We start from the raw sequence: 57,671 nt of genomic DNA on the forward strand, positions 1-57,671 counted from the left end.
CGCGGCTGGTTTGATTTTTCGCAGGCCTGGCTTCCGGCCCCGAGCGCGTGAAGAAGCTGGTCGCCACGCGTGCCAGACGTTACCATATTGTTTTTACCGATACTGTTGAGACTTATTTATGAAACGTGCCGTCGTCGTGTTCAGCGGAGGACAGGATTCCACCACCTGTCTGGTTCAGGCCCTGCATCAGTATGATGAAGTGCATTGCGTGACGTTTGATTATGGTCAGCGCCATCGCGCTGAAATCGACGTTGCCCGCGAACTGGCGCTGAAACTGGGCGCACGCGCGCACAAGGTGCTGGACGTCACGCTGTTAAACGAACTGGCCGTCAGCAGCCTGACGCGCGACAGTATTCCCGTTCCCGACTATGAGCCGGATTCGAGCGGCATTCCGAATACCTTCGTGCCTGGCCGCAATATTCTGTTCCTGACGCTGACCGCCATTTACGCCTACCAGGTGAAAGCCGAAGCGGTGATCACCGGCGTGTGTGAAACGGATTTCTCCGGCTACCCGGACTGCCGCGACGAGTTTGTGAAAGCGCTCAATCACGCCGTCGATCTGGGTATGGCAAAAGAGACCCGCTTTGAAACGCCGCTGATGTGGCTCGATAAAGCTGAGACCTGGGCGCTGGCCGATTACTGGGGCAAACTGGACCTGGTTCGCAACGAAACCCTGACCTGCTACAACGGCATCAAAGGTGACGGCTGTGGTCAATGCGCCGCCTGTAACCTGCGCGCCAACGGCCTGAATCACTACCTGGCCGATAAGCCTGGTGTGATGGCCCTGATGAAGAAAAAGACCGGGCTGAAGTAAGCCGCTGTTTGTCCGGGTGAATCACCTTCACCCGGTCGCAAATTATTCAATTAACAGATCAAGCTTCTCGCGTAATTCCCCTTCCAGCGGCAGCGCTTTCTGCGTTTTCAAATCGATACAGACAAAGGTAATCAGCGCATCGGCAACAACCTGCCCTTCCGGGTCGAGCGTTACCACCTGGCTCAACACGCCGCTTTTCCCGTTTAGCTGTTGCAACTGGCTGGTCACCGTCAGGCGATCGCCGAGCACGGCCGGACGGCGGTAGTTGATGTTGATATTGGCAACCACAAAAGCGATGTTGTGCGCCGTGAGCCACTGGAAGCTTTCACTGTTTTCCAGCCCGTCCCAGCGAGCCTCTTCGAGGAATTCGAGATAACGAGCATTGTTCACGTGCTGGTAAACGTCGAGATGGTATCCGCGTACTTTGATCTGAGTCTGCATAGCGCACAAGCCTTGAAGTTGTTATAGGGTAAGAGGTCATAACTGGTATGACCTCTTTATCCTGGCAAAATTTTGCCACTGTGCAAGTTATTGTGTGATTAGAGTGTCAGGTGTGCGAGGTTGCGCTCAACCAGTGCGCTGCCAATCCCCGGCACCTGCTTCAGATCGTCGAGCGTTTTGAACGGGCCGTATTCGTCGCGATAGCCGACAATGGCCTGCGCCTTTTTAAGCCCCACGCCGTTCATGGCGCGCGCCAGATCTTCTGCCGACGCCGAGTTGATACTGACCCGGGTACCTTCGTCATCGACCGCTTTGTTGCTCACCGTTGCCTTCGGCTGTGAAGCGGTAGCGTCAGGGCTGGCGACTTCCGCCGTTGTCGCAACGGTATGGGTTTTCGCCGCCGGTGTCGTCGCCAGTGCGCTACAACTCACCCCCGTAGTGGCGATCGCAAGAGTGATAAAGAGTGCTTTGATTCCACGTTTCATGCTGTTTTCTCCTTGTTTGTTGACAGCGAGGGAACGATATCGCCCCGGCAAAACAAGCACAAACAGCAGATTTCAGAAATGGAAAAGGCCGCGAAAGCGGCCTTTGAATGTTGCAGAGCGTTGCGAAAATCTGCGAGCAGCGCCGTAATTACTGCTGCTGCGTGATGATATCGCCCAGCTTGATTTTGGCGTCTTTACGCAGGTTGCTCATCAGTGCTTCGAAAGCGATCTGGGCGTTGTTCTGGGTGATCCCCTGAACCATCGCCTTTTTCTGCTCTTCCGGCATGGTGCCTGCTTTCACTTCGTCCAGCGCCAGCAGAACAATGTTGCCCTGCATATCTGACGCCGTACCAAAGCTCGGTTTGTCTTTCGCTGGCAGGCTCAGACCAAACGCCGCCTGGCTCACCGGATCCTGACCGGTACGGCTCAGGGTTTTCGCCTCACCGAAGCTCAGACCTGCCGCTTTCAGCGCCGCGTCACCTTTGCCTGCTTTCAGCTCAGCCAGCAGTTTTTCTGCATCCAGCTTCGCCTGCTGTTCCGCTTTGGTGTGTTTCACCAGCGTTGCAATCTGATCTTTCACAGCATCCAGCGGCTTGATGGCTTCTGGTTTGTGTTCTGCTACGCGCACCACAAATGCACGATCGCCGTCCACGGTAATGATGTCAGAGTTGCTGCCCGGCGTGCCGTTCTCACCCACCAGGCCACCGTTGAAGATAGCGTCAGCAACCGGCTTGAAGTTCAGCTCTTCTGGCAGGTTATCGTGACCGAACCAGCCTGTTTCAACGGCTTTCACGCCAGCGGCCTGTTCTGCGCCCGCCAGGGATTCGTTGTCATTGCTTGCCGCGTCACTCACTTTCTGCTGCAGAGCGTAGTAAGCATCCAGCGCTTTTTCCTGCTTCACTTTCGCTGCGATATCATCGCGAACGTCAGCCAGCGGTTTGGTTTTGGCAGGCTGAACATCATCCAGACGCGCCACCAGGAAGCCAACGGAAGATTTGATCACACCGGACAATTGACCTTTCTCTTTCAGGCCCGCGTTTTTCAGCTCATCTGGGGTAGTCGCATCTTCCAGCCAGCCCATATCCCCGCCGTTTTTCGCAGAGATGATGTCGGTGGATTTTTCTTTCGCCAGCGCGGCAAAATCAGCGCCTTTGGCCAGCTCGTCGACAATCGCCTTAGCATCCGCCTCGGTTTTGGTCTGAATCACGCTGTAGCGGTTACGCTGAGCCTGAGTGAACTGATCCTGATGCTGGTCGTAGTAAGACTGGATTTCGCTGTCAGACGCGGTTTCCTGCATCGCAGCGGCATCCAGCTTGATGTAGCTGACGCGGAACTGCTCAGGAGCGGTGAAGTTGTTTTTGTTCTGCTCGTAGTAGGCTTTGATTTCGTCGTCGCTGACCGACTGTTTTGCCGCCAGGGCGTTGACGTCAATCGTGGCCGTGCGAACCACACGCTGCTGCGCCACCAGGGCTGCCAGCTCGTCAGTCTCGCCTTTCAGCATGAAATCGGTACCGACGACCGCGTTGATCAGCTGCTGTGTCGTCAGCTGGTTGCGCAGCGCCTGAGCGTACTGGTCCGGGGTCATGCCCATCTGATTGACGATAGAGGTGTAGCGCGTGTTGTCGAATTTGCCGTTGTTCTGGAAAGCCTGAGTTGCAAAGATGGCTTTCTTAACCTGATCGTCGCTGATGCCGAGGCCCAGGTGTCTGGCATACTGGTCCAGCAGCGCTTCGTCGATAAGACGGTTTACGGTCTGCTGACGTAAGGTTTTCATGTAGCCTTCGTTCGCTGCAAGCTCAGAGAACTGATCGCCCAGCTGTTGCTGCATGCGATTACGTTCCCCGGCAAAGGCATTTTCAAACTGCCCGCGGCTGATTTCCTGGCCATTTACTTTGGCGGCGTAGTTGCTGCTTCCGCCAATCAGGTATCCACTCACGCCGGTCAGAATGAACGACACGATAATGATACCGAAAATAATCTTGAGCACGAGACTGTTAGCAGCCGTGCGTAAGTTGTCCATCATGGTGAAACCACACTCCGCTGTAGGTGACTTGTGACCTCACGCTGGGAAATATCCTGACCGCAGCGCGTAAGGGTCGTATTGTGACAAGAAACCGGGGTAAATGTCAGCCCACAACTCGCATAAAGTCGCATAAAGTCGCCCGGGACAAACAAAAAAGGCACATCAAATGATGCGCCCTTGTACTTTTCAACTTCCCTTGAACGAGAAAGCGATCAGTTTACTGCGTCTTTCAGTGCTTTACCTGCACGGAAACCTGGCACTTTAGCGGCAGCGATGGTGATCTCTTTACCGGTCTGAGGGTTGCGGCCAGTACGGGCAGCACGCTCTTTAACAGCAAAAGTACCAAAACCTACCAGCGCAACGTCATCCCCGGATTGCAGAGATTCAGTTACAGAGGCAATTAATGCATCTAACGCACGTCCAGCCGCAGCTTTAGAGATATCAGCACCCGCAGCAATTTTGTCAATCAGTTGAGATTTATTCACTGTTCTCTTCCTCTCTTTATAATTTATATCGCGCCTGAATCCTTCACGACGCGACCGCGCAGCAGTTATATCAGGCCTGCCATGACCTTACAACACCCGTTGTTGATGGCTAACCCAATCAGCAATCTAAATTAGCTATACAAAAAAAGGCTGGCAAGTGAGAAATCACCTGTCAGCCTTGTTTTTCTTAACGCTCTTTGCGCGAGGTCACTATTTTGCGGTTACAACCTGCATTCCAGAGGGCTCATTCTGCAGCGCGAGGCTCAGAACCTCCTCAATGCGTTTCACCGGATGGATATCGAGATCGGCGATAACATTGTCAGGAATCTCTTCCAGATCACGTTTGTTCTCATGCGGGATCAATACGGTTTTAATACCACCGCGGTGCGCAGCCAGCAGTTTTTCTTTCAAACCACCGATTGGCAGCACCAGACCACGCAGGGTGATCTCACCGGTCATCGCCACATCAGCGCGAACCGGGTTACCCGTCAGACAGGACACCAGCGCGGTACACATAGCGATACCCGCACTTGGACCGTCTTTCGGCGTTGCCCCTTCCGGAACGTGAACGTGGATGTCGCGTTTTTCGTAGAAGTCCGGATTAATACCCAGCTTCTCCGCACGCGCACGGACCACGGTCAGCGCAGCCTGGATGGACTCCTGCATCACTTCGCCCAGAGAACCGGTGTAGGTCAGCTTGCCTTTGCCTGGCACACAGGCGGTTTCAATGGTCAGCAGATCGCCGCCCACTTCCGTCCATGCCAGACCGGTCACCTGGCCCACGCGGTTTTCGTTATCGGCACGACCATAATCGAAGCGCTGTACGCCCAGATATTCGTGCAGATTGTCGCCGTTAATCTCAATGTGTTTCAGGGATTTATCCAGCAGCAGCTGTTTCACCGCCTTACGGCACAGTTTCGAGATTTCACGCTCAAGGCTACGCACGCCCGCTTCGCGAGTGTAGTAACGAATAATGCTGATAATGGCACTATCGTCGACCGTAATTTCGCTCTCTTTCAGCGCGTTACGCTCAATCTGTTTTGACAGCAGATGGCGCTTGGCGATGTTCAGCTTTTCGTCTTCCGTGTAACCGGACAGACGGATCACTTCCATACGATCCAGCAGCGGAGCCGGAATGTTCATCGAGTTAGAGGTTGCCACGAACATCACATCGCTCAGATCGTAGTCCACTTCCAGGTAGTGATCGCTGAACGCCACGTTCTGTTCTGGATCTAACACTTCCAGCAGCGCCGACGCCGGATCGCCACGCATGTCCGAAGACATTTTGTCGATCTCATCGAGCAGGAACAGCGGGTTTTTAACGCCCACTTTCGCCATTTTCTGAATCAGTTTGCCCGGCATAGAGCCGATGTAAGTCCGACGGTGACCGCGAATTTCCGCTTCGTCACGCACGCCGCCGAGCGCCATACGGATGTATTTACGTCCGGTGGCTTTGGCAATGGACTGACCCAGAGAGGTTTTACCCACACCAGGAGGCCCTACGAGGCACAGAATTGGGCCCTTCAGCTTGTTCACACGGCTCTGAACCGCAAGATACTCAAGGATGCGGTCTTTGACGCGCTCGAGGCCGTAATGGTCAGTGTCGAGGATCTCTTGCGCCTGACGCAGGTCTTTTTTCACCTTGCTGCGGGCGTTCCAGGGTACCTGAACCATCCATTCGATATAGCCGCGAACCACGGTCGCTTCAGCGGACATCGGAGACATCATTTTCAGCTTCTGCAGTTCTGCTTCGGCTTTCTCTTTTGCCTCTTTCGGCATTTTCGCCGCGTCGATCTTACGCTTCAGCGCTTCGTTTTCGTCTGGCGCGTCGTCCATCTCGCCGAGCTCTTTCTGAATGGCTTTCATTTGCTCGTTCAGATAGTACTCGCGCTGAGATTTTTCCATCTGCTTTTTGACGCGGTTGCGAATGCGTTTCTCAACCTGCAGCAGATCGATTTCAGATTCCATCATCGCCATCAGATATTCCAGACGTTCGTTCACGTCGGACATCTCCAGCACAGACTGTTTGTCAGCCAGCTTAAGCGGCATGTGTGCAGCGATGGTATCCGCCAGACGCGCAGGATCGTCGATGCTGTTGAGCGACGTCAGCACTTCTGGTGGGATTTTTTTGTTCAGCTTGATGTAGCCTTCGAACTGGCTAATCGCGGTGCGCACCAGCACTTCCTGCTCGCGCTCGTCGAGCGCAGGAGACTCAAGGTACTCCGCTTTCGCAGAGAAGTGCTCGCCGTCGTCAGAAAGAGTGGTGATACGCGCACGCTGCAAGCCTTCTACCAGCACCTTCACGGTGCCGTCAGGCAGCTTCAGCATTTGTAAAATAGAGGCCACGGTCCCGACGGTGAAAAGATCGTTTACACCCGGCTCATCCGTTGATGCTTCTTTCTGCGCAACCAGCATGATTTTTTTATCATGATCCATGGCGGCTTCAAGGCAACGGATAGATTTTTCCCGCCCTACAAATAAGGGTATGACCATGTGCGGATAAACCACCACATCGCGCAGCGGCAATACGGGGATTTCAATGCGTTCAGAACGCTCAGGATTCATAGAGCTCTCTCTTAGTTTAGTGTCCGCCAGGTAAGCAGGTCATGTCACTGTGTTACACAACCATAAACATGTAACCAGTATATGGGGATGTTTCCCACACATTCAACGCTATGAATACGGAAAAATAAAAGGGGAGATAAAATCCCCCCTTTTTGATTAACTGCTTGTATGATTTGGCTAATTATTCGCCAGATGCCTGCTGCGCTTCCGGCTTGCCATACATCAGCATTGGCTTAGACTGGCCGCTGATCACGGACTCGTCGATCACCACTTTTTCGACATCTTCCATGGACGGTAAATCGTACATGGTGTCGAGCAGCGCGGCTTCAACGATAGAGCGCAGACCACGCGCACCCGTTTTACGGACCATCGCTTTCTTGGCGATAGCGACCAGCGCTTCGTCACGGAATTCCAGATCCACACCTTCGAGATTGAACAATGCCTGATACTGCTTGGTCAGCGCATTTTTCGGCTCTTTCAGGATCTGAATCAGCGCATCTTCGCTCAGCTCATTCAGCGTTGCCACGACCGGCAGACGACCGATGAACTCAGGGATCAGACCAAACTTGATCAAATCTTCTGGCTCAACCTGCGACAGCAGTTCGCCTTCGTTCGCTTTCTCGGACTTGGCTTTCACCGTCGCGCCAAAACCAATGCCGGAGCCGGTTTCAACGCGGTTCGCGATCACTTTATCCAGGCCTGCAAACGCACCGCCACAGATGAACAGGATCTTGGAGGTATCAACCTGCAAGAACTCCTGCTGCGGATGCTTACGTCCGCCCTGCGGCGGAACAGCGGCAACGGTACCTTCAATCAGCTTCAGCAGAGCCTGCTGAACGCCCTCGCCCGAGACGTCACGGGTGATAGACGGGTTATCGGATTTACGGGAGATCTTGTCGATCTCATCGATGTAAACGATACCGCGCTGTGCTTTCTGTACGTCGTAGTCGCACTTCTGCAGCAGTTTCTGAATGATGTTTTCAACGTCTTCACCCACGTAACCGGCTTCGGTCAGAGTGGTCGCATCCGCCATGGTGAACGGAACGTCCAGCAGGCGTGCCAGCGTTTCAGCCAGCAGCGTTTTACCGGAACCCGTTGGGCCGATCAGCAGAATGTTACTTTTGCCGAGTTCAACACCATTGCTGGTGTCGCCGTTACGCAGACGTTTGTAGTGGTTGTACACCGCAACGGCCAGCACTTTTTTTGCCGGTTCCTGGCCGATAACGTAATCATCAAGATGATGACGGATCTCGTGTGGAGTCGGCAATGCGCTGCGCTCACGGTGAGGCGCTACTTCTTTAATCTCTTCGCGGATGATGTCGTTACATAAATCGACACATTCGTCGCAGATATACACGGACGGCCCGGCAATCAGTTTACGCACTTCATGCTGGCTTTTGCCGCAAAAAGAGCAGTACAGCAGTTTGCCCGAACCATCTTTGCGTTTATCTGTCATGAGTCCAAACCTCTTATTAAGTTCTTTGTGCCGCACATGACGACGCAAATGCCATTCTCAGACGCAAGTCGCTATGAAGCAAAGTGCCGCCTACCTTAGTATAGCGGCACACTCGCGCCGTGGGCATCAATTACGATGGGTCAAAATGGAGTCGACTAAGCCGTACTCAACTGCCTCTGATGCGGAGAGGAAGCGATCGCGCTCGGTATCACGCTCGATCTGCTCAAGTGATTGACCCGTGTGGTGCGCCATAAGTTCATTCATGCGCCCTTTCACTTTCAGAATTTCACGCGCATGAATTTCAATATCTGTCGCCTGACCCTGGTATCCGCCCAGCGGCTGGTGAATCATCACGCGGGAATTTGGCAGACAGAAACGTTTGCCCTTCGCGCCTGCCGTCAGCAGGAACGCCCCCATGGATGCCGCCTGCCCCATACAAATGGTGCTGACGTCAGGCTTGATGAACTGCATGGTGTCATAGATGGACATCCCGGCAGTGATGACGCCGCCTGGGGAGTTAATATACAGGTAAATGTCTTTTTCCGGGTTTTCCGCTTCCAGGAACAGCATCTGCGCCACAATCAGGTTCGCCATGTGGTCTTCCACCTGGCCGGTCAGAAAGATAACGCGTTCCTTGAGCAGACGGGAATAGATATCAAAAGAACGTTCCCCGCGAGAGGTCTGTTCGATAACCATAGGCACCAGAGCCATATGGGGTGCAAAGTTATCTCGTTCGCCACTGTATGACATTTCCGTCTCCTGGATAAAAATTGGAAAATACCTGCTGTACTGATTGTAACCTTATGGACGGATTATCAGCCAGTCTCATTCATCGTGATTACACACTTATGGGGACGGCATCGCCATATTTCAAGCATAACAATCTTTTGCTGTAACGCTAACACTGAAAGGGCGTTTTAGCACTCTTCCTGGGCTATTACTGCGATAAAAAAACCCGTCACCAGAAGGCAACGGGTTTTTGTTCAAACTTTAAACCGTTGGGGCTGAATTACGCCTGCTGGTTCATCAGTTCGTTGAAAGAAGTGGCTTTTTCAGACACTTTCGCTTTAGCCAGCACCGCTTCAACAGCCTGCTCTTCCAGGGCTACGTTGCGCATGTTGTCCATCAGCTCTTTGTTGCTGCCGTAGAACTCAACCACTTCACGTGGATCTTCGTAAGCAGAAGCCATCTCTTCGATCAGGCCTTTCACGCGGTCTTCGTCAGCTTTCAGCTCGTGGGTACGAATCACTTCGCCCAGCAGCAGACCGACAACAACGCGGCGTTTAGCCTGCTCTTCGAACAGTTCACGAGGCAGTTCCAGCGCTTGCTGCTGGTTACCACCGAAGCGCTGTGCAGCCTGGCGACGCAGAACGTCGATTTCGCTGTCAATCAGTGCTGCAGGAACGTCGATTTCGTTCGCTTTCACCAGACCTTCGATAGCCTGAGATTTCACACGGTTACGCACGGCGCCATTCAGCTCGCGCTCCATGTTTTTACGCACTTCTGCACGCAGACCCGCTACGGAACCATCTTCAACGCCGAAACGTTTGATGAATTCTTCAGTCAGTTCTGGCAGTTCGCGCTCTTCAACTTTCTTCAGGTTGATGACGAACTTCGCTGCTTTACCTTTCAGGTTTTCAGCGTGGTACTCTTCAGGGAAGGTCACGTCGATGGTGAACTCTTCGCCCGCTTTGTGGCCTTTGATACCGTCTTCGAAGCCTGGGATCATACGACCCTGGCCCATCGCCAGTACGAAGTCAGACGCTTTGCCGCCTTCGAACTCTTCGCCGTCTACAGAGCCGGAGAAGTCGATGGTGACGCGGTCTTCTGCATCAACAGCGCCGTCTTTGTCTTTCCAGTTCGCCTGCTGCTTACGCAGAGTGTCCAGCATGCCATCAACGTCAGCGTCGGTCACTTCGACAACTGGTTTTTCAACTTCGATGGTTTCCAGACCTTTCAGCTCAACTTCCGGGTACACTTCGAACTCTACGGAGTAGGTGAAGTCTTCGCCCAGTTTGTATTCGCCCGGAACGTAGTTCGGTGCGCCAGCTGGATTGATTTTTTCTTTGATGATGGCATCAATGAAGTTGCGGCTCATCAGGTCACCCAGCACGTCCTGGCGAACAGAAGCGCCATAACGCTGAGCAACGACATTCATCGGTACTTTACCCTTACGGAAGCCGTCAATACGTACTTTTTTTGCTACGTTGACCAGCTCGCTTTTCACAGCAGTTTCGATGCTGTCAGCAGCGATAGTAATCGTTACACGGCGGCCAAGGCCTTGAGTGGTTTCAACTGAAACTTGCATCTTGTTACCTCAAAAAAATCACAGTGCTCGGTCAACTCTGAATTTGTCTCGCAATACCGGGATGCTCACTATTTAGCAGATTCACATTCCCTGTCGCCAGAATCATCCCGAAGACATTCATTAAGACGCGGCATTATAGCGGCATCACTTGGGTGAGTCGAGAACGGTTGGGGCTTCTTGCTGCGGCTTTTTTCACAATTTAAGGCTGTTTTTGGCCTAAAATTCGCCCCACACGTTCAAAACGCAGACAAAACAAAACGGCCCGCAGGCCGTCTTGACATCATTCTGTATGCAACATACTGGAAAAACTCCAGCGGTTGCAAATCGGATTTATCAGGCGATGCTTCCCGCCCCTCGACATGGCGGTGAGGCGAAGATCGTATCCTGCAATCCTTCCCACTCTTTTATGGTGTAAGTATGCAGTGCCAGCGCATGCACGGTGGTGGAGAGTTCTTCCGTCAGCGTTCCGTAGATCATACGGTGACGATTGAGAAAGCGTTCTCCCGCGAAGCGGTCGCTCACTAACACCACTTTGAAATGGCTTTCAGAACCGGCCGGCACATTATGACGGTAGCTCTCATCGACAACTTCGAGGAACACGGGATTAAACGCTGTCCTTAGTTTTTCTTCGATCTGTTCACGTATCATCATGATATTACTCCTCTGACAACGCTGAGATGTCACCCATCCCTTTAAATGTTAGCCGCTTTTACCGCTTCCATTACATCAAGACAACAAATATTTAGCTTTCGTCTGATTTCCTCATTCAAACGGATGAAGTTCACTGTCTCACTCATACGTTTTGTCACCGGTGAGGTGAGGAAAATCTCAGTGGTGGTCAGATTTCAGACAAGACGATGAATTTACATGCGTTGACCACTTCCCCTCGCCGTTGGCGATGTTATGATGGCGACAATTTTTCTCTTTATATGCTAACGATCCGTTGAGAACCTGAAATGTTAAAAAAACTCTTCTTTCCGCTGGTAGCACTCTTCATGCTGGCTGGTTGTGCCACTCCGCCGACCACCATTGACGTTTCGCCAAAAATCACCCTGCCTCAGCAGGACCCTAGCCTGATGGGCGTGACCGTGAGTATCAACGGTGCCGATCAGCGTCAGGATCAAGCGCTGGCGAAAGTGACGCGTGATAACCAGCAAGTCACCCTGACCGCTTCCCGCGACCTGCGCTTCCTGCTGCAGGAAGTACTGGAAAAACAGATGACCGCTCGCGGTTACATGGTTGGCCCAAGCGGTGCCGTTGATCTGCAGATCATTGTGAACAATCTGTATGCCGACGTTTCTCAGGGCAACGTGCGCTACAACATCTCCACCAAAGCCGATATCGCCATCATCGCTACCGCGAAGAACGGCAATAAGATGAACAAAAACTATCGCGCAAGCTACTCGGTTGAAGGCGCCTTCCAGGCATCCAACCAGAACATTGCTAACGCGGTAAACAGCGTGCTGACCGACACCATCGCCGATATGGCGCAGGACACCAGCATTCACGAATTCATCAAGCAGAACGCGCGCTAATCCCGCACACTGACCCGGCGCTACGCCGGGTCAGTCATATAGAAACATGTCCAGTCATTACTTGCGCATTTTCCAGCAACCTAAATCAGCCATTCTGCTGATCCTTGGTTTCGCCTCCGGTTTACCTCTCGCCCTCACCTCCGGCACGCTTCAGGCCTGGATGACGGTCGAGAATATCGATCTCAAAACCATCGGTTTCTTCTCCCTTGTCGGCCAGGCCTACGTCTTTAAGTTTTTATGGTCACCGGTGATGGACCGCTATACCCCGCCCTTCCTCGGCCGTCGCCGCGGCTGGCTGGTGATGACTCAGATTCTGCTATTGCTGGCGATTGCCGCAATGGGATTCCTCGAGCCGTCAACGCAATTGCGCTGGATGGCCGCGCTGGCGGTGGTAATCGCCTTCTGCTCGGCCTCACAGGATATCGTTTTTGATGCCTGGAAAACGGACGTATTACCAGCTGAAGAGCGCGGAACCGGTGCTGCGATCAGCGTGCTGGGCTATCGCCTGGGGATGCTGGTCTCCGGCGGGTTAGCCCTGTGGCTGGCCGACCGCTATCTCGGCTGGCAGGGGATGTACTGGCTGATGGCCGCCCTGCTGATCCCATGCATCATTGCGACTTTTTTTGCCCCGGAGCCGAGCGACGTTATTCCGGTTCCTCGTACGCTCGAGCAGGCTGTCGCCGAACCGCTGCGCGACTTCTTCGGGCGCAATAATGCGTGGCTGATTTTACTGCTGATCGTCCTTTATAAGCTCGGCGATGCCTTCGCCATGAGCCTGACCACCACCTTCCTGATCCGCGGCGTGGGTTTCGATGCCGGTGAAGTCGGCGTGGTGAACAAAACCCTCGGCCTGTTTGCGACCATTCTTGGCGCACTTTACGGCGGGGTGTTGATGCAGCGTCTGTCGCTGTTCCGCGCCCTGCTGATCTTCGGCATTTTGCAGGGAGTGTCCAACGCTGGTTACTGGCTGCTCTCCATCACCGATAAGAATATGATCAGCATGGCCGCCGCCGTATTCTTCGAAAACCTGTGCGGCGGGATGGGAACGGCGGCGTTTGTCGCGCTGCTGATGACCCTGTGCAATAAATCGTTTTCCGCGACGCAGTTTGCCCTGCTCTCTGCCCTTTCTGCCGTAGGTCGTGTGTATGTTGGCCCGATTGCCGGCTGGTTTGTCGAAGCCCACGGCTGGCCGACGTTTTATCTTTTCTCGGTCTTTGCGGCGGTGCCAGGAATATTACTCCTGCTGGTTTGTCGACAGACCCTGGAATATACCCAGCAAACGGATCACTTTATGCCGCGCACGGAATATCAGCGCGCGTATCGCTTTGCCTTGCGGCTGTTAATGGTCGGCTGTGCGATGCTGGCCCTGTGGCTGATCGTGTTGATAATCAATGCATCCACCCCGCTTACCCTGCCGTTTGAGGCGATCCTGCTGGACGTCGGCGGTCTGCTTGCGGTCGTCGGGATTGTCACCGGCGGTGTCCTTGATTTCATGGCGCTGCGTAAAACCCGGCTGACCTGAAGCTAAAACCGAAAGGTTATTTCCCGTGGTAATAACGCCAGGTAATTATAACGGTGAAATAACCGACGTCCGCTGAAAAAAATATTTGTTGTTTTGTGCGGGATAGTTTTCGGAAATTACAGGAACCCTCAGCGTTTCGCTATTTTTCATTAAACGATTCAGCTTTGGGGAGTTTAAATTTTCGTATTTCAATTGTCTTTTTATTGATGCTTTTTTGTTAATTTATTGTTTATTTTTAACAATGGTTATACCAATTGCCCTGTTTGGGGTATCCTTAAGGGCCCTTTCGTTATAACTCCCGTCCTGTCGGGCTTTTGTCTTAAAAGTAGACATAATTTGCAACACATGTGACACGTGCGGCAGAACCCGGTAACACCTTCCTGACACAGGGCTAATGATGTTTACAGTAATGTAACCTTCCCGTAAAATGCCCCCACACTTTAAACGCCACCAGGTCCCCGTGGAATTGAGGTCGTTAAATGACACTTAGGAAATACAATAAAAGTTTGGGATGGTTGTCGTTATTTGCAGGCACTGTTTTACTCAGTGGCTGTGATTCTGCGCTTCTCGACCCCAAAGGACAGATTGGACTGGAACAACGTTCCCTGATTCTGACGGCCTTCGGCCTGATGATGATCGTCGTTATTCCTGCCATTTTGATGGCAGTTGGTTTCGCCTGGAAGTACCGTGCGAGCAATAAAGATGCGAAGTATAGCCCTAACTGGTCACACTCCAACAAAGTGGAAGCTGTGGTCTGGACGGTCCCTATTCTGATCATCCTGTTCCTTGCCGTGCTGACATGGAAAACCACTCACGCGCTTGAGCCGAGCAAACCGCTGGTTCACGATGAAAAACCGATTACCATTGAAGTGGTCTCCATGGACTGGAAATGGTTCTTCATCTATCCGGAACAGGGTATTGCCACCGTGAATGAAATCGCCTTCCCGGCGAACACTCCGGTACAGTTCAAAGTCACCTCTAACTCCGTGATGAACTCCTTCTTTATTCCGCGTCTGGGCAGCCAGATTTACGCGATGGCCGGTATGCAGACTAACCTGCACCTGATCGCGAATGAAGCAGGCACCTACGATGGTATCTCCGCCAGCTACAGTGGCCCGGGCTTCTCAGGTATGAAGTTCAAAGCTATCGCAACGCCGGACCGTGCCGCTTTCGACCAGTGGGTCGAAAAAGCGAAACAGTCTACCAACACCATGTCTGACATGGCGGCATTCGATAAAGTGGCGACACCTAGCGAATACAACAAGGTGGAATACTTCTCTAACGTGAAACCTGATTTGTTTAAAGACGTTGTGAACAAATTTATGGACCACGGGAAGAGCATGAACATGACTCAGCCAGAAGGTGAGCACAGCTCGCACGAAGGTATGGAAGGCATGGACATGAGCCACGCGGAAACCTCTCACTAAGGGGCCGAGGAAGAAAATGTTCGGAAAATTGACACTGGATGCAGTGCCGTACCATGAACCGATTATCGTGGTTACGATTGCTGCAATTATCATTGGTGGCGCGGCCTTACTGGGCCTGATCACTTACTTCGGTAAGTGGAGCTACCTGTGGAATGAGTGGCTGACTTCGGTTGACCACAAAAAACTCGGTATCATGTACTGCATCGTCGGTATCGTCATGTTAATTCGTGGCTTTGCCGATGCAATCATGATGCGTAGCCAGCAGGCACTTGCTTCGGCAGGTGAGGCCGGCTTCCTGCCACCGCATCACTACGACCAGATCTTTACCGCGCACGGCGTGATTATGATCTTCTTCGTGGCGATGCCGCTGGTTATCGGCCTGATGAACGTGGTTGTGCCGCTGCAAATCGGCGCGCGCGACGTGGCGTTCCCGTTCCTGAACAACCTGAGCTTCTGGTTCACGGTTGTCGGTGTAATCCTGGTTAACCTGTCACTGGGTGTGGGCGAATTCGCACAGACCGGCTGGCTGGCATACCCACCGCTTTCGGGAATTGAGTACAGTCCTGGTGTTGGCGTCGATTACTGGATTTGGGCGATTCAGCTCTCCGGTATCGGTACGACCCTGACCGGTATTAACTTCTTTGTGACCATTATCAAGATGCGTGCCCCTGGCATGACCATGTTCAAGATGCCGGTATTTACCTGGGCATCTCTGTGCGCCAACATCCTGATTATCGCGTCCTTCCCAATTCTGACGGTTACCGTCGCGTTGCTGACCCTGGATCGCTATCTGGGCACCCATTTCTTCACCAATGATATGGGCGGCAACATGATGATGTACATCAACCTGATTTGGGCATGGGGTCACCCTGAAGTGTACATCCTGGTTCTGCCGGTCTTCGGTGTGTTCTCCGAAATCGCAGCGACCTTCTCGCGTAAACGTCTGTTTGGTTACACCTCACTGGTGTGGGCAACCGTGTGTATTACCGTTCTGTCGTTCATTGTTTGGCTGCACCACTTCTTCACCATGGGTGCGGGCGCGAACGTAAACGCCTTCTTCGGTATTACCACCATGATTATCGCCATCCCGACCGGGGTGAAGATCTTCAACTGGCTGTTCACCATGTATCAGGGCCGTATCGTGTTCCACTCAGCAATGCTGTGGACCATCGGCTTCATCGTCACCTTCTCTGTGGGTGGCATGACCGGCGTACTGCTGGCGGTACCGGGTGCTGACTTCGTTCTGCACAACAGTCTGTTCCTGATTGCGCACTTCCATAACGTTATCATCGGCGGCGTCGTCTTCGGCTGCTTCGCTGGCGTAACCTACTGGTGGCCAAAAGCCTTCGGCTTCACGCTGAACGAAACCTGGGGCAAACGTGCGTTCTGGCTCTGGATTGTGGGCTTCTTCGTGGCATTCATGCCGCTGTATGTGCTGGGCTTCATGGGTATGACCCGTCGCCTGAGCCAGCAGATTGATCCGCAGTTCCACCCAATGCTGGTTGTTGCAGCCTGTGGTGCGGTGCTGATCGCAATGGGTATCGCATGTCAGCTGATTCAGTTCTACGTCTCTATTCGCGACCGCGAGCAGAACCGTGACCTGACCGGTGACCCATGGGGTGGCCGTACGCTGGAGTGGGCAACCTCCTCCCCGCCTCCGTTCTATAACTTTGCCATTGTGCCGCAGATCCATGAGCGCGACGCATTCTGGGAAATGAAAGAGAAAGGCGAAGCGTACAAGCAACCTGCTCATTACGAAGAGATCCACATGCCGAAAAACAGCGGCGCGGGCATTGTGATTGCCGCCTTCGCTACGGTATTTGGCTTCGCCATGATCTGGCATATCTGGTGGCTGGCCATCGCGAGCTTCGCAGGCGTCATCATCAGCTGGATTGTGAAGAGCTTTGACGAGGACGTGGACTACTACGTACCAGTCCGTGAAGTCGAAAAACTGGAAAACCAGCATTTCGATGAGATTTCTAAAGCGGGGCTGAAAAATGGCAACTGATACTTTGGCGCACCCAACTGCCCATGCGCATGACCACGCGCACCACGATACAGGGCCGATGAAAGTCTTCGGCTTCTGGATCTACCTGATGAGCGACTGCATTCTGTTCTGCTGTCTGTTCGCGACCTATGCCGTTCTGGTGAACGGCACAGCGGGCGGCCCGACTGGCAAGGACATTTTCGAACTGCCGTTCGTTCTGGTCGAAACCGCTCTGCTGCTGTTCAGCTCCATCACCTACGGCATGGCGGCGATCGCCATGTACAAAAACAACAAGAGCCAGGTTGTCTCCTGGCTGGCGTTGACCTGGCTGTTTGGTGCTGGATTTATCGGGATGGAACTCTATGAATTCCATCACCTGATTGCTGAAGGCATGGGCCCGGATCGAAGTGGCTTCCTGTCAGCGTTCTTCGCGCTGGTCGGTACCCACGGTCTGCACGTCACATCTGGTCTGATCTGGATGGCGGTGCTGATGTTCCAGGTTTATCGTCGCGGCCTGACCAATACTAACCGCACCCGTATCATGTGCCTGAGTCTGTTCTGGCACTTCCTGGACGTGGTGTGGATCTGCGTGTTCTCGGTTGTCTATCTGATGGGGGCGATGTAATGAGTCATACTAACGATCATGGCGCTTCCCACGGTAGCGTGAAAACCTACATGACAGGTTTTATCCTGTCGATCATCCTGACGGCACTCCCGTTCTGGATGGTGATGAGCGGAACGGCTTCTCACACGGTGATTCTGGGCACGGTCCTGATCTCCGCTGTGGTACAGATTCTGGTGCATCTGGTTTGCTTCCTGCACATGAACACCAAATCCGATGAGGGCTGGAACATGACGGCCTTCATCTTTACCGTGATTATCATCGCTATCCTGGTAGTCGGTTCCATCTGGATTATGTGGAACCTGAACTACAACATGATGGTTCACTAAGAGCGGCGAGTATGTTTAAGCAATACCTGCAAGTAACGAAACCAGGCATCATCTTTGGCAACCTGATCTCCGTGATCGGAGGGTTCCTGCTGGCCTCTAAGGGCAGCATCGATTACACCCTCTTTGCATCCACGCTGATCGGTGTGTCACTGGTGGTTGCGTCCGGTTGTGTATTTAACAACTACATCGACATGGATATCGACAGGAAGATGGAAAGGACCAAGAATCGGGTGCTTGTCAAAGGCCTGATATCTCCTGCCGTCTCGCTGGTGTACGCCACCTTGCTGGGCTTTGCTGGCTTTATGCTGCTGTGGTTTGGTGCCAACCCTCTGGCCTGCTGGCTGGGGGTGATGGGTTTCGTGGTGTATGTGGGCGTCTACAGCCTGTATATGAAACGTCACTCCGTCTACGGTACGCTGATTGGTTCTCTCTCCGGCGCTGCGCCGCCGGTGATTGGCTACTGCGCCGTCACGAACGAGTTCGACAGCGGTGCGCTGATCCTGCTGGCTATCTTTAGCCTGTGGCAGATGCCGCACTCCTACGCCATCGCGATTTTCCGCTTTAAGGATTATCAGGCAGCGAACATCCCGGTTCTGCCGGTCGTGAAAGGCATTTCGGTCGCCAAGAATCACATCACGCTGTACATCATCGCTTTCGCCGTGGCGACGCTGATGCTCTCGCTTGGCGGTTACGCCGGATATAAATATCTGGTGGTGGCTGCGGCAGTGAGCGTCTGGTGGCTCGGGATGGCGCTGCGCGGTTACAAAGTGGAAGACGACAAAGTCTGGGCACGTAAGCTGTTTGTGTTCTCGATTGTTGCTATCACTTCGCTTTCCGTGATGATGTCCGTCGACTTTATGGTGCCAGATTCACACAATTTGCTGACTTACGTCTGGTAAGAACGCTGATTTGAAAAAGCCGGGTGATGATAACCCGGCTTTTTTTTGCCCGGCGGCGCTACGCTTGCACGGGCCTACGGGTTCGGTAGGCAGGGTAAGGCGAAGCCGCCACCCGGCAATGATTTGCCCCCCGTAATATCTCTTAAACAAACACCTATTTACCGCACTTAACACCCCGCCTACACTAGTGCCTGCTTTTGATCAGAGGTGGTAATGAACGATTATAAAATGACACCAGGCGAACTGCGCGCAACCTGGGGTTTAGGGACTGTTTTCTCGCTGCGCATGCTCGGCATGTTTATGGTCCTGCCTGTTCTGACCACCTATGGTATGGCGCTTCAGGGCGCCAGCGAAGCGTTGATCGGTCTGGCGATTGGTATTTATGGTCTGGCCCAGGCGGTCTTCCAGATCCCTTTCGGATTACTATCCGATCGCGTTGGCCGTAAACCGCTGATCGTCGGCGGCCTGATGATCTTTGTGCTCGGCAGCATCATTGCCGCGCTGTCGGACTCCATCTGGGGCATTATTCTTGGCCGTGCGCTGCAAGGCTCAGGCGCGATTGCCGCCGCCGTCATGGCGCTGCTTTCCGATTTAACCCGCGAACAGAACCGGACCAAAGCGATGGCCTTTATCGGCGTCAGCTTTGGCATCACCTTCGCCATCGCCATGGTCCTCGGCCCGATCATCACCCACAAGCTCGGCCTGAACGCCCTGTTCTGGATGATAGCCGTGCTGGCCACTATTGGCATTGCGCTGACGATCTGGGTCGTACCAGATAGCAAAAATCACGTCCTGAACCGCGAGTCGGGGATGGTGAAAGGCTGCTTCAGCAAAGTTATCGTCGAACCGCGCCTGCTGAAACTCAACTTCGGCATTATGTGCCTGCACATCCTGCTGATGTCCACCTTCGTCGCCCTGCCCGGCCAGCTGGCGGCAGCCGGATTCCCGGCGGAAGAGCACTGGAAAATCTATCTGGTGACCATGCTGATCTCCTTCGCCTCCGTGGTGCCCTTTATTATCTATGCCGAAGTGAAACGCCGTATGAAGCGCGTATTTCTTGGGTGCGTGGCGCTGTTGTTAATCGCGGAAATTGTTCTCTGGGGCTCCGGCCCGCACTTCTGGGAGCTGGTCCTGGGCGTGCAGTTGTTCTTCCTTGCGTTCAATCTGATGGAAGCCCTGCTGCCGTCGCTGATCAGTAAAGAATCCCCTGCCGGATACAAAGGTACGGCGATGGGGATTTACTCCACCAGCCAGTTCCTGGGCGTCGCCATCGGCGGCTCGCTCGGCGGCTGGGTAGACGGATTATTTGATTCGCAGACCGTGTTTCTCGCGGGTGCGCTGCTGGCAATGGTCTGGCTGCTGGTCGCCAGCACCATGAAAGAGCCGCGCTACGTTAGCAGCCTGCGGGTGGAAATCCCGGACGGTATAGAGATAAGCGACACGCTGAAACAACGGCTGGAAGCCACAGAAGGGATAAGTGAAGTGTTAATCGTCCCGGAAGAGCGCAGCGCTTACGTCAAAATCGACAGTAAAGTCACCAACCGCTTCGAAGTGGAGCAGGCTATCAAAGCCTGAAAAAATGCCCGGCGTGTGTGCCGGGCATTTTCGTTTTTAATCGCGGAAGTTCTTAAACTGGAACGGCTGACCCAGGTCGCCGCCGCGCACCAGCGCCATGACCGCCTGCAGATCGTCGCGCGCTTTACCGGTGACGCGAATCTCTTCGCCCTGAATTTGCGCCTGCACTTTCAGCTTGCTGTCTTTGATGAGCTTAACGATTTTCTTCTGCATCGCGCTCTCAATGCCCTGCTTAAGCTTGGCTTCTACAAACCAGGTTTTACCGCTGTGCACGAACTCTTCCGGCACATCCAGAGACGTCCCTTCAATGCCGCGTTTGAGCAGCTTGGCGCGCAGAATATCCAGTAACTGATTGACCTGGAAATCGGACTCGCTCAACACCTTGATGGTCTTATTCGCGTCGTTGAGCTCAAAACTCGCCTCTACGCCACGAAAATCGAAACGTGACTCAACTTCACGGCTGGCGTTATCCACGCCGTTGCGGACTTCCTGGATATCAACTTCTGAAACAATATCGAAAGATGGCATCTTTTCTTCTCCTTTTACTTTTGTTGCGTTGCATAATACCCGCAACGAGGCATAACTCAACAGAAGCTTAGCTGACGGCGCTATACTTAACCGACACGCCTGGCGTAGTTGCAGGTGAGGAGGAACAATGAAAATTACCGTGCTCGGATGCGGAGCCCTGGGCCAGCTTTGGCTCACCGCACTGTGCAAACATGGACACGAGGTACAAGGCTGGCTACGCGTCCCCCAGCCGTATTGCAGTGTAAACCTGATCGATGAAGATGGAAGTATCTTTAACGAATCGCTCACCGCCAACGATCCCGATTTTCTGGCGCAAAGCGACCTGCTGCTGGTCACGCTCAAGGCCTGGCAGGTCTCGGACGCCGTCAAAGCGCTGGCCGCCACCCTCCCCCGCACCACACCAATTGTGCTGGTGCATAACGGCATGGGTACCATTGACGAACTCAAAAGCATCCACCAGCCGCTGCTGATGGCAATCACCACCCATGCGGCCCGTCGTGACGGGAACATCATCGTCCACGTGGCAAGCGGCGTCACCCATATGGGGCCGGCGCGCGAGCAGGACGGCGATTACAGCTATCTTGCTGACGTGCTGCAGCACGTGCTGCCCGACGTGGCCTGGCACAACAACATTCGCCCGCAGCTGTGGCGCAAACTGGCGGTCAACTGCGTGATCAATCCGCTGACGGCGCTGCTGGACTGCCCGAACGGCGAGCTGAAAAATCATCCGCAGGAAGTGGCCGCCCTGTGCGCCGAAGTCGCGGCAGTGATTGAGCGCGAGGGCATCCACACTTCGGCGGACGATATCCGCTATTACGTCGAGCAGATCATCGACAGCACCGCAGAAAACATCTCCTCGATGCTGCAGGACGTGCGCGCACTGCGGCACACGGAAATCGACTACATCACCGGATATCTGCTCAAACGCGCCCGCGCGCACGGCATTAGCGTGCCGGAAAATGTGCGCCTGTATGACATGGTTAAACGTAAGGAGAGTGAGTATGAGCGCGTCGGCACTGGTATGCCTCGCCCCTGGTAGCGAAGAGACAGAAGCGGTCACCACCATTGATTTGCTGGTGCGCGGCGGGATTCAAGTAACAACGGCCAGCGTCGCCAGCGATGGCAATCTGACCATCGTCTGCTCGCGTGGCGTGAAACTGCTGGCCGATGCGCCGCTGGTCGAAGTGGCTGACGGCGATTATGACGTGATTGTGCTGCCCGGCGGTCTGGAGGGTGCAGAAAACTTTCGCGACAGCCCCCTGCTGGTCGAAACCGTCCGCCAGTTTCACCTCTCCGGGCGGATTGTCGCCGCCATCTGCGCCGCGGCAGCCACCGTCCTGGTTCCACACGATCTTTTCCCGATCGGCAATATGACCGGTTTCCCGGCGCTGAAAGACCGCATCCCGGAAGGGCAATGGGTCGATAAACGGGTGGTCTGGGATCCGCGCGTCAACCTGCTGACCAGCCAGGGGCCGGGCACCTCGATTGATTTTGCGCTCAAGATTATCGATCTCGTCGTTGGGCGTGAAAAAGCCTATGAAGTGGCGTCATCCCTGGTGATGGCGGCAGGGATCTACAACTACTACGAGGCGTAAACCCGCGCAGATTTTCCCTTCAAGCTGGCCCCGTGCCAGCCTTTCTTTTCTCGGTTCATTATTGCGGCAGTAATCACACTTCTTATCTTTCTTTCTGAGAAGGCTTCTCATCGCATTCATTCCGTGAAAGACTCACTTCAACTGGCATATACCAGTTAGACACTTCGCCCCCTACCAACACAGATAACGGCGAAGAACAGAAATCTCTTCTGGAGTAAGCAATGTGATTACATTTCTTGAGAACAGAGTCATTCCTGTCCTGATTCGCGTCGGCGAAAACAAAATCCTGGTGGCGGTGCGTAACGGCATCGCCCTGACGCTCCCCTTCACCATTACCGGCAGCCTGTTTCTGATCCTCGCGAATTTACCGATTCCAGGCTGGACCGACTGGCTCGGCCCCTACGCCGAGAAACTGAGCGCGCCGGTTGCCGTGACCTTCGGCGCTATCGGGCTGATTTCCGCCATCGGCATCAGCTACAACCTGGCGAAAGAGTACAGCCTTAACGCTTTAACCTGCGCCATCGTCACGATGGTGGTTTTTTTACTGGCCCAGCTCAACGATAAGTATCAGCTCAATGTCGATAATCTCGGTGCCGCCGGGCTTTTCTCTGCCATTATTCTGTCGATTCTGACAGTGCAAATTGTCCGCTTCTTTATTCATCATAACGTGGTGATAAAACTTCCCGACGGCGTTCCCCCGGCGGTCGCGCAATCTTTCGCAAGCCTGATTCCGGCGGCGGTGGCGATTACGCTTATCTGGTTCGTTAGGGTCATTCTTAACTTCGATATTAATAACTTCTTCACGCTGATTCTCAGCCCGCTGGTCACTGGCTTAGGATCGCTCCCCGGAATGCTGGTATTAATCTTTTTAATTTCACTTTTGTGGTGCTGCGGTATCCACGGGGATAACGTCCTTTCGGGGATCACCGCGCCTATCTTCCTGAAATATATCGCCGAAAACACCCAGGCCTATTTGCACCACCAGCCGATTCCGCATATTACCGCCGACGGGTTTTATATCGTCTTTATGTGTCTCGGCGGCACCGGGGCGACGCTCGGGTTAGTGATGGCGATGATGCGCTCGCGCAGCAAGCTCTATAAATCCGTCGGCAAACTCTCTTTACCCTCCGCGATATTTTGCATCAACGAGCCGGTGATATTTGGCTGCCCGATTGTCTTCAACCCGTTGCTGATGATCCCTTTCACCCTCACCCCGATGATTCTCTGTATTTCGACCTATGCCCTGATGTATTTCGACATCATTGGCCGCCCGGTGCTGCAAATTCCCTGGACCATGCCGCCGATTTTCGCCGCGTGGTTCGTCACCGGGGGCAATATTCCTGCCGTGATTTGGTCGGTCTGCACCATTGCTATTTCAGCCCTCGTCTGGCTGCCGTTTTTCAAACTCGCAGAACGCAAACAGTTAGAAACCGAAGCGGCGGAAGAACATTCGCGCCGTGAAGCAGAAAAACTTCCCGATCCCATCTTGTAAAAAGGATTCACGATGAAAAAGCTCAAAATTGTCACGATTGGTGGTGGCTCAAGCTATACGCCGGAATTGATCGATGGATTTATCAAACGCTATGACGAACTCCCGGTCACCGATTTCTACCTGCTGGATATCGAAGAAGGCAAAGAGAAGCTGGAGATCGTCGGCAAGCTCGCCCAGCGCATGGTGGAAGAAGCCGGTATTCCGATGAACATTCACCTGACGCTGGATCGCGAAGCGGCCCTGAAAGATGCCGATTTCGTCACCACCCAGCTGCGCGTCGGCTTCCTGGATGCGCGCATCAATGATGAGAAAATCCCGCTGAAATACGGCGTCCTCGGCCAGGAAACCACCGGTCCCGGCGGGTTTATGAAAGCCCAGCGCACCATTCCCGTGCTACTCGATATCTGCAAAGCGATGGAAAAATGTTGCCCGAACGCGTGGCTGATTAACTTCACCAACCCGGCGGGCATCGTGACCGAAGCCATCACCCGCCATTCGGCAATCAAAACCATCGGGATTTGCAGCGGTGCCAACAGCATGATGATGGACATCGCCAAAGCCTACGACGTCAAAAAAGCAGATATTTACGCGCGCATTATCGGCCTTAACCATCTGATTTTTGCCGATAAAATTTACGTGAAAGGTGACGATCTCACCGATGATTTTATCGAGAAGCTGGCCGTCGGCAGCGCCAATAACTCGCTGAAAAACATCCCTGATATCGGCTTTACCGCCCGCTTCGCTCGCGCCCTGCACATGTACCCTATCTCCTATCTGAAGTACTACTTCCTGACCCGCGAAATGACGGAGACGGCAATCCGCGATTCAGAGAAAAAAGGCACGCGTGGCGAGCAAACCCGTGAGATTGAGAAAAAGCTGTTTGAGCTCTATCAGGACCCGAACCTGAACCACAAACCGAAAGAGCTGGAGCAGCGCGGCGGCGCGTGGTACTCGGACACGGCCTGCTCGATCATTAGCTCGATTTTCAATGACAAAAAAGAAGTCCACGTGGTGAATACCGTCAATAACGGCGCAACGCCGGATCTGCCCGATCACGTCACCCTGGAAACCAACGCCGTGATCGATAAAAACGGGGCTCATCCGCTGGCCTACGGCAGATTGCCGGTGAAAATTCGCGGGCTGATCCAGAGTGTCAAAGCCTACGAAGAGCTCACCGTCGAGGCCGCCGTCACCGGGGATTACGCCACCGCCCTGCTGGCGCTGAGCATCAACCCGATTGTGCCATCCGCCGCCATTGCCGAGCAGATCCTCGACGAGTATCTGGAAGTGAACCACGCTTATTTACCTCAGTACCAACGCTAAGGAACTGCGATGAACGTTGAAATTGTTGAAGATTACCCGGCGCTCAGCGCCACCGTGGCCCAGCGCGTGATGGATTCTGTGACACGCAAACCCGATGCCCTGATCTGCATTGCCGGGGGCGATACGCCGCTCGGCGTGTTTGATGCTCTTGTACGCGCCAGTGAAGAAGGAAAAGTCGATTTTTCCCGCGCGGCGTTTGTCGGTCTGGACGAGTGGTTAGGGCTGGGCAAAGCCGATAAGGGAAGCTGTCGGGAGATGGTCTGGGGACATTTTTTCAGCCGTCTGACGCTGCGCGATGATCAGATCTGCTTCTTTGACGGCTTAACCTCTGACCCGACGGAAGAGTGCCGCCGCGTCGATCGCTTCATCCGCGAACATGGCGGGATCGAAACGATCGTGCTGGGCATCGGCATGAATGGACATATCGGCTTTAACGAGCCGGGTGCCGCCATTGATACGGAGTGTCACGTGGTCGATCTGGACGAGGTTACCCAGTCGGTTTCGGTGAAGTATTTCGGTCAGGCGCGCGAGGTGAAACAGGGGATATCCCTGGGGATGAAAACAATTCTGGCGGCGAAGTCGGTGATCGTGATGGCCAGCGGGGAGAAAAAGGCCGCTATTGTGGCGCAAACCCTGCGCTCAGATATCGATGCCCGTATCCCGGCAACGCTGCTAAAAAACCATTCGCAGGTGCAAATGCTGGTGGATAAAGCCGCCGCGACTCAGCTTTAACTGACTCTGACAGGCGCATTCGCGCCTGTCATCTTTCAATGCGTAGATTCTTAACCCGGAACAGATCCGCGCGGTTATAGCTGATCGAATAGTTAAAGGCTTTCTTGTCGCTGAGCCGTGTAACTTCGGTAATTTTTAGCATCGCGTCTCCCGGTTTAATATCCAGCAGCGTCGCTAATTCTCGGTCAAAAAGTGCCGCTTCAATCAATGAATCCGCGTCGCTGATTTTTTTCCCGGTGTACTCTTCGATATAACCGTACAGCGATCCCTTTTCCAGAACAGACTGGGGAATATCCGCGATGGTTTGCACGGGAATATTGGTGTCCTCCACCAGAACGGGCTGACCGTCCAGAAGACGAACGCGGCGGATAAACCAGACGTCGTCGCCAGGTTGAATCTCAAGATGTTGTGAAAGCGCGGGATCGGCCTGAATGGTCGTGAAGGTGATTAAGCGGCTGGTGACATTCACGCGTCCCTGGAACTCGCGAGAAAAACCGAGAATGCTGTCGCTCTTTTCGTTGTTGAGGATATAGATATTGCTGGCGGTATTTTTCAGCACGAACATGCCTTTGCCATGAATGCGCTCGATATAGCCTTCCTGAACCAGGTTCGCCATCGCTTTTTGCACCGTCACCCGCGTCACGTTATACACGCTTGCAAGGTCACGCTCGGACGGAATGCTTTCCCCGATTTTATATTTCTGGTCGAGAATATCCTTTTTCAGCTTCTCTTTTATTTCCAGGTATTTATGCATGATTCCCTCGCGACGAGCCCAAAAAAAAAGCCGGGTGGCGGCTGCGCCTTACCCGGCCTACATGGTACGCGATACTTACGGGCGATACACCTTCACATTGGTGAAGCCTTGCTCGCGCAGATAGAGCGCCTGCAGGCGGCTCATCACGCCGCGCTCGCACCACAGGAGATAGGTTTTGTCTTTCTCCAGATCGCCAAACTTAGTGCTCAGCTTGTAGAACGGCAGAGAGACAACTTCCACGCCCTCCACTTTCAGCGGGCTGGCGTCCTGCTCGTCAATGGCGCGAATATCCACGATCACGTCGTTGGCGCTGAAACCGGTGACGGTTTCCACTTCCACCACTTCCTGATCGGTCTGCTGGGCGATTTCACGGATATCGACGTTCGTCGCTTCGGCCACCACTCTTTCGAGGATGTCGAAATCGAAGTTCTGCTCTTCCGCTTCGATCTTCGCCTTCACCGCTTTCACGGTCGGGCTTTTCGAAATCACGCCGCAGTATTCCGGCATAGTACGGGCAAAATCTTCGGTGCCGATTTCGCGCGCCAGATCGATGATGTGCTCTTTGTCGTGGGAGATCAGCGGACGCAGGATCAGCGTATCGGAGACGTTATCGATCAAACGCAGGTTAGTCAGCGTCTGGCTGGAGACCTGGCCCAGGGCTTCGCCCGTCACCAGCGCCTGCACGCCGTAGCGCTCGGCCACTTTAGACGCAGCGCGCACCATCATACGTTTCAGCACCACGCCCATCTGGCCGTCGTCCACTTTTTCGAGGATTTCGCCGACCACAGGCTCGAAGTTGATCGCCACGAAACGCACGCGGTGGGAGCTGCCGAAGCGGTTCCACAGGTAATGCGCCACCTGACGAACGCCGATTTCGTGCGCGGCGCCGCCGAGGTTAAAGAAGCAGTAGTGTACGCGGCAGCCGCGACGCATCAGCATGTAGCTGGAAACACCGGAGTCGAAACCGCCGGAGATCAGGGACAGCACGTCTTCCTGAGTCCCAATCGGATAACCGCCGATCCCTTCGTAGCGGCCTTTGACCAGCAGCAGGCGATCATTTTCGATCTCCAGATTGACGGTCACTTCCGGGTTGGTCAGCTTCACGCGCGCGGTTTCAACGTGCTGGTTCAGACCGCCGCCGACATAGCGTTCGGCTTCGATCGAGCTGAATTCATGCTTGCCGCGACGCTTCACGCGCACGCAGAAGGTTTTGCCTTCGATCTGATCGCGGTACTGGGCCAGCGCCAGTTCAAAAATATTGTGCAGAGAGGTGAAAGGAACATCTTCCACATCCAGAATATGGTGAATACCGGGAATGCGGGTCAACGCATCGCGAATATCCAGACGCTTGTTTTCGTCTTTCGCGCGTACTTCAACGTGATCCCAGTGACGAACCACGGCAAGGGTTTCGTCATAATCTTTTAAAACGTTACGAATGTTTCCGGTCAGGATTTTAATAAAGCGCAAACGCACAGATTGGCTTTTGATGGTGATTTCCGGGAACAATTTAATGATAAACTTCATGGCGGCAATGTTTCGTTGGCAAGCCGGTAAAGGCTTGTGATGGAAAAGAGTACAGCAGCCCACACCCGTGGCTGCATCCAGGCGCGGAAGTATACCACTATAGCGGTGCTCCTGTGCACATTGCGCGTTATTTGCTTATCCGCCCGAGTCCGCTACCATGACGGGGCTGAAAATAAGAGAGTCAATATTCACTATGCCGAAGAAAAATGACGCACCAGCCAGCTTCGAAACTGCGCTGAGTGAGCTGGAGCAAATTGTCACTCGTCTGGAAAGTGGCGATCTGCCGCTGGAAGACGCGCTCAATGAATTCGAACGCGGCGTGCAGCTTGCGCGCCAGGGGCAGGTTAAACTGCAGCAGGCGGAACAGCGCGTGCAGATCCTGCTCTCCGATAGCGAAGACGCTGCCACGACCCCTTTCACACCGGACGCTGAGTAAATGGATTTCACCCAAGCGCTTCAGGAATGTGTGGAACGGGCCAACGACGCGCTGCGCCGTTTTATCGAACCACAGCCTTTTCAGAACACTCCACTGGTTGAAGCCATGCACTATGGCGCACTCTTAGGTGGAAAGCGTCTGCGCCCGTTCCTCGTCTATGCGACGGGCAATATGTTTGGCATCAGCGACAGCACGCTGGATGCCCCAGCCGCCGCCGTGGAGTGTATTCACGCTTATTCGCTGATCCACGATGATTTACCGGCGATGGATGACGACGATTTACGTCGCGGCCAGCCGACCTGCCACATTAAGTTCGGCGAAGCCAATGCCATTCTGGCTGGTGATGCGTTGCAGACCCTGGCGTTCTCGATTCTGAGCGATGCGCCTATGGCCGAAGTGTCCGACCGCGACCGTCTGGCGATGGTCTCCGAACTGGCGATGGCCAGCGGGATCGCCGGAATGTGCGGCGGCCAGGCGCTGGATCTGGAGGCGGAAGGCCGTCAGGTTAATCTGGAACAGCTGGAGCGCATTCATCGTCATAAAACCGGCGCACTGATACGGGCAGCCGTTCGCCTGGGCGCGCTGAGCGCCGGTGAGCAAGGCCGCATAGCCCTGCCGGTTCTGGACAGATACGCCGAATCTATCGGTCTGGCTTTCCAGGTTCAGGATGACATTCTGGATGTGGTGGGCGATACTGCAACATTGGGAAAACGTCAGGGTGCAGACCAGCAGCTTGGCAAAAGTACCTACCCCGCCCTGCTGGGCCTTGAGCAAGCCCAACGTAAAGCCCGGGACCTGATCGATGATGCCCGCCAGTCGCTGAATCAGCTGGCCGCACAATCGCTCGATACCTCGGCACTGGAAGCGCTAGCGGACTATATAATCCAGCGTGATAAATAAACATACTAAATCTCGATGAGCCTTTGATGAGTTTTGATATTGCCAAATACCCGACACTGGCGTTGGTTGACTCCACCCAGGAGTTACGTCTGTTGCCGAAAGAGAGCCTGCCGAAGCTGAGCGACGAGTTGCGTCGTTATCTGCTCGACAGCGTGAGTCGTTCCAGCGGACATTTCGCCTCCGGGCTTGGCACGGTGGAGCTGACCGTTGCGCTGCACTACGTCTATAACACGCCGTTTGACCAGTTAATCTGGGATGTCGGCCATCAGGCTTATCCGCACAAAATTCTCACCGGTCGTCGCGATAAAATCGGCACCATCCGCCAGAAAGGCGGACTGCATCCGTTCCCGTGGCGCGGTGAGAGCGAGTATGACGTGTTAAGCGTCGGCCACTCGTCCACATCGATCTCTGCGGGCATCGGGATTGCCGTCGCGGCAGAAAAAGAGAACAAACAGCGCCGCACCGTCTGCGTCATTGGCGATGGCGCGATCACGGCGGGTATGGCGTTTGAGGCGATGAACCACGCGGGCGATATCAAGCCCGATATGCTGGTAATCCTCAACGATAACGAAATGTCGATCTCAGAAAACGTCGGGGCGCTCAACAACCACCTGGCGCAGCTGCTTTCGGGCAAACTCTACTCCAGCCTGCGCGAAGGCGGCAAAAAAGTCTTCTCCGGCGTACCGCCGATCAAAGAGCTGCTGAAACGCACCGAAGAACACATCAAAGGCATGGTGGTGCCGGGCACTTTGTTTGAAGAACTGGGCTTTAACTACATCGGCCCGGTGGACGGGCACGACGTGCTGGGCCTGGTCACCACGCTCAAAAACATGCGCGACCTGAAAGGCCCGCAGTTCCTGCACATCATGACCAAAAAAGGGCGTGGCTACGAGCCTGCGGAAAAAGATCCGATTACCTTCCACGCCGTACCGAAATTCGACCCGACCAGCGGCTGCCTGCCGAAAAGCAGCGGCGGGATGCCGAGCTACTCAAAAATCTTCGGCGACTGGCTGTGCGAAACGGCGGCCAAAGATAACAAGCTGATGGCCGTGACTCCCGCCATGCGCGAGGGCTCCGGTATGGTCGAGTTTTCCAAAAAATTCCCGGATCAGTATTTTGACGTGGCGATTGCCGAGCAGCACGCGGTGACTTTCGCGGCCGGTCTGGCGATTGGCGGCTATAAGCCGATCGTGGCGATCTACTCCACCTTCCTGCAGCGCGCCTACGATCAGGTGATCCACGACGTGGCGATCCAGAAACTGCCGGTGCTGTTTGCTATCGACCGCGCGGGTATCGTCGGTGCCGACGGACAAACGCACCAGGGCGCTTTCGATCTCTCCTTCCTGCGCTGCATCCCGGACATGGTGGTGATGACGCCGAGCGACGAGAACGAATGCCGCCAGATGCTGTATACCGGCTACCACTATCAGGACGGTCCGAGCGCGGTGCGCTATCCGCGCGGCAATGCGGTCGGCGTTGAGCTGGAACCGCTGGCGAAACTGCCTATCGGCAAAGGCATCGTGAAGCGTCGCGGTGAAAAACTGGCGATCCTCAACTTCGGCACTCTGATGCCGGAAGCGGCGAAAGTCGCGGCATCCCTTAATGCCACCCTGGTGGACATGCGTTTTGTGAAGCCGCTCGATGAAGCGTTAATTCTCGAGATGGCGGCGAGCCATGATTCACTGGTGACCCTGGAAGAGAACGCCATTATGGGCGGCGCGGGTAGCGGCGTGAACGAAGTGCTGATGGCGAATCGCAAGGTCGTTCCGGTGCTGAATCTCGGTCTGCCAGATCACTTTATTCCACAAGGCACTCAGGACGAAGCCCGCGCGGCGATTGGCCTGGATGCCGCGGGCATTGAAGCCAAAATCCTTAACTGGCTGGCGTAACATCCCCCCTCTTTTCCCTCCTGCTATGCTTAAAGGATGTGTTTTAAGCAATCAGCAGGAGTGGAAGCATGCAATACAATACGTTAGGAAAAACAGATCTTAAGGTTTCCCGTCTTTGTCTGGGCTGTATGACCTTTGGTGAACCCGCACGGGGAAACCATGCCTGGACGCTCCCGGAAGAGAGCAGCCGTCTTATCATCAAACGCGCCATTGACGGCGGCATTAACTTCTTCGATACCGCGAACAGCTATTCCGACGGCAGTAGCGAAGAGATTGTTGGCCGCGCGCTGCGTGATTTTGCCCGCCGCGACGAAGTCGTCGTCGCCACCAAAGTTTACTACCCGTCCGGCGATCTGGCCGAAGGGCTTTCCCGCGCGCAAATCCTGCGCTCCATTGATGACAGCCTGAAACGCCTGAACATGGAGTATGTCGATCTGCTGCAAATCCATCGCTGGGATTACAACACGCCGATCGAAGAGACTCTCGAGGCGCTGAACGACGTGGTGAAAGCGGGGAAAGCACGCTACATCGGCGCGTCGTCGATGCATGCCTCGCAGTTTGCCCAGGCGCTGGATTTGCAGGCGCAGCACGGCTGGGCGCGGTTTGTCACCATGCAGGATCACTACAATCTGATCTATCGCGAAGAAGAGCGCGAGATGCTGCCGCTTTGCTATCAGGAGGGCGTGGCGGTGATCCCCTGGAGCCCGCTGGCGCGTGGGCGTTTGACCCGTCCCTGGGGTGAAACCACTGCGCGCTCGGTTTCCGATGAAGTCGGGAAGAATCTGTATAACGACACCGACGCCAGCGATGCGCTGATCGCTGAACGTCTGGCAGGTATCGCCGAGGAGACGGGTGCAACGCGCGCGCAGGTGGCGCTGGCATGGCTTCTGAGCAAACGCGGGGTTGCGGCACCAATTATCGGTACATCGCGCGAGGAGCAGCTAGACGAGCTGTTGAATGCGGTGGATTTGACGCTAACGCCGGTTCAGATCGCCGAGCTGGAGACGCCGTATCAGCAGCATCCGGTGGTGGGGTTTAAATAGTTTCTATTGTGCGGCCTGATGCCCTCACCCCGGCCCTCTCCCACAGGGAGAGGGAGAATACATTCGTCGATCTTGTAGGCCGGGTAAGGCGCAGCCGCCACCCGGCAACAGGCCGCACACCATCACGCGAAGTGATCGTACCCTTTCCAGTCGAGCGTCACAGGCGTGCCGTTTTGCACAAACTGCATCCCCTCGCTCTCCGGCATAATTTGGCCGATACAGGTGAACGGTGCGCCAAGGTTCCCCAGCGCCACATCCAGCGTACCGCGATTCAGCTCCGGCACGGTAAAGCACAGCTCGTAATCTTCGCCGCCGGACAGCGCCCAGCGCAACGCCTGTTCAGGCTCGACGTGTTGACGAATCTGCTCTGAGAGCGGGAAGGTATCGAGATCGACGCGTGCGCCGACACCGCTGGCCTTCAGAATATGGCCAAGATCGGAAATCAAACCATCCGACAGATCGATCGCCGAACTGGCGCGCTCGCGCAGGGCCTGACCGTGCAGAATTCGCGGCGTCGGGCGCAGATGGCGCTTCACCAGATACGCCGCGTCATCCGCGTCTTTCACAGTAAGGCGGTCCTGCAAAATCGCCAGTCCCGCCGCGCTGTCGCCCGGCGTACCGGTGACATAAATCCAGTCGCCCGGCTTCGCGCCCGAGCGTTTCAACGCGCGTCCAACCGGCACATAGCCGTGGATCGCCAGCGTCATCGACAGCGGACCGGCCGTGGTATCACCGCCAATCAACTGCATATCGTAATAGTTGAGTTGCTCAAACAGCGCGTCGCTGAAGGCTTCAAGCCAGGCTTCATCGACGTTCGGCAAGGTCAGTGCCAGCGTCAGCCACGCGGGGTCAGCCCCCATCGCCGCCAGATCGCTCACGTTAACGGCCAGCGCTTTGTACGCCAGATCCGCCGGATCGATATCCGCGAGGAAATGACGCCCGCACACTAAAGTGTCGGTGCTGATCGCGAGGGTCTGTTTTTCGGGAATATTAAGAAGTGCGCAGTCGTCGCCAATGCCCGTTTCAACATCAAGACGGGAGGTACGAACACGGTCAAAATAACGGGCAATCAGGGAGAATTCGCCGCATGCCATACGTTATGCCTCAGCAAATAAAATAAAAAAACCGGAGCCGCACAGCCAGGCGGCGGTGCGAAACTCCGGTCTGCGGATCACTTTTTGTGGGGACGGATCGCAGGTGCGGCTTTATCCAGCACGCCATTCACAAATTTGTGGCTGTCTTCAGCACCGAAGGTTTTCGCCAGTTCGATCGCTTCGTTGATGGCCACTTTGTAGGGCACATCCTGACGTTTAGACAGTTCAAACAGCGCAATGCGCAGCACTGCTTTCTCAACCTGGCCCAGCTCTTCGAGCAGACGGGACAGGTACGGCTTCATCAGACCGTCGAGATACGCGCTATTAGTCGCCACTCCCGACAGCAGTTCACGGAAGTACAGGACGTCAACGTCTTTGACGTCTTGTTCCGCCAGGAACTGGTATTCAACATCAGCGATGTCGTTCTGGGACAACTGCCAGGAGTAGAGCGCCTGGACGGCACACTCACGGGCGCGGCGACGAGCAGCAGGTTTCACGGAATTCCCCTTACAAAAAAATCAGGCCTTAATGGCTTTCAATACGTTGATCATTTCCAGCGCGGTCAGTGCAGCTTCTGCACCTTTGTTACCGGCTTTGGTGCCAGCGCGTTCGATGGCTTGTTCAATACTTTCGGTGGTCAGTACGCCGAATGCGACAGGGATTTCAGAATCCTGTGCCACGTGCGCCAGACCATTGCTTGCACCACCCGCCACGTATTCGAAGTGAGCAGTGCCGCCACGAATGACCGTACCCAGCGCAATCACCGCGTCGTATTTACCGGTTTTCGCCAAAGCGCCCGCTGCCAACGGCAGTTCGTAGGCACCTGGAACCCAAACAACGGTAATATTGTCATCTTTAACCTGGCCAATACGTTTCAGGGCGTCAATCGCACCGTCCAGCAGGCTGTCGTTGATGAAGTTGTTGAAACGCGCAATAGTGATGGCGACGCGAGCGTCCGGGGTAGCAACAGCAGCTTCAATAATATTCATACTCTTCCTTTACGGGTTCATTTGGCCCCGCAGGGGGGCGGATTTTATCATAATACTTCGCGCACTGCTTCTCTATTTCAGAAAGCCTCACGCAGGGGTTAAATGCAGGCACACGTCCGGGCCAACCTGCCTAATTTCGCTAAATTTGAGCTGCGGTGCGTCGGCCAGTTTTTCAAGGCCGGGCAGCACAAACAGGCCGCGCGCATCGTCACCTAACAGTTTAGGCGCAACGTAGATAATCAGTTCATCCACCAGCCCTGCCTGCAACAGCGCACCGGCAAGCGTCGGGCCAGCTTCGACCCAGATGCTGTTCACCTGCTGTTTGCCGAGCAGCATCATCATCACCACTAAATCGATGTGGCCGTTATGCTCTGGCACCATGAAACTGCGCACGGTTTCCGGCCATTCGCGGCCATCTTCCTGAGTGCGCGCAATCCAGGTCTCGCCCGGCTGCTGCACGATGCGGTGCGCGGGTGTGACGCGATTCTGACGATCCAGCACAATACGCAGCGGCTGGCGCAGATTCTCTTGCGGATAGAGCGCCTGGGTGTCGGCGTCGAGCTCGTCCCAGCGCACGGTCATCGCCGGATCATCTGCCAGCACCGTTTCACTGCTGGTGAGAATAGCATGGCTTTGCGCGCGCAGACGTTGCACATCGCGCCTTGCCTGCGGAGAAGTGATCCACTGGCTTTCACCGCTGGCCATCGCCGTACGGCCATCGACGGATGCGCCCAGCTTCAGCTGGATGTACGGAAAACCGGTCCGCATCCGCTTGAGAAAACCTTTATTCAGCGCCTCGGCATCGTTCATCATCAGCCCGTGGCTGACGTCGATCCCCTCTTGCTGCAGACGATACAGTCCGCGCCCAGCCACCTGCGGGTTCGGGTCCTGCATCGAGGTGACGACCCGCGCCACGCCCGCCGCGATTAGCGCTTCGCAGCACGGCGGCGTGCGCCCGTGATGGCTGCAGGGCTCCAGCGTCACATAGGCCGTCGCGCCGCGGGCTTTTTCGCCCGCCTTACGTAGCGCGTGAACTTCGGCATGCGGCTCACCGGCGCGATAGTGAAAACCTTCGCCGACGATCTCGCCGTCTTTGACAATGACGCAGCCAACGTTCGGATTGGGATGGGTGGTGAATCGTCCGCGCTGCGCGAGCTTCATCGCTCGCGCCATGTAAATCTCATCCTGCATGGGCTTAATCCTGTAGGCGGGCGATCTCTTCGCCGAATTCTTTGATGTCTTCGAAGCTGCGATAGACAGACGCGAAGCGGATGTAGGCCACTTTATCGAGCTTTTTAAGCTGCTCCATCACCAGGTTGCCGATCATTTTGCTCGGCACTTCGCGTTCGCCGGTGCCACGCAGGTGCGATTTAATGTGGTTAAGCGCCATTTCGACGTCATCTGCGCTGACTGGCCGTTTTTCCAGTGCTTTTAACATCCCTCTGCGCAGTTTCTCTTCGTTGAACGGCTCGCGCACATCGTTACTTTTCACCACGCGCGGCATCACCAGCTCTGCCACCTCGAAGGTGGTGAAACGTTCGTTGCACACCAGACACTGCCGACGACGGCGGACCGAGGAGCCTTCACCTACAAGACGGGAGTCGATTACTTTGGTATCCACAGCGGAACAGAATGGGCAATGCATACGGTGTCCTGGCTATCTGGTTAACTGAACTCTATTTTACCCCGAACTGGGCCCACAACAAAGGAAGAGCGTTTTTGAGACAAAGGATCTATACCTGACGGCGTGTTCCTGACTACCATTAGGACAATCCGTTATTTCAGGGAATTAAACGCAATGACAAGACGTTACCTAAGAATTCTCGTGGTGGGAAGTCTCTTCACCCTCAGCGCCTGCGCGCAGCAAAGCGAAGTTCGCCAGATGAAACAGAGCGTGAACACGCTTAATACGGCGATGACTAAGCTGAACCAGGAGACGATCAAGATCACCCAGCAAAACGCGCTGAATGCCAAATCCAGCAGCGGTGTGTACCTGCTGCCGGGCGCGAACACGCCTGCCCTGCTGAAAAGTCAGATCGGCACGCTGCGCATGTCGCTGGTGAACGTCGCACCAAACGCCGACGGCACGCGCGCAACGCTGCGTATTCAGGGCCAGTCCAACGATCCGCTCCCGGCGTTTAGCGGTACTGTAGAATGGGGTCAGCTGCAGGGCACGACCGAGAGTTATCAGGAAGTGAACGTGCAGAATCAGCTGGTGACGGCTCCGGCCAGCGTGCTGGCACCGAGCGATGTCGATATCCCGCTGCAATTGAACGGCACAACGCCGGAACAGTTAGGTTTCATCCGCATCCACGATATCCAGCCCGCCGTTCAGTAACATCTTCCAGCGGAACGTTTACCGCGTTCCGCTCTCCCTTACATTCCGCAAATATTGGCAACATGAATGATTGCCGTTACAATCCCCGCCGTTTAAAGTACGCAAACGTGAACGCAATCGATTACGCGCATGAGAGATATGTGAAACAACACATATTTTTGTGAGCAGGGATTCCTATAATAGGCTCCGCAGAAACACGAAATATTTAGAAACGCAAATCGCGCATCTTTCACATCCCGGAAGGGATTTTCAATCAGTGGCATGATTATGAAAAAAACATTATTAGCAGCCGGTGCAGTTCTGGCACTTTCTTCCTCTTTCGCTGTTAACGCAGCAGAAAATTCAAAACCTGAATATGTTTCCGACTGGTGGCACCAGAGCGTCAACGTGGTAGGCAGCTACCACACCCGCTTCGGACCGCAGATCCGCAACGATACCTACCTGGAATACGAAGCTTTCGCCAAGAAAGACTGGTTTGATTTCTACGGTTACGCCGATGCCCCGGTCTTCTTCGGTGGTAACACCGACGCGAAAGGTATCTGGAACCACGGTTCTCCGCTGTTCATGGAAATTGAACCACGCTTCTCTATCGACAAGCTGACAGGCGCAGACCTGAGCTTCGGTCCGTTCAAAGAGTGGTATGTGGCGAACAACTACATCTACGATATGGGCCGCAACAAATCCGGTCGTCAGAGCACCTGGTACATGGGTCTGGGTACGGACATTGACACCGGTCTGCCGATGAGCCTGTCCATGAACGTGTATGCAAAATACCAGTGGCAGAACTACGGTGCGTCTAACGAAAACGAGTGGGATGGCTACCGTTTCAAAGTGAAATACTTTGTGCCGATCACCCAGCTATGGGGCGGTAACCTGAGCTATATCGGCTTCACCAACTTCGACTGGGGTTCCGATCTGGGCGATGACAACTTCATCGACAACAACGGTAAGCAGGCGCGCACCAGCAACTCTATCGCGTCCAGCCACATCCTGGCGCTGAACTACGATCACTGGCACTACTCCGTAGTTGCGCGTTACTGGCACAACGGTGGTCAGTGGAACGACGACGCAAGCCTGAACTTCGGCGACGGTGATTTCAGCGTCCGTTCTACCGGTTGGGGTGGTTACCTGGTTGTGGGTTACAACTTCTAATCCCAACCGCACGAACCGTAGGCCGGATAAGCGAAGCGCCATCCGGCATCAAAAGCCAGCTCAATGCTGGCTTTTTGCTATTTGCAGACCAGCGCCCGCCCCTGATCCAGCAGCCACGGACGCAAATAGCCCACGGTGTTAGACATCGGCAACACCTCATCCGGCAGTTGAATACCGATATGCTTCGCAATGTACGCCCGGCGCGCCACCACCCGCTCCCACAGCGCAGGATGCTCACTTGCAAGCGCCTGACGCAACGGCTCATCCGCCAGCGCTACCGTATCCTCAATGCTTGCCCCGGCGTATCCGGCTCGGGAAGGAATAATATCGATCTGCAGCATCATCCCGCTTCGCAAGAGAGCGTCTGATTTCGGGCCAATCGGCGAGCAGAGCCACTCTTCATCCGCCACCAGATGCCCCGGATTCAGGTGCCAGTGGTACTCAGCTTTCGGCAGAACCTGCTCAATCAGGTCATACATCTCCCCGCCGCGCATCCCGATGTGCAGATGTTCAAGCCAGGTCACCACCGCCTGGAAATAGGGCTTCGCCACCACGTCGAGATAGTCAGAAACTGCGGGCGCAAGCTCCGATGCATCCGCCACGACGTAAGCCGCCCGGCTGCTTAACCCGCCTTTGTAGCTGGTGGTGAGCGAGAATTTATCCCCGCGCTGAATAGCTTTGTCGCTGGGATAGAGATTGGCGAAAGCGAAACGATCGCCCGTCGCCGCGATCGTCACCACGTTGTTTGGCTGCCCTTCTGCCGCCAGTAGAGAAGCGATCTCTTTTTCGGTTTTACCGGGCGCGATGGCGTTTAACGCCGTAAGGATCGCCGAGGAGGCCAGATTCGCACCGTATTCGTAGTGCGCGATTTCGTTGGCATTGTTGGTTGTGCGGGCTCCGCCGTCAGGATCGATAAAAATCCCGGTGGCATTGCGCAAATGCGCCGTACCCTCACTCGCCTGGCGAATCGCATCGACGATAAACGCGGGCAGATCGAACATCTGACTCACGTCGTCGCCCTTACCCGTAAACAGCTTCCAGCCCGCCAACCCGAGGGTTTTACCCGCCGTCACGCCAGCGGATTTCAGCAGCGCCGGCAGCGACTGTTGATTATCCATCGGCTGATTTGGCAGCGAAAACCACGGCGCATGGACAACCCGATTCTTGAGTCGCGCATGAGCGGCCAGCTTGAGGTTTTCATTCCCCAGCACCAGAACCGCTTCGCCCGTCGAATGCAGCACCAGCAACGCCTCTTCAAAGCGCGGAATAAAACCGGTGAGGTATTCAAAGTTGCCGCCGTGCTCTTTGTCAGCGTAGATAACCAGCGCGTCCAGCCCCTGCTGTTGCATGCGGCTCAATACTTTAGCTTTACGCTCACGCAAGGTTTCATCGCTTAGCGTAACGGAAGGGATGCCGTGCCAGACGGCAGGCTGGGGAACAGAAGAAAGGGTGACCATCGGCATTACTCCATGTCGTTTGACGTCTACAGGGAGAGTAACCAAATTGGTGGGGGCTGTAATAAAAAAATCCCGGCCTTGCGACCGGGATTCCGTTATCAGATTGCTGTTGCCGTTACGGCAGGATGGACGGCTGATCCGCCCCTTCCTTCTCAACTTTCTGCTGAAGCAGATGCTCACGCTTCATGCCCAGTTTCAACGCCAGCGCGGACGCGACGTAGATAGAAGACGCCGTACCGATGGAGACACCGATCAGCATGGTCAGCGAGAAGCCTTCCAGCACCGGGCCACCGAAGAGGAACAACATCAGGATAACCATCAAGGTCGTCCCGGAAGTGATCAACGTACGGTGCAACGTTTGGGTCAGAGAGACGTTAAAGATTTCGTACGGCGTACCGCGACGGATCTTACGGAAGTTCTCACGAATACGGTCAGATACCACGATGCTGTCGTTCAGTGAGTAACCGATCACCGACATCAACGACGCAACGATGGTCAGGTCAATCTCAATATGGAACAGCGACAGCACGCCCATCGTAATGACCACGTCGTGCGCCAGAGCGATAACCACCCCTGCCGCCAGACGCCATTCGAAGCGGAAACCGACGTAAACCAGAATCGAGATCAGCGCAACCAGCAGCGCCATCGCCCCTGTCTGAGCCAGATCGGCCCCAACGCTTGGGCCGACGAATTCGATACGTTTAACCGTCGCGTCCTGGCTGGTGGTTTCGTTAATGACCTTAACCACCTTGCTACCCAGCTCCTGGCTGCCATTGGCATCATGAACCGGAGGCATACGCACCATGATGTCGCGGCTGCTGCCGAAGTTCTGCAGCAGCGGCTCTTCGAAGCCCGCTTTTTGCAGCGATTCGCGCATGTGGTCCATATCGATCGGTTTTTCCAGGGAGATTTCAATCACCGTACCACCGGTGAAATCCAGACCCCAGTTAAACCCACGGACACCGATAATGGCGATCGACACAATCAGGAGGAAACCTGAAATGCCGAAGGCCCAGTAGTCCCAGCGCATAAAGTCCCAGACTTTACGGCCATGGTTCAATTGTTCAACAGTATATTCCTGTGCCACAACGCACTCCTCAGATAGACAGCTTTTTGACGCGCTTGCCGCCATACAGCAGGTTCACGATGGCACGGGTGCCGACAATAGCGGTAAACATCGACGTTGCCACACCGATACCGGTGGTGATAGCAAAGCCTTTGATGGCGCCAGTACCCACTGCATACAGGATAAGAACCTTAATCAGTGTTGTTACGTTCGCATCGAAGATGGAGCTGAAGGCGCCTTTATAACCTTCATCGATCGCCTGTTGTACGGAGCGACCGTTACTCAGTTCTTCTTTAATACGTTCGTTTATCAATACGTTGGCATCGACCGCCACCGCAAGGGTTAGGACGATACCCGCGATACCCGGCATGGTCAGCGTTGCCCCTGGCAGCAGGGACATGATCCCGATAATCAGCACCAGGTTTGCCAGCAGCGCGGAGGTCGCAATCAGGCCAAACTTCTTGTAGAAGAACAGCATGAAGATGATCGACACCGCCAGACCGGCCAGACAGGCTTCCAGACCCTGAGTGATGTTTTGCATCCCCAGTGTTGGACCAATGGTCCGTTCTTCAACAATCTGAATTGGCGCAATCAGCGCACCGGCACGCAGCAGCAGAGAGAGCTGACGCGCTTCGTTCGGGTTGTTGATACCGGTAATACGGAAGCTGTTACCCAGGCGAGACTGGATGTTGGCGATGTTAATCACCTCTTCCTCTTTCACCAGAATCGCACGACCGTTGGCATCTTTCTTACCGCTGTCTTTGTACTCCACGAACAGGGTTGCCATCGGTTTACCGATGTTATCCTTCGTGAAGTTGGACATGATGTTACCACCCGCGCTATCCAGCGAGATGTTAACCTGCGGCTGGTTGTATTCGTCCTGATTCGAGGTGGAGTCGGTGATGTGGTCACCGGTCAGAATCACGCGTTTGTACAGCACAACTGGCTGACCTTCACGGGTCTGTTTCACTTCGGAATCACCCGGAACACGACCAGACGCCGCGGCGGATTGATCGACGTTGGTGTTCACCAGACGGAATTCCAGCGTAGCCGTCGCACCCAAAATCTCTTTGGCGCGCGCGGTGTCCTGAATACCCGGCAGTTCAACCACGATACGGTCAGCACCCTGACGCTGTACCAGTGGCTCAGCAACGCCCAGCTGGTTCACACGGTTACGCAGGATATTGATGTTCTGCTGAACCGCGTATTCACGCGCTTCGCTCAGACGCACGTCGGTCATGACCGCGCGCAGCTGGTTGCTACCCTGACGAGAAATCACCATATCGCGGTGACGACCAGTGAGATAGTCCACCGCCTGATCGCGCGCCGTGGCGTCACGGAAGGTAATGCTCAGACCGTAGTTATCTTCCTTACGCACGGTGGTGTAAGGAATGCCTTTTTCACGCAGATCGCTGCGCAGGCTATCAATGTTCTGTTCCTGCAGCTTGCCGAGCGCGGTATCCATATCCACTTCCATCAGGAAGTGAACGCCGCCACGCAGATCGAGACCGAGTTTCATCGGCTCTGCATTGATGGAGGCTAACCAACGCGGGGTTGCAGGAGCAAGGTTTAACGCCACGACATATTTGTCACCCAGCACGCCCATCAGCGCTTCACGTGCGCGGAGCTGCGTGTCGGTGGTGTCGAAGCGAGCAAGAATTGCGCCCTCTTCCAGTGCCACAGACTTAGCGGTAATTTTTTCTTCTTGTAACGTTTTCTGGACCTGGATCAGCGTTTGCTCACTGGCGGCGACACCGCGCGCGCCAGTGATTTGAACGGCCGGATCCTCACCATACAGGTTGGGAAGTGCGTACAGCAGGCCGACGATTAGCACGACGACCAGCATGATGTACTTCCACAAAGGATAACGGTTTAACACGGCAGTTCCCTTTGGGAAAAGTTGGATTACAGCGCCTTCATCGTGCCTTTCGGCAGTACGGCAGCAACGAAGTCACGTTTGATAACCACTTCAGTGGTATCGTTCAGTGCGATAGAGATGTAGCCAGTTTCCGCTACTTTCGTCACACGACCCACCAGACCGCCATTGGTCAGCACTTCATCGCCTTTCGCGATGGAGTTCATCAGGTTTTTGTGTTCTTTGGTACGTTTCTGCTGTGGGCGCAGGATCATGAAGTAGAAGATCAGACCAAACACCACCAGCATCAGAATCAGAGACATCGGGCTGCCCTGCGACGGAGCGCCAGTTGCTGCTACCGCATCAGAAATAAAAAAGCTCATTCAAATTCCCTCATTATTAAATTAGTCAACGTTCAAAGGTGGAACATCACGACCCTGACGTTGGTAAAAATCAGTCACGAAGCTCTCTAATTTACCCTCTTCGATAGCCTTACGTAAACCAGCCATTAAGCGCTGATAATAACGAAGGTTATGAATGGTATTGAGACGCGCGCCTAAAATCTCATTGCAACGATCAAGATGATACAAATATGCGCGAGAATAGTGACGACAGGTATAACAATCACACTCTGCATCCAGCGTGCTGGTGTCATTTTTATGCTTCGCGTTACGGATTTTCACCACACCGTCGGTCACAAACAGGTGGCCGTTACGCGCGTTGCGGGTTGGCATGACGCAGTCGAACATATCGATGCCGCGGCGCACACCTTCAACCAGATCTTCTGGTTTACCCACGCCCATCAGGTATCGTGGTTTATCCGCAGGGATTTGCGGGCAAACATGCTCCAGAATACGGTGCATGTCTTCCTTCGGCTCACCCACAGCCAAACCGCCGACAGCGTAGCCATCAAAACCTATCTCTACCAGACCTTTAACAGAGATATCACGTAAATCTTCGTAAACGCTGCCCTGAATAATGCCGAACAGCGCATTTTTGTTTTCCAGCCCGTCAAAGCGGTCACGGCTGCGTTTTGCCCAGCGCAGAGACATCTCCATCGAACGCTTCGCGTAATCCCAGTCCGCAGGATATGGCGTACATTCGTCGAAGATCATCACGATGTCGGAGCCGAGATCGTACTGAATTTCCATGGATTTTTCAGGATCGAGGAAGATCGGATCGCCGTTAATCGGGTTACGGAAGTGCACGCCCTGTTCGGTGATCTTACGGATATCGCCGAGGCTGAAGACCTGGAAGCCGCCGGAGTCGGTCAGAATAGGACCTTTCCACTGCATGAAATCATGCAGGTCGCCGTGCAGTTTCATCACTTCCTGGCCCGGGCGCAGCCACAGGTGGAAGGTGTTACCGAGGATAATCTGTGCGCCAGTGGCTTCAACTTCTTCCGGCGTCATCCCTTTGACGGTGCCGTAGGTGCCGACAGGCATAAAGGCTGGCGTTTCTACCACGCCGCGATCAAACACCAGGCGGCCGCGGCGGGCGCGTCCGTCGGTGGTATCGAGTTCAAATTTCATTTTTTCTCCAGCGTCAGAAAAACAGTCCGACGTGTAAACCAGGCGCTGCGGAGCTTATTCCCCAACGCGTTCCTGAATAGCCGACGGATTGTACGTGATAAACATCGCGTCCCCGTAGCTAAAAAAGCGATAATTTTGTTCTACCGCAGCCTTGTAGGCATTCATGGTGTTCTGGTAACCGGCAAATGCCGAGACCAGCATAATCAAAGTCGATTCAGGCAGATGGAAGTTGGTTACCAGTGCATCAATCACTTTGTATTGGTAACCTGGGTAGATAAAGATCTGCGTGTCACCGAAGAAGGGCTCGATCAGATCTTTCTTAGCCGCCTGGGCTGCGCTCTCCAGCGAACGAACGGAAGTGGTACCGACGGCAATCACGCGGCTGTTGCGCGCTTTCGCGGCCAACACGGCGTCAACCACCTCTTGCGGCACTTCGGCGTATTCGGAGTGCATGATGTGATCTTCGATAGAATCCACGCGCACCGGCTGGAAGGTCCCCGCGCCGACGTGCAGCGTCACGAACGCCATCTCAATGCCTTTCTCGCGCAGTTTTGCCAGCAGCGGTTCATCAAAGTGCAGTCCGGCGGTCGGGGCAGCTACGGCACCCGGTTTTTCGCTGTAGACCGTCTGGTACAGCTCGCGGTCGGCGTCTTCGTCCGGGCGATCGATATACGGCGGGAGCGGCATGTGGCCGATAGCGTTCAGAATATCCAGCACCGGGCGTTCGTCGTTGAACTCCACTTCAAACAGCGCGCCGTGACGGGCGGTCATGGTGGCGTTGATGCTTTCGTCGTCGCCCAGCAGCAGCTCGGCGCCCGGCTTCGGCGCTTTGGAGGCGCGAATATGTGCCAGAATACGTTTGTCATCGAGCATGCGCTCAACCAGCACTTCAATCTTGCCGCCGCTGGCTTTACGGCCAAACAAACGCGCCGGGATCACGCGGGTGTTGTTAAAGACCAGCAGATCGCCAGGGTTGAGCTTGTCGAGCAGATCGGTGAAAGTACCGTGCGTCAGCGCGCCCGTTGGCCCGTCCAGCGACAGCAAGCGGCAACCACTGCGCTCCGGCTGCGGATAGTGGGCAATCAGGGATTCAGGTAATTCAAAGGAGAAATCGGCGACGCGCATGACTTATACTCGTGACTTAAAAACAGGCGGCTTAGTCTAGTGCTCACACCTCTTTGCTGCAACAACTAGCCGTATCCGGATACCAAAACGCATGAATTTTCTCGCTCACCTGCACCTCGCCCACCTCGCCGACAGCTCACTTTCGGGCAATTTGCTGGCCGATTTCGTTCGCGGCAACCCGGCTGATGACTATTCCGCCGAGGTCGTGGACGGTATTTTTCTGCACCGTCGCATCGACGTGATGACCGATAACCTGCCGGAAGTGAAAGAGGCGAAGGCGTGGTTTCGCCCTGAAACGCGCCGCGTCGCGCCAATCACGCTGGATGTGATGTGGGATCACTTCCTGTCGCGCCACTGGACGCAGCTGTCGCCGGAGCTGCCGCTTCCCGAGTTTGTCCGCTACGCCCACTCGCAGGTGGCGCTGATTTTGCCCGACTCGCCGCCGCGCTTTGTTAATCTGAACGACTATCTGTGGTCCGAGCGCTGGCTGGAGCGCTACAGCGAGATGGCGTTTATTCAGCGCGTGCTGAACGGCATGGCGAGTCGCCGCCCGCGACTCGATGCCCTGCGCGACTCCTGGCAGGATCTGGACACCCATTATGATGCGCTGGAAGCTCGCTTCTGGCAGTTCTATCCGCGTATGATGGCGCAGGCGAAAAACAAACAACTTTAATAGAAGTGTGATTGATAGGTAAAAACTGGCTGAACGATTGTCCGTGCCTCTTTGTCTAAACCCTGAACACTCTCTATACTGGCCCGCGTTGCGTTCCAAATAACCTTAGTTACTACAGGAGAATCACATGGTTCTGGTTACTCGTCCGGCTCCGGATTTTACAGCTGCAGCAGTACTCGGCAACGGTGAGATCGTTGAAAACTTCAACTTCAAACAGCACACCAACGGCAAAGCTACCGTTCTGTTCTTCTGGCCAATGGACTTCACCTTCGTTTGCCCATCAGAACTGATCGCATTCGACAAACGTTACGAAGAGTTCCAGAAACGTGGCGTTGAAGTTGTCGGTGTTTCCTTCGACTCCGAATTTGTACACAACGCATGGCGTAACACCCCTGTCGACAAAGGCGGCATCGGTGCAGTGAAATACGCAATGGTTGCGGACATCAAACGTGAAATCCAGCAGGCATACGGTATCGAACATCCGGACGCTGGCGTGGCACTGCGCGGCTCCTTCCTGATCGACGCGAACGGCATCGTGCGTCACCAGGTAGTGAACGATCTGCCACTGGGTCGTAACATCGACGAAATGCTGCGTATGGTTGACGCCCTGCAGTTCCACGAAGAGCACGGCGAAGTGTGCCCGGCTCAGTGGGAAAAAGGTAAAGAAGGCATGAACGCGTCTCCAGACGGCGTGGCTAAATACCTGACCGAAAACGTCTCCAGCCTGTAATCGGCAACGGATGACAAAAAGGCTCGCAAATGCGAGCTTTTTTTATGGTTCAGGGATAATCGTAGGCCCGGTAAGCGCAGCGCCACCGGGCATTTTTCCTCACCAGTCCTGCCCTTGCGCCGGGTGGCGGCTTCGCCTTACCCGGCCTACAAAACCGCGAATTGTCACGTTAAAACGCGAAACACGAACATCCCAACACGCCCCAAAACGCCTGGTCATCCGATACCGGAATCCCCGACTGGCGCGCGATACCGTGCTGATGCCCATGCACGCCGCAGCTGCCGATACACTGATGCATCTGCACCACGGCCCCCACGTTTGACGCCACCGGCGGCGCAGAGCGGTAATGCCCCGGCACTTTCACTACCGGCGACCATTCCGGCAGAACCGGGATCGGCGGCGGCGACAGCGGGCTAAACTGCCCGGCGGCGTACACCACTTTTCCGTCCACCACCGTCAGCACCGACTCGATGCCTTTGATCTCCTCTTCCGCCACGCTGAAGTAATCTTTCGACAGCACCACCAGATCCGCGAGCTGTCCTTCGACGATGCGCCCTTTCTTGCCCTGCTCGCTGGAGAACCACGCGCTGCCCGCCGTCCACAGTTCCAGCGCGATATCGCGCGGCAGACGGTTGCTGTCGTCATACATCGACAGCCCGCCAACAGTGCGACCGGAGACCAGCCAGTAGAGCGCAGTCCAAGGGTTGTAGCTCGCCACGCGGGTGGCGTCGGTGCCCAAACCCACGGGAACCTCGAGTTCCAGCATTTTCGCCACCGGCGGCGTATGTTTCACCGCCTCTTTACCGTAACGATCGACAAAATACTCGCCCTGGAACGCCATACGATGTTGCACCGCAATCCCGCCACCCAGCGCTTTGACGCGCTCAATATTGCGCTCAGTGATGGTTTCAGCGTGATCGAAGAACCAGTGCAGGCCGTTAAACGGAATATCGCGGTTCACTTTCTCGAACACGTCCAGCATCCGGCTGATGGACTCGTCGTACGTCGCATGCAGACGGAACGGCCAGCGCTGCTCCACCAGATGGCGCACCACGCGCTCCAGCTCATCTTCCATCCCTTCCGGCAGATCCGGACGCGGCTGGAGGAAATCTTCGAAATCTGCCGCCGAGAAGACCAGCATCTCCCCCGCCCCGTTGGCGCGGTAGAAATCCGTCCCCTGCCCCGGTTTGAGCATATCGGTCCAGCGCTCGAAATCTTCCAGCTCCTGCTTCGGCCTCTGGGTGAAGAGGTTGTAGGCGATGCGGATCGTCATCTGCGATTTGGCGTGCAACTCTTCGATGATTTCGTAATCTTCCGGGTAATTCTGGAAACCGCCGCCCGCATCAATCGCGCTGGTTAACCCTAAGCGGTTAAGCTCGCGCATAAACTGACGCGTCGAGTTCACCTGCTGCTCCAGCGGCAGCTTCGGCCCTTTCGCCAGCGTCGAATAGAGGATCATCGCGTTCGGTTTGGCGATCAGCATCCCGGTCGGGTTGCCGTTGTTGTCCCGCACGATCTCGCCGCCCGGCGGGTTCGGCGTCTCTTTGGTGTAGCCCACGGCTTTCAGCGCCGCGCGGTTGAGCAGCGCGCGATCGTAGAGATGCAGCACAAACACCGGCGTATCCGGCGCGGCATCGTTCAGCTCCTGAATCGTCGGCATCCGCCGCTCGGCAAACTGGAACTCACTCCAGCCGCCGACCACGCGCACCCACTGGGGCGTCGGGGTCCGGTCAGCCTGCTCTTTGAGCATCCGCAGGGCATCGGCCAGGGACGGTACCCCTTCCCAGCGCAGTTCGAGATTGTAGTTCAGCCCGCCGCGAATCAGGTGCAGGTGCGAATCGTTGAGGCCAGGGATCACCGTGCTCCCTTTCAGATCGACAATTTGCGTGCCTTCGGTGGCGTAACTCATCACCCGATCGTGATTACCGGTCGCGAGGATCTTGCCGTTGGCGATAGCCACCGCCTCGGCGAGCGGATTTTCGCGATCCAGGGTATGGATCTGACCTTTGGTTAAGATCAGTGTGGCAGTTTGAGACATAACGTACTCCTTTGAGCCGGTCAGGCTTTTTTCAGCCACCCGGCGAACAGGCGGGTCACGATGGGCATCCACAGCCAGACCACCAGCGCGACCACACAAGCATCGTTAAGCAAATGCAGGAAGAGAGACCCTTTCAGGCCTGGAAGCAACGCCCCGGTGAGTTGCGGCACCACCAGCGTGCTGGGGAAGATCACCATCAGCGTGACCAGAAACTGTTTCCACTGTTTCGGTTTACGCACGTGCGTTTCCGGCGGCGTAAACCAGAACGCGGCCTCGGTGCGCACTTCCGTTTTATCCCCTTCAGCCAGCAGCGGTTCAATTTCTTTCACCAGCACCGAACGGGTGTCGGACTGGGTCCAGGCGTATAAATGCTCGATGGTGTCGAAGCGAATAATGACCGTCCACAGATTCTGTCCTTCTGTCGGGCGAATGACGTTCGCGCCGAGATGTCCGGGGAATTCCGCGGCAACGGGCATGATTTTGCCCAGCCACTGTTCGTATCGCGCCGCCTGTCCTGCCAGCAAGGTATGGGTGATCACCAGCGTCACATGTGAATTTTGCGCCATGAGGATGTCCAGGTCTGATGAAAATGGCGGGTCAAATCGACCCGCCGGGAGGGTTAGGCTTTACGCTCAGGCGCGCCGTGAACCAGGGTGTAGGCATAATCGACGCCCATCCCGTAGGCGCCGCTGTGCTCACGCACCAGATCCATCACCGCATCGTAAGTCTCTTTGCGAGACCAGTCGCGCTGGTACTCAAGCAGCACCTGCTGCCAGGTCACCGGAACCGCACCGGCCTGCACCATACGGTCGATAGAGCGTTCGTGGGCATCCACGGAGGTCCCGCCGGAGGTGTCGGTCACCACGTACACTTCGAACCCTTCGTCCAGCGCCATCAGCGCCGGGAAAGTCAGGCACACTTCGGTCCACAGGGCCGAGATGATGAGTTTTTTGCGGCCCGTTGCTTTGACTGCCGCAACAAACGCATCATCTTCCCAGGAGTTCATCGAGGTACGCTCAATCGGTTTCACATCCGGGTGAACCGCCAGTAATTCCGGCCAGATATAACCGCTAAAACTTTTTGTTTCGACCGAGGTATAGATAACCGGCACATCAAATATTTTGCCCGCTTTCGCCAGAGCAACCGTATTATTCTTAAGGAGTTGGCGGTCAATATTCGCCACACCAAACGACATTTGCGGCTGGTGATCGATAAAAATAAGCGTCGAGTTTGATGGGTCAATCAGTTCGCGGATAGACATAAATGTACCTTTTAATCAAGATGTTAAAAGAAAACTAAATGTGTGCTATATGAGGTCGGGCCCTGACTGATAAAGCAAATTGAGTATAGCGAGTATTGATTGACGGGATATTAAAGATATTTGTCCGCTCTGTTTAATTAAACAGAACAACATGGGGGAATATTCTGCAACGAGCGCGTTATGCCCGTTGCAGAAAAGCGTTAATTACCGAACCAGATTGAGGCGGAAATCGCAGGCAGCGACAGCACGCCTTCTTCAATATCGCCTTTTCCCTCTTTCCTATGCCAGGTCTGGAGGTTAAGCAGCGGTGAATCGTCCAGCACCACCTCGCAGGCCTCACCGCGGTTAATCGCCACCAGCACACGCTGCAGATTAAACACGCGGGCGAAGACCACCACGTTGTCGTGGGCGTACACCACCTGACAGCCGCCGTAGCGTAGGGCCTGACTGTGCTTGCGCAGCTTCGCCAGCCGCTGATAGAGCGCCAGCAGATTTTTGTCCTGCTTGTCGCTCTCCCACGGGAAGGTCTTGCGGCAGAACGGATCGTTGTTGCCGTCCAGCCCCACTTCATCGCCGTAGTAAATGCACGGCACGCCCGGCCAGGTAAAGAGCCAGGTAACGGCCAGCGGCAGGCGCGCCACGTCTTTGCCCAACAGGGATTTAAAGCGCGCGGTATCGTGGCTGTCGAGCTGGTTAAACATCCGCAGCTGCTGCTGATGCGACAGGCTGGCGCGGTAGTTGTCCATCCACGCCATGCAGGTTTCGGCGTCGATGTGCTGCGGATCGTAAGAGATATCGGTATTAGCGAGGAAGCCCCAGATCGGGAAGGTAAACCCGCGATAGTTCATCGAGGCATCTTCCGCATCGGCCTGCAGCCACTGGCGCGCATCGCCAAAATGCTCGCCGAAGACAAAGGCGTCGGGGTTTGCGGCCTTCGCGGCCTGAGTGATACCGGTGACGTGCTGAAGATTATTCCGCGCACCGCCCGCTTCGCCGAGCATATGCACCACGTCAAGCCGCCAGCCGTCCATGTTCCACGGCGCTTTCAGCCAGTGGCGCACGATGCTGTCTTCCCCGCCATAGATCTCCTCCACCAGCGTCGGCGACTGAAAATCGAGTTTCGGCAGGCTGGGATAACCCAGCCAGTCGAGCGCCCGGCCCTCTTCGTTAAAACTGTACCAGTCGCGTTGAACGGATTCCGGGTTGTGACAGGCCCCGCCGGTGGCGCGGTTGTGCCGGTCGAACCACGCGTGAGAATCCCCGCTGTGGTTAAACACGCCGTCGAGGATCAGGCGCATCCCCTCGCGACGGGTGTTTTCCCGCAGACGCAGCAGGGCCTCGTCGCCACCAAACTGCTCGTCGACGTGGCGATAATCTTCGGTGTCGTATTTATGCACGCTCGGGGCTTTAAACACCGGATTGAGGTACAGCGCCGTGACGCCCAGCTTTTTCAGGTACGGCAGTTTTTCGCTGATCCCATCCAGATCGCCGCCGTAAAACGTCGAACCGCCCGCCTGCGCCGTCAGCGGCTCATCCCAGGTTTTACGGATAATGTCGTGGCCCGCCGCGTGGTGGTAATAGACCTGATCCTGATCGACCGTTCGCTGCTGGCTTCGGGCAAAGCGATCGGGGAAGATCTGGTAGAAGATCTGATCGTTGACCCACTGCGGGCCATGGTCCGGGTAATCGACGGCAAACTGCTCCAGCCGCGCGGGTGGAAAACGGCTAAAGCCCTGCGGAGTGAACCACAGCTGGCGGTTATTCCACAGCAGCTTAAAGCTGTAGCGACGGCGCGCCTGGCCCTGAGAGAGATCGATATTCGCCCGCCAGGCGGTGACGCCCGGCTGCGGCTGCGTGCGCTGCTTGTGCATCTTCAGCGTCGTCTCTTCGTTATCCACTTCGGCGCGCAGCATCACGCGCTCCGGCTGATTTTCTCCCGTCAGCCAGAGCGTAATGACTAAATTGTCTTTGTTTTGCTTAACAAATGGGGCAACCGGAAGGTGCCAGGCGTTCAACATCACGTATCCCCTTTGATGAAATTGAGGCCACCTTGCCACAGCGTAGTGGAGGATAACTCATCATGAAAAGGTTTATTGGGGGAGGAGGTGGAGGGAGGAGGCATTTTGCCCGGCGGCGCTTCGCTTGCACGGGCCTACAAAACCGTAGGCCCGGTAAGGCAACGCCGCCACCGGGCGATGGTTTGATTACTGCGCTTCAGCTAACTGACGCTCGCGGCGGCGTTTAAACGCCCAACCCACCAGCAGCAGCGCGATCCACGCGAAGCCCACGTACAGGGAGATGCGCGTGTCCGGATGGTAGCCAATCAGGCCAATAATAAAGACCAGGAAGATCAGCCCGACGACCGTGGTCGGAACACCGCCCGGTACTTTAAACTTCAGCGCTTTCACCTCTTCCGGCGGCAGACGACGACGGAACGCAATCTGCGACACCAGGATCATAATCCACACCCAGACCGTCGCAAAGGTCGCGAGCGACGCAATCACCAGGAAGACGTTTTCCGGCATGATGTAGTTCAGATAGACCGAGAGCAGCAGCGCGACGGTCATCACCATCACCGTCACCCACGGCGTGCCGCGACGCGAGGTTTTGGCGAACACTTTCGGCGCGTTCCCCTGCTCCACCATCCCGTGCAGCATACGGCCTACGCCAAACACATCGCTGTTGATGGCGGAGAACGAGGCGGTCAGCACCACAAAGTTGAGGATACTGGCGGCAAACGCGATGCCCAGATGCTGGAAGGTCAGCACGAACGGGCTGCCGTTAGTCCCCACCTGGTTCCACGGGTAGATGGACATAATCACAAACAGCGTACCCACATAGAACACCAGGATACGCATCGGCACGGAGTTGATGGCGCGCGGAATAGACTTTTCCGGGTCTTTGGCTTCACCCGCAGTGATACCGATGATTTCGATACCGCCGTAGGCGAACATCACCATCTGCAGCGACATCACCATGCCGAGCCAGCCGTTGCTGAAGAACCCGCCGTTGCTCCACAGGTTATGGATCCCGGTCGGTTGCCCGCCGTTGCCAATCCCCCAGATGATGATGCCAAAACCCGCCACAATCATGATGATGATGGTCGCGACTTTGAAGAAGGAGAACCAGAACTCCAGCTCACCGAACACTTTCACGCTCATCAGGTTGACGGCGCAGATGATCAGCACCACGCTCAGCACCCATATCCAGTGCGGCACCAGCGGGAACCAGACGCCCATATAGATGCCGAACGCCGTCACGTCGGCAATCGCCACGATCAGGATTTCAAAGCAGTAGGTCCAGCCGGTGATGTAGCCCGCCAGCGGGCCGAGGTTTTCCTGGGCATAGCGCGAGAAGGAACTCGCTGACGGATTGTGTACCGACATCTCGCCCAGCGCGCGCATGATGATATAGGCCGCGACGCCGCCGATGATGTACGCCAGCAGGACGCTGGGTCCGGCCATTTTAATGGCATCTGCCGAGCCATAAAAAAGGCCTGTCCCGATTGCCGAGCCAAGCGCCATAAAGCGGATGTGGCGGGTGCTTAGCCCACGTTTTAGTTTGTTCGTGCTTTCCATTTAAATCTTGCCATTCAACTCGAAAAAAACAAAAAACCACGGGGCCATAAGCCCCGTGGTTACACAATTTGTCGTTGATTAATGCGCGCTGGAAGTGACCTGACGCCCTGCTGCTCGGTCCCAGATAATCGCCAGAACCATCGCAACAACGGTCGGCATTAACCAGGCCAGGCCTTGCTCTGACAGCGGCAGACGCTGTGTCCAGTCAGGCAGGATCCCACTGAAGGCGGATGCTTTAATCCCGTCAAGGATACCAAAAAGCAGGCTGATAAACATCGTTGGGGCAATAATTCGCGAGGAATTGTTCCACCACGGACGGGTAAAGCTCAGCACCACCAGCACGATGCACGGCGGATAGATCGCGGTCAGCACCGGAATGGAGACCTGAATCAGGTGGCTCAGACCGAGGTTAGAAACCGCCATCGAGAAGCCGCCGAGGATGAACACCAGCGTGCGATAGGAGAGCGGAACGTACTGAGCGAAGAACTCGGCACAGGCGCAGGTCAGGCCAACCGCGGTCACCAGACAGGCCAGGAAAATCAGTACCGCCAGCAGGAAGCTACCCGCACCGCCGAAGGTGTGCTGCACGTAAGCATGCAGAATGGCCGCGCCGTTGGCGTTTTGATCGACCAGGGTCGCGCTATCAGAACCCAGGCGGAACAGCGCCAGATACAGCAGCGTCAGACCGACACCGGCCATCAGGCCAGCCCAGATGGTGTAGCGGGTCAGAAGACGCGCTTCGGTCACCCCGCGAGAACGCGCGGCGTTGACGATAACGATACCAAAGACCATTGCGCCCATGGTGTCCATGGTCAGATAGCCGTTGACAAATCCGTTGGAGAATGCCGCCGTTTTATAGGCGTCCAGCGATTCGCTGATAGGACCGGCAGGCCACATAACCGCCGCCACGGCCAGCACGATCAGCGCCAGAATTTTCATTGGTGCGAGGAAGTTACCCACGGTATCCAGCAGTTTGCCCGGATAGAGGGAGACCAGAATCACCAGTGCGAAGTAAACCAGGCTGTAGATCAGCAGCGGCAGCGCGCCGTCGCCGGTGAGCGGTGCAATCCCGACTTCAAAGGAGACGGTAGCGGTACGTGGAGTCGCAAACAGCGGACCGACCGCCAGATAGCAGACCGTCGCCAGCAGAATACCCGCCACTTTACCGATCGGGGTGCTGAGGCTATCCACGCCGCCGCCGACTTTCGCCAGCGCGACCACGGTCAGCACCGGCAGGCCCACAGCGGTAATCAGGAAGCCAATAGCCGCCGTCCAGACGTGTTCACCCGCCTGCAGGCCAACCATAGGAGGAAAAATGATGTTACCTGCGCCGACGAACAGCGCAAAAGTCATAAAGCCCAGCGCGATGATGTCACGCGATTTTAAATGATGGGTCATAGAACCTTACTGCCTGTGGATGTGGTGTTGAAAACGTTGAGATTTTCGCCATCCCAAATGGGACGATACAGCGGAAAATTTACTCAATTTCAGCGGGATATGCTCCCGTCATGCCGTGGCGAAGAATAGTTTTTCGATTTACCACGCAAATACAGTTGGTATGACACTGTATGGGGCGCAATTTAAACGCTTATAACGTTTAAAGGCAAGGAGCGATCTGAAAACCAGAACAATATGCCAGCATGAAAATTGAGACCAGAACAATCCTCTAAGGTTAAGAAAAACTCATGGCTAATCATGCGAACAAAAAAGCAACAACCGTATAAAATTCATTCGCGTTTCGCTTGACTGCAAAGCAAACAGGCCAGCAATCGCTGGCCTGTGGAAAGGAAGGCTGACACGCGCCCTGTCAGGCGCTTTTTTTGGCAATCAAACGTTCCGGGATGACAAAACTGAATCGCGTGCCTTTCCCCGGCGTGCTCTGAATATCGAGGCGACTGTCGTGATGATTCACAGCATGTTTCACAATCGCCAGCCCCAGGCCGCTTCCGCCGGTCTGCCGCGAGCGCGCTTTGTCCACGCGGTAGAAACGCTCGGTCAGACGCGGAATATGCTCCGGCCCAATCCCCGGCCCGTTGTCCTCCACGCTGAACTCCGCGCCCGTCGGGACGTGCTGCCAGCGCACGGTAATGTGCGTTCCCTCAGGCGTATGATTCACCGCGTTGTAGACCAGGTTCGAAATCGCACTGCGCAGCTCGTCTTCGCTGCCCAGCACCTTCAGAGTGCTGTCCAGTTCAAAGGTGAACTGATGCTTTTTGTGGCTCAGGGTCTGCGCTTCGCGCTCTACCACCCGCAGCATCATCGGCACGTCGATGGTTTCGTTCAGCGCCAGCGTCGGCGCGGCTTCGATTTTCGACAGCGTCAGCAGCTGTTTCACCAGCCCTTCCATGCGATGCGTTTGCTCGCGCATGGTGTGCAGCGCTTTCTCGCGCGGCGCACCTTCGAGCGTCTGCTCCTGCATCATCTCCAGGTAGCCCTGCAGCACCGTCAGCGGTGTGCGCAGCTCATGGCTGACGTTGGCGAAGAAGTTCCGCCGCGCCCCTTCAAGCTGGTGCATCTGGGTCACATCGCGCGCCACCATCAGCCACTGCTGATCGCTGTACGGCATCACGCGGATCTCAAGATGACGACCATTGTTCAGCACCAGATTGTGCGGGCGCGTAAAGTCGCGTTTTTTCAGATAGTGGGTGAATTCGGGGTAACGCAGGAGGTTCAGAATATTTTGACCGTTATCGTCCGGCCAGCGCAGCCCGAGCAGCTGCTGTGCCAGGCCGTTACACCAGAAAATGGTCCCTTCTTCGGTGGTCAGAATGACGGCATCCGGCAGCGACTCCGCCCCGCTGCGAAAGCGTTTGATCAGACTTCCCAGCTCGCGACGACGCTTTTTATTACGCATTTGCATCTGATGTAAGCCGTACAAAAGCGGCTCCCAGCTGCCGCTACCCGGCGGCGGCGTCATGCTGCGGTCAACCCACAGCCACCAGGAAAGACGCAGTAAATTCCAGAAATGCCAGACCAGTAGCCCGGTCACTGCCGCCAGTAAAAACCACGGCAGATGACCAAAAATCGCCCCTAAAATGGCGGCGGGAATACAACATAAGATCAGTTCAAAAACGAGCCTTTTCCATGACAGACGTTCCAGCACGCGTCACACTCCTGTCATTGTTCAGAAACGGGTCGAAAAACGATAACCCGTACCGCGGACCGTCTGCACCATACGATCGTGGCCGCTGTGTTCCAGCGCTTTACGCAAGCGGCGAATATGTACATCTACCGTTCTGTCTTCGACATAGACGTTAGTCCCCCAGACGTTATTCAGCAACTGTTCGCGGCTGTAAACACGTTCCGGGTGGGTCATAAAGAAGTGCAAAAGTTTGAATTCTGTCGGGCCCATATCCAGCGGGTTTTCGCCGGTCATCACCCGATGTGAGGTCGGATCGAGGCTTAACCCCTGCATTTCGATCACCTCCTCCACCGCCATCGGTGAAATACGGCGCATCACGGCTTTGATACGCGCCACCAGCTCTTTCGGCGAGAACGGCTTGGTGATGTAATCATCCGCGCCGGTCTCCAGACCGCGCACGCGATCCTCTTCTTCACCGCGCGCCGTCAGCATGACCACCGGGATATCGCGGGTCATCGCTTCGCGTTTAATGTGCTTGATAAATTGCAGGCCAGAACCGCCGGGCAACATCCAGTCAAGCAGAATCAAATCGGGCCAGGGTTCGTTCAGTTGATTCACCGCGCTGTCATAATCTTCCGCCTCAACCGGCTGGAAGCCATTTTGTTCGAGCACGAAGCACACCATTTCGCGAATCGGAGCTTCATCTTCTACGACCAGAATACGTCTCGCCATACTTTGCCCTGTCTTATTAATGTATTAGTTTGGAATGCGGCGCCATTATGCGTCAGATTTATGACAGATTTATGAAAAACATTACCACCATGAATGGCAAACTGTTGTTTTATTACAGCGGTTATTTTCTCGTCCCTGAAAGCTTATAATCCCCTCCACTCTTTTTTGCCACGGATACGGATCTGCTATGCGCATACTTCACACCTCGGACTGGCATCTGGGTCAAAATTTTTACAGTAAAAGTCGCGCCGCCGAACATGAGGCCTTCCTGAACTGGCTG

At 55.2% G+C, this 57,671-nt stretch carries 55 protein-coding genes (2 of these 55 only partly in view); 24 read left to right on the forward strand and 31 right to left on the reverse strand.

What is annotated here, in order from left to right; genetic code table 11:
• Positions 1-51, forward strand: partial view of an SgrR family transcriptional regulator gene (locus AC3WS9_RS16705; protein ID WP_285145207.1) — the final stretch only. The gene continues 1,650 nt to the left of window position 1, outside the view; only the last 51 of its 1,701 coding nucleotides appear in the window; its start codon lies off the left edge, out of view; it ends in the stop codon at positions 49-51.
• A 67-nt stretch (positions 52-118) separates the two neighbouring features.
• Positions 119-814, forward strand: a complete 696-nt coding sequence (queC, locus tag AC3WS9_RS16710) for a 7-cyano-7-deazaguanine synthase QueC (RefSeq protein ID WP_282492621.1) — start codon at positions 119-121, stop codon at positions 812-814.
• Between the two features lie 42 nt (positions 815-856).
• Here the strand turns inward: queC and AC3WS9_RS16715 are convergent, their stop codons facing one another.
• The 9 genes from AC3WS9_RS16715 to bolA form a co-directional block, all read right to left on the reverse strand.
• Complete coding sequence (locus AC3WS9_RS16715) at positions 857-1,255, reverse strand: YbgC/FadM family acyl-CoA thioesterase (protein WP_095281007.1); 399 nt, start codon at positions 1,253-1,255, stop codon at positions 857-859.
• 98 nt (positions 1,256-1,353) lie between these two features.
• Complete coding sequence (locus tag AC3WS9_RS16720; protein WP_492489424.1) at positions 1,354-1,740, reverse strand: helix-hairpin-helix domain-containing protein; 387 nt, start codon at positions 1,738-1,740, stop codon at positions 1,354-1,356.
• A 148-nt stretch (positions 1,741-1,888) separates the two neighbouring features.
• Entirely contained in the window at positions 1,889-3,763 is a 1,875-nt protein-coding gene (gene ppiD / locus AC3WS9_RS16725; RefSeq protein WP_285150560.1) for a peptidylprolyl isomerase, read from the reverse strand.
• 212 nt (positions 3,764-3,975) lie between these two features.
• Complete coding sequence (hupB, locus tag AC3WS9_RS16730) at positions 3,976-4,248, reverse strand: nucleoid-associated protein HU-beta (protein ID WP_010428111.1); 273 nt, start codon at positions 4,246-4,248, stop codon at positions 3,976-3,978.
• A 210-nt stretch (positions 4,249-4,458) separates the two neighbouring features.
• Positions 4,459-6,813: an endopeptidase La gene (gene lon, locus AC3WS9_RS16735; protein ID WP_282492624.1), complete on the reverse strand. Its 2,355-nt coding sequence runs from the start codon at positions 6,811-6,813 to the stop codon at positions 4,459-4,461.
• A 181-nt stretch (positions 6,814-6,994) separates the two neighbouring features.
• Entirely contained in the window at positions 6,995-8,269 is a 1,275-nt protein-coding gene (gene clpX, locus AC3WS9_RS16740; RefSeq protein ID WP_095281003.1) for an ATP-dependent protease ATP-binding subunit ClpX, read from the reverse strand.
• A gap of 126 nt (positions 8,270-8,395) precedes the next feature.
• On the reverse strand, positions 8,396-9,019 hold the full coding sequence (gene clpP, locus AC3WS9_RS16745) for an ATP-dependent Clp endopeptidase proteolytic subunit ClpP (RefSeq protein ID WP_003021624.1): 624 nt from the start codon (positions 9,017-9,019) through the stop codon (positions 8,396-8,398).
• Positions 9,020-9,278: 259 nt separating this feature from the next.
• Positions 9,279-10,577 (reverse strand): trigger factor, encoded by a 1,299-nt coding sequence (tig, locus tag AC3WS9_RS16750; protein ID WP_095281002.1) that lies wholly within the window; start codon positions 10,575-10,577, stop codon positions 9,279-9,281.
• Between the two features lie 333 nt (positions 10,578-10,910).
• A complete protein-coding gene (gene bolA, locus AC3WS9_RS16755) occupies positions 10,911-11,228 on the reverse strand; it encodes a transcriptional regulator BolA (RefSeq protein WP_012016307.1) in 318 nt (105 codons plus the stop codon).
• 305 nt (positions 11,229-11,533) lie between these two features.
• Here bolA and AC3WS9_RS16760 point away from each other — a divergent pair, with 305 nt between their 5' ends.
• From AC3WS9_RS16760 to AC3WS9_RS16795, 8 genes are all read left to right on the forward strand, one after another.
• The gene (locus tag AC3WS9_RS16760; RefSeq protein WP_100777406.1) at positions 11,534-12,112 is read left to right on the forward strand and encodes a lipoprotein; all 579 of its coding nucleotides are present in this window, start codon (positions 11,534-11,536) and stop codon (positions 12,110-12,112) included.
• Between the two features lie 46 nt (positions 12,113-12,158).
• On the forward strand, positions 12,159-13,634 hold the full coding sequence (gene ampG, locus AC3WS9_RS16765) for a muropeptide MFS transporter AmpG (RefSeq protein WP_492489430.1): 1,476 nt from the start codon (positions 12,159-12,161) through the stop codon (positions 13,632-13,634).
• A gap of 479 nt (positions 13,635-14,113) precedes the next feature.
• Positions 14,114-15,061 (forward strand): cytochrome o ubiquinol oxidase subunit II, encoded by a 948-nt coding sequence (gene cyoA / locus AC3WS9_RS16770; protein ID WP_095280998.1) that lies wholly within the window; start codon positions 14,114-14,116, stop codon positions 15,059-15,061.
• A gap of 16 nt (positions 15,062-15,077) precedes the next feature.
• A complete protein-coding gene (gene cyoB / locus AC3WS9_RS16775; RefSeq protein WP_282492627.1) occupies positions 15,078-17,069 on the forward strand; it encodes a cytochrome o ubiquinol oxidase subunit I in 1,992 nt (663 codons plus the stop codon).
• Entirely contained in the window at positions 17,059-17,673 is a 615-nt protein-coding gene (locus AC3WS9_RS16780) for a cytochrome o ubiquinol oxidase subunit III (RefSeq protein ID WP_095280996.1), read from the forward strand. Before cyoB ends, AC3WS9_RS16780 begins: the two co-directional genes overlap by 11 nt.
• A complete protein-coding gene (locus AC3WS9_RS16785) occupies positions 17,673-17,999 on the forward strand; it encodes a cytochrome o ubiquinol oxidase subunit IV (protein ID WP_100777410.1) in 327 nt (108 codons plus the stop codon). Before AC3WS9_RS16780 ends, AC3WS9_RS16785 begins: the two co-directional genes overlap by 1 nt.
• A gap of 11 nt (positions 18,000-18,010) precedes the next feature.
• Positions 18,011-18,898 (forward strand): heme o synthase, encoded by an 888-nt coding sequence (gene cyoE, locus AC3WS9_RS16790; protein ID WP_100777411.1) that lies wholly within the window; start codon positions 18,011-18,013, stop codon positions 18,896-18,898.
• Positions 18,899-19,111: 213 nt separating this feature from the next.
• Entirely contained in the window at positions 19,112-20,473 is a 1,362-nt protein-coding gene (locus tag AC3WS9_RS16795) for an MFS transporter (protein ID WP_285145215.1), read from the forward strand.
• A gap of 36 nt (positions 20,474-20,509) precedes the next feature.
• Here AC3WS9_RS16795 and AC3WS9_RS16800 read toward each other — a convergent pair whose 3' ends face one another.
• Positions 20,510-21,001, reverse strand: coding sequence for a YajQ family cyclic di-GMP-binding protein (locus tag AC3WS9_RS16800; protein WP_095280993.1), 492 nt, complete (start codon positions 20,999-21,001; stop codon positions 20,510-20,512).
• A 127-nt stretch (positions 21,002-21,128) separates the two neighbouring features.
• Between AC3WS9_RS16800 and panE the strand changes: the two genes are divergently transcribed.
• From panE to AC3WS9_RS16825, 5 genes are all read left to right on the forward strand, one after another.
• Complete coding sequence (gene panE, locus AC3WS9_RS16805) at positions 21,129-22,040, forward strand: 2-dehydropantoate 2-reductase (RefSeq protein ID WP_492489434.1); 912 nt, start codon at positions 21,129-21,131, stop codon at positions 22,038-22,040.
• Positions 22,003-22,596 (forward strand): protein deglycase YajL, encoded by a 594-nt coding sequence (gene yajL / locus AC3WS9_RS16810; protein ID WP_492489436.1) that lies wholly within the window; start codon positions 22,003-22,005, stop codon positions 22,594-22,596. The genes panE and yajL overlap by 38 nt, the downstream gene beginning before the upstream one ends.
• Positions 22,597-22,819: 223 nt before the next feature.
• A complete protein-coding gene (locus tag AC3WS9_RS16815) occupies positions 22,820-24,088 on the forward strand; it encodes a PTS sugar transporter subunit IIC (RefSeq protein ID WP_282492631.1) in 1,269 nt (422 codons plus the stop codon).
• A 12-nt stretch (positions 24,089-24,100) separates the two neighbouring features.
• Positions 24,101-25,411 carry a 6-phospho-beta-glucosidase gene (locus AC3WS9_RS16820; RefSeq protein ID WP_492489438.1) on the forward strand — a complete coding sequence of 437 codons (1,311 nt, stop codon included), beginning with the start codon at positions 24,101-24,103 and terminating at the stop codon, positions 25,409-25,411.
• 9 nt (positions 25,412-25,420) lie between these two features.
• Complete coding sequence (locus AC3WS9_RS16825) at positions 25,421-26,143, forward strand: glucosamine-6-phosphate deaminase (RefSeq protein ID WP_492489440.1); 723 nt, start codon at positions 25,421-25,423, stop codon at positions 26,141-26,143.
• Between the two features lie 28 nt (positions 26,144-26,171).
• Here AC3WS9_RS16825 and AC3WS9_RS16830 read toward each other — a convergent pair whose 3' ends face one another.
• Together AC3WS9_RS16830 and thiI are read right to left on the reverse strand one after the other, a co-directional pair.
• Entirely contained in the window at positions 26,172-26,897 is a 726-nt protein-coding gene (locus tag AC3WS9_RS16830; protein ID WP_282492634.1) for a GntR family transcriptional regulator, read from the reverse strand.
• 75 nt (positions 26,898-26,972) lie between these two features.
• Positions 26,973-28,421, reverse strand: coding sequence for a tRNA uracil 4-sulfurtransferase ThiI (gene thiI, locus AC3WS9_RS16835; protein ID WP_492489443.1), 1,449 nt, complete (start codon positions 28,419-28,421; stop codon positions 26,973-26,975).
• A gap of 193 nt (positions 28,422-28,614) precedes the next feature.
• Here thiI and xseB point away from each other — a divergent pair, with 193 nt between their 5' ends.
• The 4 genes from xseB to AC3WS9_RS16855 all read left to right on the forward strand — a co-directional run bounded on the left by xseB (position 28,615) and on the right by AC3WS9_RS16855 (position 32,689).
• On the forward strand, positions 28,615-28,857 hold the full coding sequence (gene xseB / locus AC3WS9_RS16840) for an exodeoxyribonuclease VII small subunit (protein ID WP_100777420.1): 243 nt from the start codon (positions 28,615-28,617) through the stop codon (positions 28,855-28,857).
• Entirely contained in the window at positions 28,858-29,757 is a 900-nt protein-coding gene (gene ispA, locus AC3WS9_RS16845; RefSeq protein ID WP_324723718.1) for a (2E,6E)-farnesyl diphosphate synthase, read from the forward strand. It begins immediately after the preceding gene.
• Positions 29,758-29,783: 26 nt separating this feature from the next.
• A complete protein-coding gene (dxs, locus tag AC3WS9_RS16850; RefSeq protein ID WP_492489445.1) occupies positions 29,784-31,646 on the forward strand; it encodes a 1-deoxy-D-xylulose-5-phosphate synthase in 1,863 nt (620 codons plus the stop codon).
• A gap of 68 nt (positions 31,647-31,714) precedes the next feature.
• A complete protein-coding gene (locus AC3WS9_RS16855; protein WP_492489447.1) occupies positions 31,715-32,689 on the forward strand; it encodes an aldo/keto reductase in 975 nt (324 codons plus the stop codon).
• Between the two features lie 122 nt (positions 32,690-32,811).
• On the opposite strand, the gene thiL is transcribed toward AC3WS9_RS16855, so the two are convergent.
• The 5 genes from thiL to nrdR form a co-directional block, all read right to left on the reverse strand.
• Complete coding sequence (thiL, locus tag AC3WS9_RS16860; RefSeq protein WP_492489449.1) at positions 32,812-33,783, reverse strand: thiamine-phosphate kinase; 972 nt, start codon at positions 33,781-33,783, stop codon at positions 32,812-32,814.
• Between the two features lie 77 nt (positions 33,784-33,860).
• Positions 33,861-34,280: a transcription antitermination factor NusB gene (gene nusB, locus AC3WS9_RS16865; RefSeq protein WP_100777425.1), complete on the reverse strand. Its 420-nt coding sequence runs from the start codon at positions 34,278-34,280 to the stop codon at positions 33,861-33,863.
• Between the two features lie 21 nt (positions 34,281-34,301).
• Positions 34,302-34,772 carry a 6,7-dimethyl-8-ribityllumazine synthase gene (gene ribH / locus AC3WS9_RS16870; protein WP_095280979.1) on the reverse strand — a complete coding sequence of 157 codons (471 nt, stop codon included), beginning with the start codon at positions 34,770-34,772 and terminating at the stop codon, positions 34,302-34,304.
• 87 nt (positions 34,773-34,859) lie between these two features.
• Entirely contained in the window at positions 34,860-35,963 is a 1,104-nt protein-coding gene (gene ribD, locus AC3WS9_RS16875; RefSeq protein ID WP_492489451.1) for a bifunctional diaminohydroxyphosphoribosylaminopyrimidine deaminase/5-amino-6-(5-phosphoribosylamino)uracil reductase RibD, read from the reverse strand.
• 4 nt (positions 35,964-35,967) lie between these two features.
• On the reverse strand, positions 35,968-36,417 hold the full coding sequence (nrdR, locus tag AC3WS9_RS16880) for a transcriptional regulator NrdR (RefSeq protein ID WP_064325018.1): 450 nt from the start codon (positions 36,415-36,417) through the stop codon (positions 35,968-35,970).
• Between the two features lie 153 nt (positions 36,418-36,570).
• Here nrdR and AC3WS9_RS16885 point away from each other — a divergent pair, with 153 nt between their 5' ends.
• Together AC3WS9_RS16885 and AC3WS9_RS16890 are read left to right on the forward strand one after the other, a co-directional pair.
• Positions 36,571-37,110: a SadB/YajI family lipoprotein gene (locus AC3WS9_RS16885; RefSeq protein ID WP_492489454.1), complete on the forward strand. Its 540-nt coding sequence runs from the start codon at positions 36,571-36,573 to the stop codon at positions 37,108-37,110.
• Positions 37,111-37,377: 267 nt separating this feature from the next.
• On the forward strand, positions 37,378-38,262 hold the full coding sequence (locus AC3WS9_RS16890) for a nucleoside-specific channel-forming protein Tsx (protein WP_285145227.1): 885 nt from the start codon (positions 37,378-37,380) through the stop codon (positions 38,260-38,262).
• Between the two features lie 77 nt (positions 38,263-38,339).
• Here AC3WS9_RS16890 and AC3WS9_RS16895 read toward each other — a convergent pair whose 3' ends face one another.
• The 6 genes from AC3WS9_RS16895 to queA all read right to left on the reverse strand — a co-directional run bounded on the left by AC3WS9_RS16895 (position 38,340) and on the right by queA (position 45,297).
• Positions 38,340-39,725, reverse strand: a complete 1,386-nt coding sequence (locus AC3WS9_RS16895) for a M24 family metallopeptidase (protein WP_492489456.1) — start codon at positions 39,723-39,725, stop codon at positions 38,340-38,342.
• 109 nt (positions 39,726-39,834) lie between these two features.
• Positions 39,835-40,806 (reverse strand): protein translocase subunit SecF, encoded by a 972-nt coding sequence (gene secF, locus AC3WS9_RS16900; RefSeq protein ID WP_282492643.1) that lies wholly within the window; start codon positions 40,804-40,806, stop codon positions 39,835-39,837.
• Between the two features lie 10 nt (positions 40,807-40,816).
• Positions 40,817-42,664 carry a protein translocase subunit SecD gene (secD, locus tag AC3WS9_RS16905; protein ID WP_282492644.1) on the reverse strand — a complete coding sequence of 616 codons (1,848 nt, stop codon included), beginning with the start codon at positions 42,662-42,664 and terminating at the stop codon, positions 40,817-40,819.
• A gap of 26 nt (positions 42,665-42,690) precedes the next feature.
• Entirely contained in the window at positions 42,691-43,023 is a 333-nt protein-coding gene (yajC, locus tag AC3WS9_RS16910; RefSeq protein WP_064325012.1) for a preprotein translocase subunit YajC, read from the reverse strand.
• Positions 43,024-43,044: 21 nt separating this feature from the next.
• On the reverse strand, positions 43,045-44,172 hold the full coding sequence (gene tgt, locus AC3WS9_RS16915; RefSeq protein ID WP_100777432.1) for a tRNA guanosine(34) transglycosylase Tgt: 1,128 nt from the start codon (positions 44,170-44,172) through the stop codon (positions 43,045-43,047).
• Positions 44,173-44,226: 54 nt separating this feature from the next.
• Positions 44,227-45,297 (reverse strand): tRNA preQ1(34) S-adenosylmethionine ribosyltransferase-isomerase QueA, encoded by a 1,071-nt coding sequence (queA, locus tag AC3WS9_RS16920; protein WP_285150170.1) that lies wholly within the window; start codon positions 45,295-45,297, stop codon positions 44,227-44,229.
• Between the two features lie 91 nt (positions 45,298-45,388).
• Between queA and acpH the strand changes: the two genes are divergently transcribed.
• Positions 45,389-45,970: an ACP phosphodiesterase gene (gene acpH, locus AC3WS9_RS16925; RefSeq protein ID WP_492489460.1), complete on the forward strand. Its 582-nt coding sequence runs from the start codon at positions 45,389-45,391 to the stop codon at positions 45,968-45,970.
• A gap of 127 nt (positions 45,971-46,097) precedes the next feature.
• Positions 46,098-46,700, forward strand: a complete 603-nt coding sequence (locus AC3WS9_RS16930; protein ID WP_282492647.1) for a peroxiredoxin — start codon at positions 46,098-46,100, stop codon at positions 46,698-46,700.
• Between the two features lie 169 nt (positions 46,701-46,869).
• On the opposite strand, the gene AC3WS9_RS16935 is transcribed toward AC3WS9_RS16930, so the two are convergent.
• The 8 genes from AC3WS9_RS16935 to phoB all read right to left on the reverse strand — a co-directional run bounded on the left by AC3WS9_RS16935 (position 46,870) and on the right by phoB (position 57,391).
• On the reverse strand, positions 46,870-48,738 hold the full coding sequence (locus tag AC3WS9_RS16935; RefSeq protein ID WP_282492648.1) for an amidohydrolase: 1,869 nt from the start codon (positions 48,736-48,738) through the stop codon (positions 46,870-46,872).
• A gap of 20 nt (positions 48,739-48,758) precedes the next feature.
• Entirely contained in the window at positions 48,759-49,304 is a 546-nt protein-coding gene (locus AC3WS9_RS16940; protein ID WP_282492649.1) for an antibiotic biosynthesis monooxygenase, read from the reverse strand.
• A gap of 53 nt (positions 49,305-49,357) precedes the next feature.
• Positions 49,358-49,999: a hydrolase gene (locus AC3WS9_RS16945; RefSeq protein WP_095280967.1), complete on the reverse strand. Its 642-nt coding sequence runs from the start codon at positions 49,997-49,999 to the stop codon at positions 49,358-49,360.
• 200 nt (positions 50,000-50,199) lie between these two features.
• Positions 50,200-52,017 (reverse strand): maltodextrin glucosidase, encoded by a 1,818-nt coding sequence (malZ, locus tag AC3WS9_RS16950; RefSeq protein WP_492489464.1) that lies wholly within the window; start codon positions 52,015-52,017, stop codon positions 50,200-50,202.
• A 186-nt stretch (positions 52,018-52,203) separates the two neighbouring features.
• Positions 52,204-53,577, reverse strand: coding sequence for a proline-specific permease ProY (gene proY / locus AC3WS9_RS16955; protein WP_282492651.1), 1,374 nt, complete (start codon positions 53,575-53,577; stop codon positions 52,204-52,206).
• A 78-nt stretch (positions 53,578-53,655) separates the two neighbouring features.
• The gene (brnQ, locus tag AC3WS9_RS16960) at positions 53,656-54,975 is read right to left on the reverse strand and encodes a branched-chain amino acid transporter carrier protein BrnQ (protein ID WP_282492652.1); all 1,320 of its coding nucleotides are present in this window, start codon (positions 54,973-54,975) and stop codon (positions 53,656-53,658) included.
• A 409-nt stretch (positions 54,976-55,384) separates the two neighbouring features.
• A complete protein-coding gene (gene phoR / locus AC3WS9_RS16965; RefSeq protein WP_282492653.1) occupies positions 55,385-56,680 on the reverse strand; it encodes a phosphate regulon sensor histidine kinase PhoR in 1,296 nt (431 codons plus the stop codon).
• 21 nt (positions 56,681-56,701) lie between these two features.
• Complete coding sequence (phoB, locus tag AC3WS9_RS16970) at positions 56,702-57,391, reverse strand: phosphate response regulator transcription factor PhoB (RefSeq protein WP_095280962.1); 690 nt, start codon at positions 57,389-57,391, stop codon at positions 56,702-56,704.
• A 187-nt stretch (positions 57,392-57,578) separates the two neighbouring features.
• Between phoB and sbcD the strand changes: the two genes are divergently transcribed.
• Positions 57,579-57,671, forward strand: partial view of an exonuclease subunit SbcD gene (gene sbcD / locus AC3WS9_RS16975; RefSeq protein ID WP_492489467.1) — the 5' portion only. It continues 1,113 nt past the right edge of the window; 93 of the gene's 1,206 nt are visible here — the first part of the coding sequence; its start codon is at positions 57,579-57,581; its stop codon lies off the right edge, out of view.

Source organism: Lelliottia sp. EB106-05-01-XG201 (genome assembly GCF_058791735.1).

Coding starts and splice junctions, on each gene's coding strand:
- queC (WP_282492621.1), top strand. CDS start 119: ATGAAACGTGCCGTCGTCGTGTTCAGCGGAGGACAGGATTCCACCACC.
- AC3WS9_RS16715 (WP_095281007.1), bottom strand. CDS start 1,255: ATGCAGACTCAGATCAAAGTACGCGGATACCATCTCGACGTTTACCAG.
- AC3WS9_RS16720 (WP_492489424.1), bottom strand. CDS start 1,740: ATGAAACGTGGAATCAAAGCACTCTTTATCACTCTTGCGATCGCCACT.
- ppiD (WP_285150560.1), bottom strand. CDS start 3,763: ATGATGGACAACTTACGCACGGCTGCTAACAGTCTCGTGCTCAAGATT.
- lon (WP_282492624.1), bottom strand. CDS start 6,813: ATGAATCCTGAGCGTTCTGAACGCATTGAAATCCCCGTATTGCCGCTG.
- clpX (WP_095281003.1), bottom strand. CDS start 8,269: ATGACAGATAAACGCAAAGATGGTTCGGGCAAACTGCTGTACTGCTCT.
- clpP (WP_003021624.1), bottom strand. CDS start 9,019: ATGTCATACAGTGGCGAACGAGATAACTTTGCACCCCATATGGCTCTG.
- tig (WP_095281002.1), bottom strand. CDS start 10,577: ATGCAAGTTTCAGTTGAAACCACTCAAGGCCTTGGCCGCCGTGTAACG.
- bolA (WP_012016307.1), bottom strand. CDS start 11,228: ATGATGATACGTGAACAGATCGAAGAAAAACTAAGGACAGCGTTTAAT.
- AC3WS9_RS16760 (WP_100777406.1), top strand. CDS start 11,534: ATGTTAAAAAAACTCTTCTTTCCGCTGGTAGCACTCTTCATGCTGGCT.
- ampG (WP_492489430.1), top strand. CDS start 12,159: ATGTCCAGTCATTACTTGCGCATTTTCCAGCAACCTAAATCAGCCATT.
- cyoA (WP_095280998.1), top strand. CDS start 14,114: ATGACACTTAGGAAATACAATAAAAGTTTGGGATGGTTGTCGTTATTT.
- cyoB (WP_282492627.1), top strand. CDS start 15,078: ATGTTCGGAAAATTGACACTGGATGCAGTGCCGTACCATGAACCGATT.
- AC3WS9_RS16780 (WP_095280996.1), top strand. CDS start 17,059: ATGGCAACTGATACTTTGGCGCACCCAACTGCCCATGCGCATGACCAC.
- AC3WS9_RS16785 (WP_100777410.1), top strand. CDS start 17,673: ATGAGTCATACTAACGATCATGGCGCTTCCCACGGTAGCGTGAAAACC.
- cyoE (WP_100777411.1), top strand. CDS start 18,011: ATGTTTAAGCAATACCTGCAAGTAACGAAACCAGGCATCATCTTTGGC.
- AC3WS9_RS16795 (WP_285145215.1), top strand. CDS start 19,112: ATGAACGATTATAAAATGACACCAGGCGAACTGCGCGCAACCTGGGGT.
- AC3WS9_RS16800 (WP_095280993.1), bottom strand. CDS start 21,001: ATGCCATCTTTCGATATTGTTTCAGAAGTTGATATCCAGGAAGTCCGC.
- panE (WP_492489434.1), top strand. CDS start 21,129: ATGAAAATTACCGTGCTCGGATGCGGAGCCCTGGGCCAGCTTTGGCTC.
- yajL (WP_492489436.1), top strand. CDS start 22,003: ATGAGCGCGTCGGCACTGGTATGCCTCGCCCCTGGTAGCGAAGAGACA.
- AC3WS9_RS16820 (WP_492489438.1), top strand. CDS start 24,101: ATGAAAAAGCTCAAAATTGTCACGATTGGTGGTGGCTCAAGCTATACG.
- AC3WS9_RS16825 (WP_492489440.1), top strand. CDS start 25,421: ATGAACGTTGAAATTGTTGAAGATTACCCGGCGCTCAGCGCCACCGTG.
- AC3WS9_RS16830 (WP_282492634.1), bottom strand. CDS start 26,897: ATGCATAAATACCTGGAAATAAAAGAGAAGCTGAAAAAGGATATTCTC.
- thiI (WP_492489443.1), bottom strand. CDS start 28,421: ATGAAGTTTATCATTAAATTGTTCCCGGAAATCACCATCAAAAGCCAA.
- xseB (WP_100777420.1), top strand. CDS start 28,615: ATGCCGAAGAAAAATGACGCACCAGCCAGCTTCGAAACTGCGCTGAGT.
- ispA (WP_324723718.1), top strand. CDS start 28,858: ATGGATTTCACCCAAGCGCTTCAGGAATGTGTGGAACGGGCCAACGAC.
- dxs (WP_492489445.1), top strand. CDS start 29,784: ATGAGTTTTGATATTGCCAAATACCCGACACTGGCGTTGGTTGACTCC.
- AC3WS9_RS16855 (WP_492489447.1), top strand. CDS start 31,715: ATGCAATACAATACGTTAGGAAAAACAGATCTTAAGGTTTCCCGTCTT.
- thiL (WP_492489449.1), bottom strand. CDS start 33,783: ATGGCATGCGGCGAATTCTCCCTGATTGCCCGTTATTTTGACCGTGTT.
- ribH (WP_095280979.1), bottom strand. CDS start 34,772: ATGAATATTATTGAAGCTGCTGTTGCTACCCCGGACGCTCGCGTCGCC.
- ribD (WP_492489451.1), bottom strand. CDS start 35,963: ATGCAGGATGAGATTTACATGGCGCGAGCGATGAAGCTCGCGCAGCGC.
- nrdR (WP_064325018.1), bottom strand. CDS start 36,417: ATGCATTGCCCATTCTGTTCCGCTGTGGATACCAAAGTAATCGACTCC.
- AC3WS9_RS16885 (WP_492489454.1), top strand. CDS start 36,571: ATGACAAGACGTTACCTAAGAATTCTCGTGGTGGGAAGTCTCTTCACC.
- AC3WS9_RS16890 (WP_285145227.1), top strand. CDS start 37,378: ATGAAAAAAACATTATTAGCAGCCGGTGCAGTTCTGGCACTTTCTTCC.
- AC3WS9_RS16895 (WP_492489456.1), bottom strand. CDS start 39,725: ATGCCGATGGTCACCCTTTCTTCTGTTCCCCAGCCTGCCGTCTGGCAC.
- yajC (WP_064325012.1), bottom strand. CDS start 43,023: ATGAGCTTTTTTATTTCTGATGCGGTAGCAGCAACTGGCGCTCCGTCG.
- tgt (WP_100777432.1), bottom strand. CDS start 44,172: ATGAAATTTGAACTCGATACCACCGACGGACGCGCCCGCCGCGGCCGC.
- queA (WP_285150170.1), bottom strand. CDS start 45,297: ATGCGCGTCGCCGATTTCTCCTTTGAATTACCTGAATCCCTGATTGCC.
- acpH (WP_492489460.1), top strand. CDS start 45,389: ATGAATTTTCTCGCTCACCTGCACCTCGCCCACCTCGCCGACAGCTCA.
- AC3WS9_RS16930 (WP_282492647.1), top strand. CDS start 46,098: ATGGTTCTGGTTACTCGTCCGGCTCCGGATTTTACAGCTGCAGCAGTA.
- AC3WS9_RS16935 (WP_282492648.1), bottom strand. CDS start 48,738: ATGTCTCAAACTGCCACACTGATCTTAACCAAAGGTCAGATCCATACC.
- AC3WS9_RS16940 (WP_282492649.1), bottom strand. CDS start 49,304: ATGGCGCAAAATTCACATGTGACGCTGGTGATCACCCATACCTTGCTG.
- AC3WS9_RS16945 (WP_095280967.1), bottom strand. CDS start 49,999: ATGTCTATCCGCGAACTGATTGACCCATCAAACTCGACGCTTATTTTT.
- malZ (WP_492489464.1), bottom strand. CDS start 52,017: ATGTTGAACGCCTGGCACCTTCCGGTTGCCCCATTTGTTAAGCAAAAC.
- proY (WP_282492651.1), bottom strand. CDS start 53,577: ATGGAAAGCACGAACAAACTAAAACGTGGGCTAAGCACCCGCCACATC.
- brnQ (WP_282492652.1), bottom strand. CDS start 54,975: ATGACCCATCATTTAAAATCGCGTGACATCATCGCGCTGGGCTTTATG.
- phoB (WP_095280962.1), bottom strand. CDS start 57,391: ATGGCGAGACGTATTCTGGTCGTAGAAGATGAAGCTCCGATTCGCGAA.